A 57,671-nucleotide genomic window follows, 5' to 3' on the forward strand; every position below is an offset into this window, starting at 1 on the left:
AATCCCTATCTCTCCGCCACATTCGAAGAAACCGCTGAACTTTCAGCGGTTTTTTTTCATCTGAATCTTCGCCAGAGCCGTGATATCAACGCAATTGGGTGATGCTTATACCATATCGTTAGTGACTGCCTGATGAATCAGCCGTCATTTTCATGAGGCGAATCGGTTAGTCTGGCATTCAGTTCTGCTCCATTGCAGCTCTGGAAAGAAAGTTCAGATTCATGGCGCTGTGAGGCTTTAATGCCAAACGTTCATTCGCGAGAGCTTGCGCAAAGTTTCTCATACCGCCTCGTAAAGCTGCCTCTGTCAACGTCAGATCGATGATATCGCGCTGAGCATGACTGCCACCGAAGCGATTCGAGATGTAACGCGTACTGTAGAGCTGCTCTACAGCGGCTTGATAGTCTCCATTCCAAAACGCCTTAAATCCTTTAATCAGAGGCAATCCAATTTGATGAGCCCATATTGCGACCTCCTTCGACGAGCGGCTCTGTGACTGGATGATGGTCAGGAGCCGTTCTATGTCTTCATTTCGTCCTGCCCCCAAATAGGCCATCACGGCATGCCAGTCATTGAATGGGTACAGTTTCCCATCCGCATGTTGATCCCACTGATTCGCCAGCTCCTGCCAGCGGTTACCCACATTACAATCGAATAATTCCAGTCGCCACAGTAGTGCTGAGGCGTCTACCATGTCTAGGGCAACACGGCTGCGATCTTCACGAACTGGCCCGTCATAGAGTGCAAGCGCTGTGTCGAATTGACCCAGATCCAGATAATAAAGTGCGAGGTGCCACCAATTATGGACTTTGAAAAAGTTATCCTCACCAGACCAGTAGGACTCTCTGGTCGTCATCCAACCGATGCCGTCCTGGACACGCCCCTGCATCTCCATGACATGGGCCACGGCATGGTGCGCCCAGCAATCAAGGGGTTCCATCTCAATCGCCTGACGTCCGGATTCTTCTGCTTGCGCATAATGACCACATTCTTCTAAACCAAAGGCGTGCATGCCAAGCAGGATGGCGTAACCCGGTATCTCAGGAGACCACTGACGCAATACACGAGCGATTCTGTCACGCAGGTTTCTTGAATTTGCCCGATAGAAATCGATCAAATGGCCAATCTGCAAGCCAATCAGGTCGTGTGGGTAGGTGATATTATGGTGATCTAATAGGGCGGCTGCCTTGCTCCAGTTGCCTTTAAGCAAATGATTCAATGCGTTGATATGGGATTTTTCTCTTTCATTGACGGGTAGTGCCTGTGCTTTTTCAAGCATTCCCTGAGCGGCACTAATCGAACTGGGTTCTGTCGCCATCGCGCACAGATACGCTTTGAGTATATAAGCCATCCCAAAACATGGCGCTTGCTCAATGGCACGGTCTAATAAATGAAAAGGATCACCACGATAGAGGTTGAAAGTCGTCACAGCCCTGTCATAGAGCTGTACCGCTTCTGCCGACGCGCCTGACAAGTTGTTACCTTGCTGATCGGATAACATAACTGACTCCCCTGAGTGGACTGCTGCTTATAGTGCGAATCCCACCTAAGTGTAGCCAATTGCAAATCGATTTTTCCGTTGATGCCGGGGAAGATGCCGTCTGAAATCAGTGATCACTGACGTGTGGACTTTGATCAGCTCTTCTCTGAATCACCGCTCGCTTATCTGGCAGCAACAACATTTGGACATAAGCTGCTGAGAGTCGATCGCTTACCTTGACCGGATCGGCTGTTGATTCAACGATCGCGAATGAAAATGTCAGAGACGGGATGCGTATAACAGCGAAAGCTAAAGTATTGATATTTTGTGTGTACTTTTTTGTGTTATCCGTTTCAGAGGCGATCTGTCTATTCAACAAAAAATGTCATTGGCTGATTGAAATCTTATTTTTATTCAATGGATTACTTTCTGTTGTCTTAATTTCTCACAATTGAGATGTCTGGATTTATTTGTCAGGTAGATAATTACATGGATTGAGTGATATAGGAAAGCAGTCATGAGTCGTAATCCTCAGTTTGTGTTGTTTTCAGACAAAAGCATTCATTGCGATGCACTCTGTAATATATTGAGAAAAAATGGTGGCTTTGAGTTATTACACATTGCTGATGTTCAGCAACTAGAACCCATTGTCAATCAAGGTCATGTCACCTTGATTGTTGACACGAAAGCATCAGATATAGACATGATTCATAACTTGATTCAAAGTCACTGGCTACGGCCAGATAAAATTGTGTTGTCTAATGTGAGTGCTCACTATGATTATCGGGATGTTCTAGCATGGCCACAGTGTTGCGGTGTATTGATTCAGGATGCAAGCTATCATTGTTGGCTTGAAGGCTTAAAAAAAGTTGCTACCGGTGAATTTTGGTTCACGCGTAAGGTTATGGCCGATATGATTGCTTCATATCGTAACCAGGGGAATGCTGAGCCGATAAAACAAGACAGGAAATCATTAAATTTAACCAAAAGAGAAGAAGATATTTTGAAATTGATTATTCAAGGGGAAAGTAATGCCAAAATTGCGGAATCCTTATTTGTCAGTGAAAGTACAGTGAAAACACATTTATACAATACCTTTAAAAAGATTGATGTGAAAAATAGAAGGCAAGCCCGGGATTGGGCGAGGGAACAATTATTGTTCGAATATTGATCATCGGTATTTTGAATCAGGGAGCTTGTCTCCCTTTTTTTGTGTCTGAAATTTCTTGGTATGAATGGTATTTTTTTGTAAGTTAATGATTTGTAATTGTTTATATGTGTCATGAAATGATGTGCTTTTGCCTTTCATAAGGAAGTGATGATTTATCAAGAAGTTCCGTGATTTAACCTTGGTTCTACTTTAAATCATACTTTTCTCATACTTTATATTGAGAACCACGATCTAAAATAAAAATAAGCGAACGGGAGATGGTGTTGGAAAGATGGCAAACATCAAGATTCATAAAAATAAGTTGGTTTTGTTGCTCTGCTTCTTCTCTTCAACAGCGATATCCGGTGAAGCGGTGAAATTAAACTTGAAGGGTAAAATCAGTCAGAAATGCAGTATTTATCATATGTCAGACCTGATTGATTTATCCAGACGTGAAACGAAAACTGTCGCATTTAAGTTTTATTGTAACTCACCATTTGATATTTCTGTTACATCGCAGAACGGTGGGTTAAAAAATGGAAATTATCTGGTTCGGTATCATTATGCATTGGATATTCCAAAAGCCGGAATAAGCATTCATGGTGATAGCGAGAAAAGTGTGATGAACGCGAAGATTGTGAATGTTGAGAAAATTCCTTTCGACAGCAGAGGAGAGATAAAAGTTAGCTTGATGGATCAATTAGAAATATCAGGGCATTACCAAGAAATACTGAGAATAAATTTATATCCAAAGCGTTTTTTATGAATATTGAATGTGTTGTATCCATTGAGTATTCATAATTTCAAAGCAGTAAAAAACAATAAAATATCCTTAATGTATGTAAATTAGTAGTTATGGAGTATGTTATGAATAAGTTCATGTTATCTGCAGCAGCTGTTATTGTTCTTTCTTCTCTGTCTATGTCTGTCAGTGCTGGTGAGCGTTCACATGGCCCACGTGATGGAAGAAGCTGTAATGGCGATGTGTGTGACTTGAAAATTATCGCTGAGGTTGAAGAAAAATGTTACTGCTCATTTGAAGGGCGTGACTATGTCAACCTGGGTAAACTGAATGCATGGCGACCAACAACATCACAGCCTAAAAAACTGCGTATTTACTGTAATACACGTAAAGCAGATGTTCAGGTGAGAACAAAGAACGATGGCTTGAAAGGCCTTCATGATCACTATGGTGATGAAGATGTTGATTACATCATCAAAGCGGGTGGTTATCAATTTGACACTAACGCAGATGGCCACAAAGGATATCAGATGTTCGCAAATAACTTTATGGGCGATTATTTGAATATCATGATTCAAAGCAAGCCATATAACTTTAAGAAAGTGAAACCAGGTCATAAATTTGACATCGCTTACTTCAAAGTAACACCAGTGAAATACTATTAATAACGTTATGGCTTGAAAATGAGTGGGAGCAATGCTCCCACTTTTTTCAAAAGGAGGATGTATGCGTTGGCTTGTATTGTTGTTGCTCTCTTTTAAATGCTTTGCTTTCGGAATTATGCCTGTGACGGTCGAAATTGGTGCATCTGGCAGTAAAGCACAGCAGAAATTTACTGTTTCTAATCAGTTTGAAACACCATTGCAGGTCGAAGTCGTTCCGCTGCAATTAGAGTGGAAAGATGGCCGCTATCAGGCCGTGCCGGCGGATGAGGACATCCTGATTCTGCCAGATACTGCTGTGATCGAACCCGGTGCCAGCCAGGCAGTGATGGTACGGTATCTCGGCGAACCAGCTTTATCGCGCTCAAAAGCTTATGTCATTCAGTTTAATCAGGTCATGACGGAAAATAGTCAGAACGAACAGGCCGACGGAAGTTTGGTGTCTATGGCTGTCAGTTATGATGCTGTGGTCACAGTCGCGCCAAATAAGGCGACCTCAGATTTACAGCTTGCCAGTGCCAAATCGCTTGGTGATGGTCAATGGGAAGTCTTGATTGAAAATGCAGGCAATAAACACGGCTGGGCAACGAAAGCGGATTGGATTATCCAGACCGACAAGGGACCAGTAACCATCCCGGGGAAAGAAATTGCCAATCACATGGATGCAACTTTTTTTCCACCTCTGAGTGCAACCAAGACTACATTTAAGTTAAACAAAGACATAGCGATTAGTCGTCAATTGTCACTTGAAGTGAAAAACACAAACTAGGTTGCAGGGGAAATGGAATGAAATGGATTTTCATCGCGCTTTTATTCAGTAGCGTAGCCAGTGTATGTCAGGCACTGGAAGTTGGTCCTCTGGTCCATGAAATCCAGTCTGATTCCGCAATGCGTAGCAGCAAAGTTACGGTCAAAAATAACTCTGCCAACACCCAGTTGGTCGACGCACAAGTGATGGCACTGCATTTTGACAAGAGCGGCTATACTGCCGCTCCAGTCACTGGCGATGAAATGATTGTGACGCCACCAGCATTTAAAATTGAACCCGGTCACAGTCAGTCACTGATGGTGGTTTGGAGTGGCGGAGAACCCTTGAAACAATCGCGGAGTTACAGTGTGCAATTGTCTGCGATAAATCAGAAAACAGGAGAAACACGAAACAATATTGCAATACTGATTAATTATAATGTGATTGTGCATGTGTCCAGCAAAAAGCATACCGCCAATATTCAGAGTCTACCGATTCAAATTCATCAGTCAGAGCATCGTATTCAATTTGTTGTGAATAATCTTGGTACAAAATATACAAAATTAAGTCACTACAATCTTGAATTTAGAAATCAGGAAAAATCAGAACCGTATCGATTGACAGGTGAACAGATTGCCAACAGTGAATATGATGTTTTTATTCCGGCAAAACAAGCGACTGAAATTCACCTGCCGAAGATTCTTTTTTCAGATCTTCAATTTGATCAGGTAACACTTGAACCGAGGTTGCCATGAGGTTGAGACTCAGTGTGTGTTTTATCGCGATCATGATCCTGTTTGTCAGGGTACCCTTTGTTGATGCAAGCACCGATCTGGTCACGCCGAGAGTCATTACCTTCACAAGTCTGCTGAACTTTTATGGTCAGCCCGTTGGGGAGGTGATGGTGAAAGTCACGCCAAAAAAGGAGCTGTTCATTCAATATGACACCATTGAGCCCTTCCTGAAACAGAAGCTGAATGAAGACGCCTTGATCAAGGTTCAAACTTTCGTTCAGGACGGCTATCTGAATAGCGCAGATTTGGCAGCCCACCAGATGAGTGTCGAACTCAGCGCAACAACATTAGAAACGGCGATTACGATTCCGAAAGAATTATTGAAAGATAGCGGACTTTATCTGTTCCAGACCGATGGAATCATTGCGAATACCGTGAAAGCAGATGATCTCAGCGGTTTTATGAACTACTACCTTTCTGGCAGTTATTTGACCGGTGGGGGGAATGGAGAGGACTGGTTCTCCAGTAATGTGCTGGAAACCGGTTTGCGTTATCAGAAATATAATCTGTTTAATGATTTCTCACTGGATGTTGGTGGCGGAGAAACTGATTTTTATCGTTTACTGTCCCAGCTTACTTATGATTTTCCTGATGAAGGGACACGGATTACGTTGGGAGATTTGTCGTTTCAGGCTTTTGGATTTCAAAGTGGTGAGAGTATTCTTGGGCTGAATGTCAGCCGAGATTTTGGTGTCATACCGACGAAAAACGTCCGCCCGATAGCCAATCAGAAATTTGTACTGGAGCGAGCCTCATCCGTCGATGTGTATATTGACGGTGTATTAATGCGAAGTATTCGCCTGGCACCCGGTGCTTACGATATTCGTGACTTACCTTTGACGACAGGGGTCAACAATATTCAATTGGTGATCACTGATCCTTCCGGCCGGCAAGAAGTGATCAACTTTAATATCGCAACTGGGATCAGCTTACTCGCTGCCGGGGAATATGAATACTCGGCCTCTCTGGGGGTGGGCAGTGAGCTTTCAAATAATCAATTAGAATATGATACGGATGACTATATATTCTCTGTCGGTGGAGACTATGGGATTACTGAATCCTGGACAGCCGGATTGAATTTTCAGGTAAGAAAAAACATTTTTCAGTTTGGTGCGACAACAGGCTTTGGAACTGAACTGGGGTTGTTTGGGGTGGAAGGTGCCGTCAGTCAACATCAGGCGCTTGATACAGGCTTTGCTTTACGCTTGAAATATGACGCCTTTTTTGACTCCGATGTTCATTCATTGAATGCACAGTATGAATATTTCACGCCTAAATTTACAACCATCAGTGACACAGGCATTGATAATTTTGTTGAGAATCCAAGTGGTGTCGAGCATCGTTTTGATGTGTTTTATAACCATTTGTTATCAGAGCGTTTATCCGTCGGGATGTCAGCGAATGCAAGATATCTTTACGGAAATAACTTTGACTATGCACTGAGCCCTTCCATGGCTGGGGTTTGGTTTGATACACCTGCGAGCTGGAATGTTCGCGTGACTTATGAAAAAGATGAAGACCCGGAAACCGATGAATGGCGTTTTTTTGTTTCAACAACCATTCCAATTGGTGCGTGGTTGAACCCCAATCATCAGATGAGTGCAAGTTACGACTCTGTCGATCAGCGTTCCCAACTGAGATATAGCTATAATCAAAATACCGGGACTGTGGGTGGTGTTGGTGTGTTTGCATTGGCGGAGAATAATGAAGATGAAGATTTTGTCGGCAGCTTATCCGCGAACTATACCGGGAACCGATATCTGCTGACGTTTGATCATGACAGTCTGGTTGATATTGACGGAGAGTACTTAACGCTGAACCGCCTCGGTGTTCAAGGTGCACTTGCATTCAGTGGAAACCGTGCCGCTGTTGGCCGGCCAATCAGTGATTCGTTCGCAATTATTAGTGTGCATGATTCGTTAAATGAAAGCCCTGTGATGGTGAATAAGGAAGTGGATGGCAGCTATGCGGTGCGTTCCGATTTTCTGGGGCCAATGCTTTTACCGGATATCGTGTCTTATCGCGCCCAGCGGATAGAGTATGACGTTGAAGACTTACCGATTGGGTATGACCTCGGGGAAGGCGGATTTACAATTAATCCAGAGCATGGTAACAGCTATCGTTTAACCATTGGATCGGATGCCAATATCACCGCACTGGGATATTTGTATCACGCAGATGGACAGCCTGTGCCTTTAACAGAAGGGAAGGCGGTACACCAAAGTGACCCTTCGTTTGCAACGATTGACTTTTTCACGAACAGTAAAGGTCGTTTTGCGATTTCTGGTCTGAAACCGGGCCAGTATCAGGTCAGCGTCTTCAGCAATCCCCCGCATGAGTTTAACCTTTCCATTCCAGACGATGCTGAGAACATTATTCGATTGGGTGACATAAGGGTAGAAAAATGATGATGAAATCGTATCTGATGTTTTATGTCCTTGTTGTCGCTGTATTTTCAGGCGGTCATGCATGGGCTGCGTCAAATTGTAATCTTTCTCTGCAGAACATTCGCCTGGAGAATACGGGCAAAAATGTGACTTATGATATCTTTGAAGCCGGCAGTTTTGCGCTGATTCAGAATCATCTGATTGATATTAAAAATAACAGTAGTGATTTAACCTGCGATACCGTGGTGCTGATTCAACCCAAACAAAACTTTTTCGCCGGTTCTCAGCGCGGGCAGCGGCTGGAATATCAGATCCTGTCGGGCAGAAATTCGGCCTCGATTTATGAAAATGGTCTGGCGATGGTGGTCAGAAATCTGAAGCCCAAAGAAAAAAGAACGCTTTCCTATCAATTGAAGTTTGCTGCGGGCCAATATGTTTCTCATGGTCCGTACCGAAACTTGTTTGACTATTCGGCCGTCGAATTCCCGTTGAATCGAACCAATGTTTATGATGAGACGGCGTATGACTTTCAAGTCCGTGTGAATAAATCAGCGAAAATCAGCTTATGGGGAACCAATGAGCGGTATCAGTACACGGTTGATTTTGGCGAGCTGGAAACGGGCAAAACCCTGCAGCTGGCCCCTCAGCTGCTGGTTCAAAGTACGGCAGACTATGCGATAGATTTCCAGTCTGAAAATCATGGCCATCTTCGTCATCGTTCCGGTGATTCGACATGGGATGTCGACTATGACTTTTTTGTGAATCATCGTCCGATATCTCTGACTGCCGGTGGACACAGATCGCGCTTCAGGCAACCGGCCAGTGCCGTCGGAGACCGGTATTCCATGATGTTCCGTGTCGGCAATGTGAATTCGAAACCAGCCGGACAATATGAGGATGTCATCACCATTACTGTCACGCCATCGCTTGTTCATTAGACCATTCATTCGAACACGTTTGGGATCATTATCTGAAAAGGCGCAACAGGGACAAGAGGTGTCGATTCGCAAGCGCTGCATGCAGTTTGTCTCGACACAAGTGTACAGGGTTTGTCTCTGTCAGCGCCGACCTCTCTCAATAACTTGCCTTCTGTCTCAATAAGGGACAGCACCATCAGAGCGTTTGCGTTTTACTCATTAAATGGTTGAGAAGCAGGAGCCTGGTTTGGCTCCTGAAAGTGTGTCTGCGGCACCAGAATCATGTGTTGTGTCATCAACTTGAGCGGTGAGTTTGGCGACATGGCATGAAGACAGCGGAGCTCAGGTTTTTTGAGACTGAATATTTTCCGAATAGACGGCGGTGGATGCAGCGCGAGGTGAAACAGAATTGGAGGCAAGGTATGAGCCAGCTAGAGGCCGTATCCATCGAGAGCTTCAAAAAACACTTTCAAGGGAAAATCGTGCTTCCCTCAGATGATGACTATGATGAAGTCCGTCAGATCTGGAACGCGATGATTGACCGAAAACCCGCCATCATTGCGCGTTGTCTGTCTGCGGAATGCGTAGTGCAGGCCGTGAATTTTTCGCGAGAGCATGATCTTCTGCTGTCTGTGCGTGGTGGCGGACACAATATTGCCGGGAACGCCGTATGTGATGGCGGCTTAATGATTGATATGTCGCTGATGAATGCAGTACATGTGAATCCCAATACCCACAGGGTGCTTGTCGAGCCCGGATGTATCCTGGGGGACGTAGATGCTGAGGTTCAGAAGCATGGTCTCGCGACGCCGTTGGGCATTAATTCAACGACTGGGGTTGCAGGTCTGACACTGGGCGGTGGATTTGGGTGGTTAAGCCGCCTTTATGGCATGACCGTTGATAATCTGCTGTCAGTCCATGTGGTTACAGCCAGTGGGACGCAGCTTAAAGCCAGCGAAACTGAAAATGCTGATCTGTTCTGGGGGATCCGGGGTGGCGGCGGTAATTTTGGTGTCATCACGAGCTTTGAATTCCAGCTCCATCCGGTTGGCCCTGATGTGTTGAGCGGGTTGATTGTCTTCCCCTTTGATCAGGCGAAGTCAGTACTGACTCAGTTTGCAGAGTTTACACAATCGATGCCGGAGGCACTGAACGTCTGGATGGTGACCCGTAAGGCCCCACCACTGCCATTCTTACCGGAAGCGGTTCATGGTCAGGAAATTGTCGCTTTGGCTCTGTGTTATTTCGGCGACCCGGCTGAAGGGGAAAAACTGATTGCGCCGCTGCGCAGTTTCGGGAAAGCACATGGGGAACATGTTGGTGTGCAACCTTATACGGCCTGGCAGCAGGCGTTTGATCCCTTGTTAACCCCAGGTGCCCGGAATTACTGGAAGTCACATAATTTCACAAGTCTCAGTGAAGATGCCCTCGATGTGCTAATTGAATATGCCGGAAAGCTGCCTTCACCTCATTGTGAAATTTTCATTGGGACCATTGGCGGACAGACCACTCGGGTCGCACCGGATGCGATGGCTTATTCAAGTCGTGATGCAAAATATGTCATGAACGTTCATGGCCGTTGGGAGACCCCGGAAGAAGATGAAGCCTGTATTGGCTGGGCGCGGGAATTCTTTGCAAAATCTCAGCCTTACGCCAGTGGTGGCGCTTATATTAACTTCCTGACTCAGGACGAAAGCGATCGGGTTGCATTTGCGTATGGCGAAACCTATACACGGCTGGTGGAACTCAAGAAAAAATACGATCCGAATAATCTGTTCAGAATGAATCAAAATATCAAACCCGATGCGTGAAGTGACCGTGAGCGCCGAAAGTCCTCCTGAAATGGCGGTCTCTCGGCGTTGTTCAGGTTGCGGATCAGGCTGTGGATCTCGTTAAGTCAGCATGAGAACGGCGTGTAGCAGGATAACAGCAACGGTCAGCCTGCTGCGCAGCGGTTGATATTCCTGAGGATTGTTTTCTCTTTCCGTCTGCCGGATCAGTTTTTCTGCAAACCAGATGGCCAGATAGCCCATCGCCAGCAGTCCGGCAGCGGTCAGTTCATGTTTATTGCCCTGCAAAATTGCGCCCCAGGCCAGCAGGACAAACAGATTGCTCAGGATCAGCGCATTCCGACTGAGCTGATGGGCGATATGATCAATTGCGTTGCCCCATAAGATCCCGGATAAAAAACTCAGTATGACGGCACTATAGGCGATGAACATCTGTTGTCCGGACAGGTGAAAGAGCCTGATATCTGTCATGGCCAGCAGCAGGGTCGCCACAAAAGGCAGCAGGCCAAGATACCCGAGCCTTTTCATCAGGGTGTTGGGGGCTTGCATGGTGCCTCCTTCAGATAATCAGCATCGTCAGTGTCAGTTATTTTTCTTCCATAACTATAGTTTCGGTCCCTGCTTCGTGCTGAGCCTTCACCGCCATCAGACGAAGACTCAGCTACAGTTAGAGCTACTGGTGACGTGAATCGTTGCGAGAAGGAGAGGATGTAACAAACGACAGGCTTTGCAGGCAGCGGTCATTGCGCTTGTCTGAAAGCACATTGACTGACTGGAGAAATCGAATGAAGGTTCTGTATTCAACAAAAGCAACATCGACTGGCGGGCGTGACGGTGCTTCCCAGACCGAGGACGGCAAATTGAAAGTGCAACTGAGCACCCCAAAAGAACTGGGTGGTGCAGGTGGCAGCGGAACGAACCCAGAGCAACTTTTTGCGGCGGGCTATTCGGCCTGTTTTATCGGGGCAATGAAATTTGTCGCAGCACGGGATGGGATCAAACTTCCGAATGAGCCCAGCGTGACGGCGCAGGTTGGTATTGGTGAAAATCCTAAAGGTGTGGGTTTCGCGATTGATGTCGAATTACATATTGCATTGCCGGGCCTGGATCGTGATGCCGCAACACAATTGGCAGATAAAGCGCATGAGGTTTGCCCGTACTCAAATGCGACACGGGGGAATGTCCGTGTTGAACTGGTGATTGTTTAAACGAACCATTTTGGGTAATCCTGCCGCGTTTGGCATTGTTGATGTCGTGGGCTCAAATGAGCCCGCTTTTTGTTTTCACGCGGGTGTTTTATACAGGGCCGATTGAGGATGGATATTTGTTTGCTTTTATTTATTTTTGTTTGTTGAGAGAAAGGGCGGAAATTAATCTTCCGGAAGAGAACGACTTATTCTTTTGTTTGTATTTGAGCCATTAAAAATTCATGCGACGAACCTCTGAAAATATTAAATTTATTTTTCATGGTATTGAAATATCAGAGAATTTAAAAACCGATCGGCTCAGTGAAAAATATTTGTGAGGAAGGTCAAATTTAATGTTTTGTTCAGGTTTATCCCATGGCAGGTAAGGGATAAAGGCATGTTTCATTATGAGCTTTTTTATAGTCAAAATGACTTTTTTGACCATCGAAAAGTCGGAATTGAAATAGGCTATTGAAATGCTTTATAAGAGAACTCTAAACTCTGGTCATCGATTCATTTTATGGCTGGTATATCCCTTTGTCTGAGTCTGGCAATCAAAAAGTGTCTGCGATTGATGGTGTGATTCATCGCGCGCTCATTAAAAAAAAGAAACGTCAAAAGGCATTGGAGCTTGCAAGCAAACCTTCTCTTGAAGAAAGCCTGCGGGCAAGGTTCGTGATTCTCGAAACAATGACGAAACCGGGTCGTGGGACTGTTGTGTACAAGCTGGCTGATAAAGATGATCCCAATCAAGTCCTTTGCTGTAAGTCTATTTTAGAGCGGGGGAACGAGGCGGCGGAAAATGCGCTCCTGAGTGAAGCAACCAAGCTTGAAGTCTGTCAGCACCCGAATGTTGTGAAATTTATAAAGGTTGGGCATGAATTTACCACGCCTTATTTTTTCATGGAGTGGGTCAGTGGCGAGAATCTGGCTCAGAAAGTGAATCGTCACAGCAACGGGGGGTTCCGTGCGGATCACATCGCCTGGTTGATTTATCAGTTGGCGGGTGCGTTGGACTATGCGCATACCCAGGGCGTGTGCCACTTGGATATCAAGCCTTCGAATGTGCTGATTGGTGCTGACGATGCGGTTCGCATGGTCGATTTTGGCGCAGCGCAATATGTTGGTGAAAGCAACGAATATGTCGAGGCCAGCCTGAGTTATGCCTCACCTGACTATATCCGGACCGGTATCGGACAACCGGAAGATGATGTGTATTCACTGGCGGTGATGACGTACTGCTTGTTCCTTGGGGTGGCAGCCAGTGCTGATATTGGCATGGTGATTCAGGGGCAGAAGCGGCCTGTGGTGATCCCGCCGCATGCATGGAAAGCCATTAAAGCCGTGATCACGAAACCTCGTTATCACGGTTACTCGCCGATTCAGTTCGCGCAGGTGCTGGGCCAGATTGATACCGACACACCACTGTCAAATGCGCCTATTTTCAACAATATGCGAAATGCCGATCTGGTTTTGAGCAAGAAAAAGGCCGATGTATTCAGTGCCATTGATGGCTGGAAGTCACTGGAAATCACCCTGATTGGTGCCACTTTGGTGCTGGTTGCCTTTCTGGTGATTCGCAATGTTTTTTCTTTTGCATTTGAGCTGAATTCATCAGCGCCGGTCAAGCCTGCCAGTTTTACGTATGACGGTCAGGTGTTTCAGCCGGATGATACATCCTGGTTTACTTATCAGTTTCTGAATGAGTTTACCTCCGAGACCCCCGAGCTATCCAAGACGGCTATCTCTGTGGTTGAAGCATACGATCGCAAAAAATCGGAACGTGAAAAACAGCTATATCAGCAGTTGAATCCTGTGTTTGAAGACGAGCGTCAGGCCGACATGACACGTCGTGAAGAACTGAATGCGGTGAAAAATGAATTGATCACCATTCGCCGCCTGATGCAGGGCGGGCAGGCTGGGGACAGTGTTCACATTGAAAAGCAGCTTTCCAGTGCGCAGGCCAGGGTGAATGCGCTCCTGCAAAACGAAAGTTTATACAGTGAAAATGCAGTAACCCCTGAAGAAGCCTTGAATTTACTGGAAGTCGGGGATGTGGTGTTTGCCCGGAAAGCGTTTGAATCTGCCTGGCAGAAAGCGACGGCACACGCTTATTACTATGCACACGAAGTGCGTTATCAGACGGTGGTGAAGGTACTGGCACGTGTTGCCTCGCTGATGGATGAAACCAAGTTTAAAGATGCATCCAGCCTGATCGAAAACGCGCAGGAAGTTTTTCCCGAGAGCGAAGAGATTCGCCAGATGGGAGCCTTACTCTATGCGCGCCGAGGGGAGTACATTCTCCAGCAATCACTGCACTCAGATTTAGTCGTCGATAAAAGCATTATTCAACAGGCTTATCAGGACGTGAAAACCTTTGCACCTGAGCGGCTGGAACAAGTGAAAGCGCAGTTGAAAGAAGAAATTGCGCAGGGGAGTGAGTCCAGATTTAAAGCCGGCGCACTGAGCATTAATGCCAAGAATGTCACGTCCATTGTTTTGCCGGATTGGGAGTGGGAAGCATGAGTGATTTGAATACTCGGCTGGATGCACTGTTGTCTCCAATCAGTGCAGATCAGCCTGTGGGTGAAGATGCCCGCTATGAGCTTTGTTATGAGCTGATGGAAGCTGAAGTCAAGAAGTTTGGTTCATTGTTTGGTGAAACAGTTGACTGGCTGGAAGTGGAGAAGCAGGCCGAGATTGTCCTGCTGCAACACAGTAAAGACTTGAAAGCCATGGCTTATATCGCCCGTGCCTGGGCGGAACATTATGGCAGTGCGGGCCTGAAAGCTGGTTTGGTTTTGCTGAAATCCGCACTGGAACAGTTTGGCTCTGCACTGTATCCGTCACGTGCCCGAGCACGGGATGGTGCGATTGAATGGCTGGACAAGCAAATTGAGCTGGTTGCGCCAAAACTGGAGAACCCGGTTTATGAGGACCTGGATGCCAGTTCGGCGCTGTGTCAGGACATCGGCTTCGCCATGGGTGAAGTGTTTGAAGGTTCGGATGTTTCCTTGTTTAGTGCTCGGGATGCCTTGGCTGTACAAAGCCGCAGTCTGGGTGCTCCGGTAAAACCTGAAACGCAACCCGTTGTGCAACCGGCTGTACAGTCTGCGCCTGTTGCTGAAGAAAAAACTGCTGAGCCTGTCAAGCCAGCGGCTCCGGCACCGACAGCGGTTTCGCCGCCACCAAAACCGGCAACACCGTTAGCCAGTCCGTCCACGATGCCGAGTGTATCGCTCAGTGGTGACACCGATAAAAAATCGCTGGAGCAAATGGCAGAACACCTGTTGCATCAGGACCCGTCGATGCCACTGGGCTATCAGATCGGTCGATTTCTGACCTGGATGGCGGTCGATGAATTGCCGCCACACGACAGCAACGGAAAAACACCGCTTCGTTTGCCTGTAAATCAGGACACGCTCAGTGATTACGAAGCGGCGCTGTCAAACAAGGCGGTTGCAGATCATTACCGCCGTCTTGAGAAAAGTCTTCGCAATACGCCGTTCTGGCTGACCGGACATCGTCTGATCTCGGACATGCTGAAGTTGATGGGTTTTGAACAGGCGGCGGAGGCTGTGCGCGAAGAGACACGACGATTTATCACACGCCTGGAAGGCGTCGAAGGTCTGTCTTTTGATGATTTAACCCCGTTTGCTGATGAAGCGACGAAGCAATGGCTGGCTGCTGCACCTGCGGGTGCAGGCAGTGCTGTCAGTGAAGGGTTGTCTGAATTGCTGGGTGATTTAGACGGTGAAAATCTGGAAGGTGCAGTGCTGGGCCAGTTACTGGTTTCTGCTTCTTCCAAACTGGATGACGCCCAGTCCGGGCGCACCAGATTTCTCTTGCACCTGCAACTGGCCAAATTACTGCACAACAATGGCCTTCATAGTTTGGCGCTGCCACATCTGGAAGTTATTTGGCCAGAAAGAGAACGGGTTCATTTGAGTTACTGGGAACCGCATCTGGATACAGAACTGGAGCAGTTACTGTCTTCAACGCTGACTCAGATTTATTCACGGGAAGAGGCTTTTCCCGCCAAGTACAGAGAATGGCTGACAGCCGTTCATTAACATATAGCTGCTAAGTAAGGACAAATGATGTCTAAAGATGGTTCAGTCGCTCCGAAAGAGCGAATTAATATCCGATATGTACCTGCCACCGGTGATGCCCAGGAAGAGGTAGAGCTGCCCCTGAGTATGATGGTCGTCGGTGATTTCACCGGCCGTGATAATGAAACACCGATTGAAGACCGCGATCCGATCAACATCGATAAAGACAACTTTAACGATGTGCTGAGTGCTCAGGCACCGAACGTGAAAGTGAATGTCGCGAATCGTCTGAGCGATGAAGAAGGCGCGCAGCTGGGTGTCGATCTGACCTTCAAAAATATGAAAGATTTCTCGCCGGAAGCGATTGCCCGCCAGGTCCCGGAACTAGGCAGCCTGCTGGAACTTCGTGAAGCACTGGTGGCTCTGAAAGGCCCGCTGGGGAACGTTCCTGCCTTCCGGAAGCGTATTGCGCAGGTTCTGCAGGATGAAGACTCACGCAATAAACTGCTCAGCGAACTGAGCATCAATACAGACAACGAAGAATAAGCAGGTGCCGCATGACAACTGAAGCAATGACACCGGAACAGGATGCACAACTGGTTGAGTCCGGTTCTCTGTTAGACAGTATTTTAAATGAAACCCGCCTGAATCCATCGGAAGAAGGTTTTGATGTCGCCAAACGTGGTGTGGAAGCGTTCATTTCTGAACTGCTGAGCAAGAACATTTCCGATAAAGTCGATCAGTCGCTGGTTGATCTGATGATTTCAGAAATCGATCAGAAACTCTCGGCACAGGTTGATGAAATTCTGCATGCTGAAGAAGTTCAGGCGATTGAATCGTCATGGCGTGGCCTGAAGTATCTGGTTGATCAGACAGACTTCCGTGAAAACATTCAGATCGAAGTGATTTCCGCGAAGAAAAATGAAGTGCTGGATGATTTCGATGATGCACCGGAAGTGGTGAAATCGGGTCTGTATAAGCAAATCTATACCCGTGAATACGGTCAGTTCGGTGGTAAGCCGGTCGGTGCTGTGATCTGTGACTTTAAGATGACTGCTGCATCGCCAGATATCAAGCTGATGGAATACATGGCGAACGTGGGTGCGATGTCTCATGCACCGTTTATCACCTCTGCCGGCCCTCAGTTCTTTGGTGTTGACAGCTATGAAGCGCTGCCAAACCTGAAAGATCTGAAGTCTGTTTTCGAAGGTCCGCAATACACCAAGTGGCGCGGTCTGCGAGAGCACGAAGATTCCCGTTATCTGGGTTTGTGCACCACGGGCTTCATGCTGCGTTCTCCGTATTCAGTCGCGGATAACCCAATCAAGGCATTTGACTATAACGAGAATGTCTCAGCGAGCCACGATCACTATCTGTGGGGCAACTCGGCGTATGCACTGGCATCCCGTATTTCCGATTCATTCGCGAAATTCCGCTGGTGTCCGAACATCATTGGTCCTCAGAGCGGTGGTACGGTGAACGATCTGCCGGTTCACAACTTTGAGTCCATGGGCCGTATTGAGACCAAGATCCCAACGGAAGTGCTGGTGTCTGACCGTCGTGAATTCGAACTGGCGGAAGAAGGCTTTATTGCGCTGACCATGCGTAAAGGGTCTGACAACGCGGCATTCTTCTCGGCCAACTCGGTTCAGAAGCCAAAATTCTTCGGCAATACGCCAGAAGGCAAAGATGCAGAAACCAACTATAAGTTGGGGACGCAGCTGCCATATATGTTCATCATCAACCGCCTGGCACACTATCTGAAAGTGCTGCAGCGTGAGCAGATTGGTTCGTGGAAAGAGCGGACTGACCTGGAAATTGAGCTGAACAAATGGATTCGTCAGTACGTATCTGATCAGGAGAATCCACCAGCAGAAGTTCGTGGCCGTCGTCCACTGCGTGCTGCACGCGTTGAAGTCTCTGATGTTGAAGGCGATCCGGGCTGGTATCGTGTCTCACTGGCGGTTCGTCCGCACTTCAAATACATGGGCGCAAGCTTTGAGCTGTCTCTGGTCGGCAAACTGGATCAGAACTAATTGAAGGCGAGCGGTCGCTGTCAGGTAAGCCCGATGCTTCCTCGCAGGCCGGCCGCTCGAAATAAACGATGGATAAAGGTTACCGATTACTGGAACGCATTGAGCTGGGTGAGCCCAAAAACAGTTACGATACTGTGGGTTCGACACAGCACCTGATTGAATCCATTCACAATCATCTTGCAGATTTACTCAATACCCACACGGGGAATGCCATGATTGCGAATGATTACGGGCTGCCTGATTTTAATGATGTCCTGGCGGATAAATCGAATATTGTCAGAGAAATCAGAAACAGTGTGAAAAGTACCATTGAAAAGTATGAGCCCCGATTATCTGGCGTTATTGTCCGCTATATCCCCCATGTGGATAACCCGCTACAACTGAATTTTGCCGTGAGTGGCGAAGTGTTACATAACGACAAGAAAACCATGATGAATATCGACTTATCCGTGGGTGTCGACGGTAAGTTTTCTGTTTAGAGACGACGAACATGACCTATAGCAAGTATTTCCAGGACGAGCTCTCGTTTTTAAAAGAAGCGGGCTCAGAGTTTTCCAAAAGTCACCCGCAATTAACCAAGTTTCTCTCAGAAAACAGTAATGACCCGGATGTCGAACGGCTGCTGGAAGGCTTTGCTTTTCTGAATGGTAAACTTCGTCAGAAGCTGGATGATGAGCTTCCTGAACTGACTCAATCCCTGATCGCTTTGCTTTGGCCGCACTATTTGCGTTCAGTGCCTTCAATGTGTATTGCGCAATTCAGCCCCCATACTGGCAGTGTGTCGGAAAAGACGACCATCACGCGCGGGCATGAAATGGCCAGCCAGCCAGTGGATAATACGCAATGTGTTTTCCGGACTTGTTACGATGTTGATTTGCTTCCGCTGGAAATTAATTCGGTCACGCAGCATAACACACGTTCAAACAGTCACCTGAATGTGACGCTGTCGACAGACAGTGGCTCAGAGTTATCACGGATTGGGTTAGATTCCCTGCGCTTCCATATTCATGGCGAGTTGCATGTATCCCGCATTTTATACTTGTGGCTGTTTCGGTATCTGGACAGTGTGGATGTGCAGTTAGCTGGTGGCGGAAGTAAGCGATTACCCGCATCTTGCATTAAGAAAGTGGGTTTTGCCGATGATGAAGCACTGCTCCCTTACGGGCCGAATTCTTTTTCTGGATACCGTCTGGTTCAGGAATATTTCGCAATGCCCGATAAATTCATGTTCTTTGATGTGGACGGGCTGGAATGGCTTCAAGGGGTACCCAATCAGAGCACGATGAGCCTGGTGTTTAATTTCTCCAGATCTCTGCCATCAGAAGTGACGATTCGCCAGAAAAACCTGCGCCTGTTTTGTACACCTGTGGCGAACCTTTTCGAGCTGGATGCCGATCCGATTCGTCTGGATCATAAACGAACGGAATACCGTGTTCGGCCTCAGTCAAACACACAACACAACCATGAGGTGTATTCTGTCAATCAGGTGCGGGGCTGGAGCCCTGAAAATCGCCGACAGGTTGATTATCTGCCGTTTGAATCTTTTGAACACCAGCTAGGAATTGAGAGTCAGCAGCATTATTACAATGTGAAAGTGGCGGAGCATGTTTCCGGCAAAGGGCTGTCTCACTATATTTCTTTCTTTGATCACAACGCTGGTGTCGCGAATCTTGAGACGGAAAGCGTGCTCATCAAGCTGACCTGCACCAATGGTAAATTGCCGCAGCGGCTGGCACCGGGTGATCTCACCTTGACCACCCATAAGTCAACGAATAATGCAGATTTTACGAACCTGACGAAGCCGACGGTGTCCGTCAGCCCGCAAATCGACAGCAGTTTACACTGGCAACTGATTGCCAATATGTCGCTCAATTACCTGTCATTGATTGATGCGGATGTGCTGAAAATGATGCTGAGTATTTACGACTTTCACTCGCGTAGTGATCGTCAGTCCCAGCGCGCCTCGGCCAACCGGTTAAATGGGATCAAAGGTATCAGCATGAAGCCGGTAGAGCGGATCTTCCGTGGTCTTCCCATTCGGGGCAATGTGATTGAACTGCAAATGGACTCTTCCATGTTTGCCAATGAAGGGGATATGTATTTGCTGGTGTCGATTCTGAATGAGTTTTTCTCGTTGTATTCCAGCATTAACTCATTTTCCGAGCTGGAAGTGGTGGATGTCAAAACCGGTGAAATCTACCGCTGGCAAAGCAATCAGGGTAAGCAGGCAGTGATATGATCGACAAGATTGAACAATCCAGCCATGAGTATGCGTTCTTCCAGGCGGTTTATCTGCTTGAAGCGCATGCAAGAAAGAAGAATCCGGCACAGTTCAAATCTGCGGGTCTGGCAAAGACACAGTCTGAAGAATTTATCCGCTTTCGCGTTTCACCAGAGTTGGGTTTTCCACGGTCGGATATTGCACGGTTTGAAACTGTCTCTTGGTGTGACCAAGAGGTGCCTAGCCTGACAGTCAACTTTGGGGGGCTGCACGGGACAGGCTCGCCATTGCCGACAGCTTATACGGAAAAGCTGGCCGGAAGAGAAGGAGAAGATAACCCGGTGAAAGATTTCTTTGACTTCTTTCATCATCGTTATTTATCGAATCTCTACCGGATATGGAAAAAGTACCGATACCATGTGCGTTACGAATCCGGGGCTGTCGATCCGCTCTCCCGGAATCTGTTTAATCTGGTCGGTATCTCTTCTGATCTCAGTGAAGAAAGTGACTTTCATTTTGACAGGGCAAAACTGCTTTCTTACATCGGTCAGTTATCTTCCAGAACCCGTTCTCCGAATCTTGTCTCTGGGGTGGTAGCACACTGTTTTAATCTGAACAAAGTCAGTATTGAGCAGTGGGTGCCGCGAAGAGTTAAAATAGCACCTTCCCAATTAAACCGGCTGGGTCATGTGAACTGTGTTCTTGGGCGGGATTATCACTTGGGTGATCACCTGACGGATATCACCGGGAAGTTTAATCTGGTTTTTCATGATTTGAACTTCGAACAGTACTGTCATTTTTTACCCGGTGAACAGGGTTATCTCTTGCTGAAGGAATTGATGCGTTTCGTCTTGCGAGATCCAATGGCCTGGGATTTGAAAATGGAAGTGCGCAACAATGACTTGCCAGCCAGTATTTTGGGCGAGCAGGGAGCGAACCGGCTCGGGCAGGTCAGTTGGCTGGGGAATGTACAGGGTGAAAAACAGACGGTTGTTGTGATTGGTGCGATCTGATGATTGCAGCAGTGCCCCCAACTGCTGGCCATCATGATGGTGCAGTCGGGGGTGGGGTTCAATGTCGAAATAATGCGAACTTTTGGGTGAACGCTTATCGACAGGTCGGGCTATGGAACACGACGGTTGAATGCAGTTCTTTAATGCCGGGAATATTCTCGGCTTCGTCACACAGCTCATTCATGACATGCAGTGACGATGCTTCCAGCAGGGTAATGATGTCAAATCCTCCGCCCACCACACTGATGGTTTTGATCTCAGGGATTTCTCTCAAACTGTCACACACTTTTTTCTTCCAGCCATTTTTACATTTAATCAGCAGGTAACAATTGGTTAAATCTGCGTTTTTCTTTGTCCCGATTCTTGCGGTATATCCTTCAATCACACCAGACTTCTCCATTCGGGAGATACGCTCGGCCACTGCGGTTCGTGAAAGGCCCACACTGCGGGCCATATTCGCGATAGATTCTCGTCCGTTAATCAGCAGACTCGACAATATCTTCCTATCAATTCGGTCTACGGTGTTGCTATGTAAAGTACTCATTATCTTTATTCTCGACTTTTGACTAACCTAGGCTACCAACTTACTGAATCTGTTCTGGAACAGAGAAGTTGTATAATTCTTGCAGTAGGAACGGATTATTAGAGTTCGACGGTTTAACTTTGACCGTCATATGTCGACCTGAAACAAGAATGTCTGCATTGAATCCACCATCGGATGTTGGTTCGAGTTGTGCCTCGTTCAACAGCCGGAAGATGGACCAAAATCCCTCTTTTGCAATTCTGTGTTGCTCTCCGCTGGATGTGATGTCCTGAATATTCACATTCACGAAAAACTCATTGCTCGCCGGCGGCCATGTAAATTGCTTGCTCTTGGCCGGGCCGTGGTAGTAATCCAGTGACTCACCACCAAAATCCAGACTTGCGCGAATGGCACTGGAGTCCAGATCGATAAAGCGTGAACTGAAATCGATGTTGAACTTGTTTGATGTCGGGTCAAACAAGACGTTTTTGATCATCGTGTAGTTCTTCATCTGGGTGATCATCTCCTGCGACAGTCGCAGGGTTTCGCCGTCGACACGCTTGGCCTGCCATAGGTTGGTGTCATAAAACGGCGACAGATTATCTTTAATAAAACCGTCCATGGTGCCCTGTGCAGCAAAGAACTCTTCGAAATCCGTGAGTGAGATTTCAGTTTCTGCCTGTTTGCTGAACGGGTACTTATTTTGTCCAATCAGGGCAAACTTGCTGTATACGTTACTGGTCCATAGCTCCTGAATCCCCAGTTCTGACTCGGTCAGCAGAGTGGCCCAGGCCTGATGGGCAATTTCGTTCAGCCAGCTTTTGACCGGTTCCGGTGTTTTCTGGGCGACTTGTTTCAGACGAACGATCGGATCGGCATCGGTTTCCCGCATGCGTGCCTTGGCTGCCGCCAGGGCTGCCTGCTGAACATTCGGTGCATCTGTAATTTGCTTCAGGTAAGCCCGGAGGTTACTGAGCGAACTGATGACCTGATCCCAGGGCGCCTGAGAGTTCTCCGTTTCACTGGTTTGCAGGTTATTGATTACAGCAAAGGTTTTTTCCACCCGGCTCATCAATTCGTAATCCGGCTCAATGGCTTTCTCTGCCGTGGCTTTTAACGCATCGACAGCCTGATTGAGGCGCTGATCTTGAGGGACAAGCTGTGCCAGCGCAGAGGTATCCGGTGAATACTTTGTATTGGTATACAGCAGATTCAGGATCGTACTCAACGGTGACGCGGGTCCGGACATAATGTCGATCGCATTGGTCATATCGACAATATTGTCGAACTGCTTGAAGCGCAGATCACTGATGGCTGTTCGCCAGATGTTAATGTAGTCATCGGTATATTTCCGGCGAACTTTCGCCTGAAACGCTTTCAGTTCTTCTTCCGATGGCTGTGTGTTATTCGACAGACCCAGCACCCAGTTATCTGCAATGAGATCCTGCGACAGCGACTCTGACAGCGGGCGGTAGAAGGTGGTAAAACCGGTGGCTGTATAAATCTTGTTGATATTCAGTTCATCCTGGTGATTTTTCTCCATATCGAAAATTTCACCGAAGTTGAAACCAATCGCCCTTGGAATACTGAGCTGGCCAAGATCAGCATCTCTGCCGCTGTTCAGAATCTGGCTGTAAGCGATATCGATCTTCGACTGAGATAGCAGTTCACGTCGTGTGGTCCGCACCAGATCCCAGTTAATGTTGTGCGACGGGAAATTCGTTTTGAAATAAACCGCCAGATAATCTTTGATGTTGGCGTAATTGCCATCTGTCCCAAAATCATCGGCAATCATCCTGGTAATGGATTTCAGCAAAAAGCTGTAATCCCGTTTATCACTCTCGCTCAGCATCAAATAGGTTTTCAACAGGTGCAGTTTCTCCTGATGAGACAGGCGGCTCTGAGCCAGTTCCTGACGGATATGCTTTTCAATCAGGGGCATCAGTTGCAGATGGATGCTGTCCAGCAGATGGCGATAAGCAATCTGAGTGGTTTTGTCGAGTTTATCGACATTAATATCAATGATCTTCTCATCCAGTAAACGGCTGGCATCGACCCAGGCCTGATACAAAGGCTGAATTCCGCTTGAGGTAAGCGATAGCTGCCTTCTCAGCTGAGCTTGGGCCTCATCCTCTGTCGGATTTTCAGCAACATTGAGCAACTGATTGATAATCGAAATGTTCTGTTGGGTTGTGGTCAGAAAATAGTAACCGCTTACCCCCAAAAGAGTGACACAGGCAGCCATCGTCATCCGGCTTTTACGGATCAGTTGTTTGAGGTGACGTTTGTTTTCACCGGCAAAGTTGGCCTCTGGCAAGACTTGCTCATCAATAATGAAGCGGGTGAACAGAGGCGATTCGGAAAGCTGATCGTGCTCGGAAGCAATCATCGGTACGTTGAAATGATTGCTGCAACCTTTCGCCAGCAGGTTATATTTCCGGCCACCCTGATGACTGGAGGTAAAGTAGAGGCCACGCAGATCCACCATATGGAAGCCATCTTTTTCCAGTCGCACTTTATTCAGCGTGTCTCGAATCAGACGATGACAGAGCTCAAACTGTTTTGGGAAGGTGACCAAGGCACTATTGTTGATCAGTGAACGTTCCATGGCAGCACAGTCCAGCGTGCTTTGTTCCATCTTGCTCAGAATGGCGCCAAAACCATGGTCGAAAATGTCATTGATGGTTCCTTTGGCATCCTTCAGAGAGATCGACAGGTGCTCCAGTTGGGCCTTCAGCGGGCTGAGTGAGACAAATTCTTTAAAGCCTTTCAGCTTATCGATTTTCGACAGGAAGACATACGCGGGCAGGGCGCTGTATGTTTTTTCTGTAATATCACTCAGGCGTGTATTGATGATATCCAGAATATATTCACGCTGTGTTTCTTCCTGGGTAATCAAAAATTCCAGATCAACCACATACAGGCAGCCTGCGAAAGGTTTCCTTGGCTTGATATGGATGATTTGATCCAGAAACGCCTTCCAGAGTGTCTGGTCGGTATTGGAGGTGTCCTGATAAATCAAACGGGGTGCCGGCTTGATAAAGATCGCCTTATCCGACTCATACCAGATGAAATAATCGGTTTGCAGCGTGTTTTTATGATCAATCGGTTTGATCGCATGCGAGCTGGTCAGCAGCGATGATTTACCTGATTTTTTATTGCCAAGCATCAGGTAAATTGGCTTTTGGCTGGACCCTTTCAACAAAGAGGTCAGCAAACCTTTCAGTGTTTCTTCTTCTGTTTCAATATCACTGTTTGACCGTGACTTGCGCTTTTTGACTTCATATCCAATCAAAATGAGGATGGCCGCAGTGCAGACGAGGGCAATTGGGCCCCAGGTCAGATAATGATGCAACGGTAGGTCCATCACAAAATAAGAGAATAAGCCGTACAGTACAGAGAGCAGTACAGCGGAGAGTATGATGAATACCCTCGGTGTTTTGAGTGTTCTAATCAAGATATAACCTGCCAGTTTTTGTTATTGGTTTTGTTGTTCGAATTGGTTTGATATTTCCATCAGGCGGTATTGGTAAGCACTAAGGGTTTTCTGCGCTTTGATAATATCCTCACGCTCAATGTGACCTTTCTCCAAATAATCAAGGCGACCAAGAAATGGAAAAAGAGTATTACTAAACTTATAAGCAGCAGTGATATTGTCGCTGTCATCGACCAGTGCGGCGTTGGCAATCATCGTCCGGGCACGTTTGAACTGGTCGTTGATGGCCAGATAATCCTTGGCGAGCGCTGTTTTGCCGGCCTGGTACTGAGACACTGACGTTTTGGCTGCAATGGAATCCGGATAAAGTGTATTCACATTCTTTGCCAGAGTTTCCAGCACCTGATGGTTGTAAACACGCTCAGGATAGGCTGTCCAGTCTTGCATCAGTTCACGGGTCCGTGTGAGCACTTCTTCCTTCAGGCGATTTTTGAAGTAAGGCTCTGCATGGATTAATCGTGTGGTGATCTTTTCCAACTGCACGGCAGATGCTGCCGGAATATCACGCTGATACAGATACTGACGAACAGCGGCAATTGAAAAAACAAGACAGCACAAGGTGAATACGGTCGCGAGCCAGTAACACCAGGCGGGAAGCCTGGGCTTGTTCTCCGTCTCTTTTGTTTCGTTCTGAACGCTTTCGGCTGTGTCTGTTGGTTGCCGTGGTTGAGCAACCACGGGTTGATGCTGCTGGCGGGCAGCCTGTTTCTCTGCCAGTTCTTCCAGGTGATCTTTCCACTCTGTAAATTGTTTGCGCACCGGCCCCAGCGATGGTGCCTGCTGGCCCAGCTGGCGTTGCAGTTCCTGCTCAAGATTGAGAGCGAAACGATGACCGGCTTCAACCAGTGCCAGATCGTTCAGAGTGACTTTAATTTTTTTCAGCGCGGTGGGGAGCTGCTCAGCAACCCAATCGAAAGACTGTGCTCTGGCGTTCGGTTTATTGACGCTTGGATAAGCTGAATGCCAGTACACAATGCACAGGTCATTCAGGACATTTAATCCGACAACAGCGCCTTTCAGACCGTCAACCCGGCATGCAGCGACGCAATAATAGCTGGCACATCGAAAGTCCTTACTATATGAGGTCAGCAGTGTTTCAGCAGAGGAATAGATTTCTTTCCACGGTGCAGGAGAAACAAAACTGCTTAACCGGTTTACATTCCTTTTGAGATCAGAAAACAGATCCAGCGTACGCGGATCCTGGCCAACGGGCGATTGCGCCGATATTGGCCTGAGTGCAATATCAGTGAATTTCATGGTTTCAAAGCCAACTTCAAAAATTATAGAAACAAAAATCGTGACGTTTGGAGAATCCGTTTCCAATCGCTTTCTTAATGTCTGGTTTATTAGTAAACACTAAATTATAAGGCGGAATGATTTGTCTTTTTATTAATACCCTTTTGGAATTAAATCTGCTTCCAGAATTGAGCCACTTGCGATTTGTCGCTTTGGGCAGTCCATTTACAAATATCAAGGTGCATTTTCACGGAAACCCCTGACATTGAGAATATTCTAAGCATATCGGGCATACGAAACTAAGTGGATGATTTGTTTGCTGGATAAAGATCACAAAAGATGTGTGAGTGTTTTATCAGGTGCTTGTTTTTCTTGGGCTCAATTAAAGTTTGGTGTTTTTTTACATGTGGTTGGCCATGTTGTTTGTGTTTTGTGTCAACGGTAACTGACTGTTTTTAAATGAATTAAATATTATTGTGATTCCTGTTCCATATATTATTTTCTGTATTTAATGTTTTTGGTTTGCGTGTTTTGGGAATAAGTTCACAGGGCAGCGGATGCGGTAATTTCTTTAAGTGAAACGATTGAGTTCAGTTTGTGGCATGTCTCAGGTGTTAAATCGACATCAATCTTAGTGAAAGTGAAACTATCACTAGTTAAATTAACTGAATTTCATGAGAGGCCATTTGAACGCTTGAATTCATTATTTCATGCGTTTATCTTTCAGATGTTTTTAATTTAGTGAACGCGAACATTATGAATCGTCTTCAACATTCAGTTTTTTTATTAATCGGTTTGATACTTTCTGCGCCTGCTTTTTCAAAAGGGGAGCGTTTTGGTGTCACGGCGGCTTATTATGATTTCACTTCGAGTGCAGAAGAAGGGGAATCGGGCGAAAACCAGAGTCTGCGGTGGGGGCTTGTTCATACCCGACCCATTGATGATAACAGTGCACGCTGGCGTTGGTGGTTTGGGTTGAATTACCTGGATGACAACATCCCTGCTCCTCAGAACGGTATTTATCAGGAAGTGACAAATTATGAGTTCAGGGTGCTGCCTCAATACGCTTTCCCGGTGGCCAGTTGGTTAACGCCTTACGTCGGCGCAGGTCTGTCACTGGCATACAGTGAGTATTCAGAGCGGTGGTATGTCGACTCAGATGAATTCAAATATGGCGGCCAGTTGCCGGATAACAATGCGTTTGAGGCGGGGTTGTTACTCAATGCCGGAACCGTCCTGAAAATTGGCAGCAACCCGGATGCACATTTGCAGGTTGTGCCGCAGGCAACGCTGATCATCCCTGTCAATCAGGGCTTGGGTGGCGTTGAATTTTCCTTATCGTTTCTTTTCTAAAATTGCTTATGACGCATAAAACGCTCATTCTCACTGTGAACAGCGCCCCTGATGAGTATGCAGGGGTCAAAAAAATGGAATTTGACAGTCTGGGAGGCAGTATTGGTCGCAGCCCTCAGAGTTTCTTCCATCTGGAAGATCATAACAAGTATCTGTCTGGCACCCATGCCCTCATTACCAGCTATAACGGTGAGTTTTATCTGAATGACATCAGTACCAATGGGACTTTCATTAATGACAAGCGAGCCCTGAAAAATCAGCCTTCTGCCTTGCAGGAAGGCGATACGGTATCTTTGGGGCGTTATGAGCTGACGGTTGGCTTCGAGAATGCAGTGCAGCACATCAATCTGGCTGAAGATATTATGCCGGAGATGAAAAGCAGTGATCCCGTTGAATCACTGAATGTGGTGTTACCGCCAAAAGCAGAAGAATTGGCCGAAGGAGGAACAGTTGAAGAGCTTTTCTTCCCACCAGATGAAAAGGCTGACACGACAGAGCCTCTGTACCACTTGCAGGAAGAAGAGGACGAAGCGGAAGCACTGATCGAGGATGAAACCCCTAAACCGGAAGTGGATTACACGCCACCTCACCGTCAGATGCTGGATGACAGCGAAAGTATTCATTCCGAAATGGATGTTCCCAACCTGATTCCGGAAGACTGGAATTTCGGTGATGAGCATACCGCACCAGTGCCGAAACCTGCGCCGAGTCCGAGCCATCAGCAAGCGGCTTTACACTCAGGTGTTCGTTCTGATAACCAATCCGACACTCCCCCCGTCAATGTTCCGAAACCGGAAAGCGTTGCCCCTGTTGCAGAGTCATCGGCCGTCAGTTTACTGGGTCACGCTGAGGTGTCGCCTTTTTCAGGCAGCCAGGCAGAATCTGCCTTTTTGGAAGGTTTGGGGGTGTCGGCTGAGCAACGACAGTTATGTGACGAAAACTGGCATCGGCAGATGGGACTCTGCCTGCGCTGGTGCCTGGATGCGATGACCTCTGAGCTGCGCGAGTCGCTGGCATTGGCGGGTGAAGCCGATGAATCTCAGGCGCATTTGCTCGATAGCATGCTGACGCTTTATCAGCAGTCCATTCTCGAACCGGTTGAGCTTGTTGAGCATATTCATGAAGAACTGGACACGCATCGTGCACGTTTGAATGAGGCCAGAAAAGCGTTGTTCATGCAGCAACTGGCATCGTTCTCTCCGGCAGCCTTTGAAGCCGGAGCGCAGAAAAATGGGGTCGGTTGGCTGAAAAAACAGCGACTCTGGACATCGTATCAGGATCACTTTGCACAGCAGCAGTCAAATATTCAGTCTGAAGCGCAAGAGAGCATTGATGCCAATCTGGCAACCAAATACAGGGAAATATTACAGGGGCAAAATGCGTAATTTATTGTTGGTTATTATGGTTGCACTGTCTTTGTCTGGTTGTGCCGTGTGGGAACAGTTTAAAGATACGGCAGGGTTGATTCCGGATACCGCTGAGATTGAAGTGCATATTACGACAGATAAAAGTCTGAATGTCCGGCCCAATGGGTCTTCATCGCCGGCTATTTTGCGGATTTATGAATTGTCTTCTCCGGTACTGTTCCGGAGTCTGGATTTCTTCTCTCTGTTTGAGAACGACAAATCCGCATTGGGTGACGAGTACATCAAACGTTATGAGTACCAGTTAGAGCCGGGGCAGGAACTGACCGAATTTTTAAAACTTCAGCCGGAAACGCGCGCGGTCGGATTTGCAGTTGCCTTCCGGGATATTAACGGCACCAGCTGGCGCACAATTCACACCATTGAAGAGCGTAAAAGCTACTTTTTGGATGTGAATTTAGTGAATAACGTGTTGTCGGTAGAGCGCACGAAAGGTGTAGAGCAGATTTATTTCTAAGGAAGTTATTATGTCATTGTATAACCCTGTTGTCTGGCAAGACGGCATGTTTATGAAACCGCAACACTTCCAGCAACTGGATCGGTTTCATTCCCAGCAGGTGAGTTTGTGTACTGCGTTGAGTTCACCGTTGAGCTGGGGCATCAGCCGCCTGGAGATGAACCGCGAGCTGTTGAAAATGGGCAAAATTGGTGTGACGGTTGCAGAGGGTATTCTGCAAGACCGCACGCCGTTTGCGTTACCTGCGGAAGCGCCGGCACCGGCAGTGCTTGAGGTAGACTCTTCAACGGTCGATAAAGTGGTGTACCTGTGCTGTCCGCTGCCTTCTGAACAGGGGGAGCTGTACACCAATGCGGGTGAGGGCGCGCGTTATTGTCTTCAGGAACAGCAGGTGGTGGATTGTCTGTATGACAGTGAAGACACAACCACGATTCATGTCGGCAGCCTGAATTTCCGTCTGATGCTTGAGAGCGACGACCGTTCGGCTTACACCTCGATAGCCATCCTGAAAATTTCCGAAGTGAAAAGTGACGGTACAGTTGTATTGGATGATAAGTTCATTCCGACCTGTCTGGATATCCGAGCTTCTGCGGTTCTGACAAAATTCGTGACTGAATTTGCATCATTGCTGAAGCACCGGGCTGAATCCATTGTCTCTCGCCTGGGTGTGGTGGATCAGCAGGGCGTTTCCTCGGTTGCCGATTTCATGCTGTTGCAGGCAGTGAATAAACTAGAACCGGTTTTCTGGCATATCGGTAGTCTGGAAGGCGTTCACCCTGAAGCGCTGTACCGCGTTTTACTTCAGGCGGAAGGTGAACTGGCAACACTGTGTTCATCCTCGCGTCGCCCGGAAGCTTATCTGCCTTATAATCATGCTGAACTGACTGAATGTATGTGGTCGTTGATCAACCGCAACCGCAGCAGCCTGACGGTGATGTCTGAGCAGCGAGCGATTCCGTTGGTGCTGAAAGAGCAGGGATACGGCGTTCGGGTTGCGAATATCGCCGATCGCGACATTATTGAAACCACGACCTTTATTCTGGCGGTGAAGGCTGATGTTACGCTGGACGTGCTGCATACACGCTTTGTGTCTCAGGTGAAAGTCGGCAGCCTGGAAAATATCCGTGATCTGGTGAACTATCAGTTGCCGGGCATTGCCATTAAGCCAATGCCGGTTGTCCCAAGACAGTTACCTTACCATGCTGGTTTCACATATTTTGAGCTGGACAAGGCCTCTGAGGAGTGGAAATCACTGTCTTCTTCTTCGGGGATTGCGATGCATGTCTCGGGCGATTTCCCGAATCTGGAACTGCAATTATGGGCGGTTAGACTATGAGTCCGGCAGACGATGATGTAACGGTCGTATTATTTCAGTCGGAGCCGGGAAAACCGATGGAGGTCATGCCGCCTCCGGAAGTTCCACGAAATATTGCCGTCAAGCAGCTGGAAATCAAAAAACTGGGGATTAATCAGCTGGTGGATGAATTTACCTGGGTACTGGCTTGCCTGACGTGTATACCATCGATCCCCTGGCTGGATGATCCAACGCCTTTGCGAGAGCAGATCAGCCGCGAAATTCAGGAGGCGGAAAAACGCCTTCTGCTGGCGAATACAGACCGGGCTTCATTGCTGGTGATGCGTTACTGTGTATGCTCGGCGGTTGATGAGGCTGTATACAGTCAGGAATGGGGAGAGAAAAGTAACTGGAGTACGCACAGCCTGCTGGCCGAGTTTCATAATGAAACTTCAGGCGGTGACAAGTTTTATACCATTCTCGACAGGCTTCGTCAGGATCCGAAACGTTACCGGCACTTGATTGAATTTTTGTACTTTCTGCTTCAGGTGGGTTTTAAAGGAAAGTATGGTCGTGTCGAGCGGGGCAATGAAAAAATTGCCGATATTGCAGATACAATTTACCGGCTGATTCAAGAAGACCGACTGGTTGATCAGGAAAAGCTGCAACTGGTGAATATGAAAGCTGCCGCTATCAGCAGACCGCTGAAGCGGGTGATTCCCCCGAAACTCATTGTCGGGCTGACTGTTACCTTGCTTGCGGCTATGTATGCCGCAACTTATTGGGTGATTGACTTTAAGTTTAATCAACTGATGAATTGAAAAGGTGCACGATTTTCAAACTCTTTTGTGGAAGCGCGGCGCGATCGCGCTTTTTCATTTCAAGTGATTGTTTTTAATTATTTTATTGTTCATTTTTTACCGTGGCCGGTCGCATGTGGCCAAGGTCTGAATTTCTTGAGAAAGTTGAAACATGGAAAGCAAAACTATCGAACATGTACAAACGAAAAAGCCCATCGCGAAACTGATTGGCGGGGTGCTGACTCTGGCAGTGATCGCAGGTTTAGCGAATAGCTCTATTTTAATGACGGATGCAGGCTACACCTATGTTCATCAGAATAACCTGACCGGGGATCTGGATGTATTTACCACCCCTGGTATTCATTTCAGAACGCCGTTTTTGTCTAAAATCACTATGTATGATCAGGTGATTACGGTGTCTTATGGCAGTACTGTAGGAGAAAACTCTCAACAGAGCCTACCTTTGATTCGTGCAAGTTTTGCGGACACCTACGTCGGTAATATCCCTGTGACATTCAGGTTTAAATTGTCTCAGGATCCGGAAGCGATCAAGAAAATGCACCGCGAATTCAGAAACAACACCAATCTGATTGATGCGCTGCTGGTGAAAAATGCCCGAAATGTCACCGTGATTACGGCGACGCAGTACACCGGTGAAGAATTCTTTCAGGGCGGTCTGAACCAGTTTAAAACGCAGTTGGATGATCAGCTCAGAAACGGCATTTATATGACGGAACGTCGTAAGGTAGAAGTTGAACAGACTGATCTGGCACCTGTTAGTTTTAATCAAAGTGACGCAAATCAGCTCCAGCGCAAAAAACAGTTGGTCTGGAAAACCATTCCGGTTCTGGATGAGAAAGGCATCCCACGTCGTCAGGAAAATCCGCTGCAGCGATATGGGATTGCGGTCACGCAAATCACCATTGGTGATCCGAAGCCGGAGGAGCAGTTAGAGAAACTGCTGGCAGATAAAAAACGCCTGGTGGCGGAGCGTATTCGTGCTATTCAGGAGCAGGAAACCTCCAAAGCGCTGTCTGAAACGGAGCAACTGAAAAAAGAGATCCAGAGAACGCGTGCCGTCCAGGATGCCCAGCGTAATAAAGAACTGGTGATGATTGCTCAGCAGAAAGAACTGGAAATTGCGAAGGGCGCCGCGGACCGAAAAATTCTGGACGTTCAGAAGAAAAAGCAATTAGCCGAGGTCGAAAAACAGAAAGAACTGGCGATTGCGCAAGCGAATCTGGAAATTCAGAAAGCCAATGCACTGGCTGCAGAATATGAAGCGAAAGCCATCCTCGCGAAAGGCCGGGCGGAAGCTGAAGTCTTGCAGGCGAAATATGATGCGCTGGGCGCCAACAAAGACGTCTATCTTGCTGAAATGAACCGAGATGTATCGACGGCCCTGTATCAGAACCTGCGAAACTACAAGATTGAAATGCCGAAAAACTATTTTGGCGGCAGTGACAGCGGCAAGATGACGACAAATCTGGATATTATCACCGGACTGGGTGCGCTGGGTATTTTAGATAAGTCTGAACAATATACAGAGCGTGAAAAAGCAAAAAAGTAAATAACATCAGTGAATAGAATCACGATTTAAAATTCTATCCTGAAATCATGTTTTGGGCACAACGAATCGAGTTCAGCTCTGTTTCGTTGTGCCCTTTTTAATGCGATTACGTTGAATACCTTTGTGTCGAATATCATTTCGTTGAATTACATCGCGATAGACCTAGACTCTTATTTTTGGAACAGTGTCACATCAAATAACATCTTTCCAACCAAACGCAGTGAATACCAACGTTATTTTTCTCTCCCCCCCGAAATGACAGACTTCCCTAAATTAGAGCATGGTTCAGCACCTTGGTGGCATGTCACAAAAATTAGATTTAGACGTTATTTTTTCGTGAAACTTTTCCGTGAAAAAGTGTCATTTTGGGCATTCAGGGTTTATATCTGACTGTTCATCTGACTGTTCAGCCTGTCATTTCGACGGTTAGTGTAGTGAAAGTGAAAGTATAACTTGTTGTTTTTACTGGATTGTCTTGGTTTTTGGAGTGAATATAATGTCAGGTTATTGACCTATAATTCAGTGTGGCTATTGTGTTTAGACGAATCACTTTGTTTCTGCTTATTGTATTGCTTTCCGCATGTGGTGAAGAAAAGACCTATCCGGAATATCCGAAAGATCGCCAACAGGGCATGATTAGCGGTGTGGTATTTGATGCAGCGGTATCGAATGCCAAAGTGAGCGTCTATGAATATCACAATGGTAAACTGGGCCGTTTATTAGCGGCAACGAATACAAATCCGGATGGTCGGTTTTCGATTGCACTGACTTCCGGTACTGAACCGCTTTATATTGAGGCTTCCGGCGGCGGATATTTAGATCCCCATTCCAAAAATGTGGTCGTCGTTAATGACCGGGGGCCATTAAAATTCCGCGCATATATCAATTTTGTCGAAGGACAAAATCGGAATGTCATGCTGACACCCTTAACGAACATTGCCGCAGGTCTGGCTGAATATAATATTCAGCGCTTAGGTCAGCAGTCTGCAGCAGCAATTGATTCGGCCAATGCTGCGGTCAATAGTCAGTATGGTTTTGACGTGTTTGCTGTTCAGCCCCTGGATATCTCAATGGGGAACTGGAGTGCAACGGCCACACAGGGACATCAGTATGGTGCATTCCTCCTGGCATACTCTTCTCTGGCTTACGAGCTGCTGCAAAAATCGGGTGGCAGCGACAGCGAAAAGGTCATTTATACCTCTTATAACCTGTCAGATTTACAGTACCGCGACATTCGGGCTACGGGTCAGTTGGATGGCTGGTCTTTAGATGAGATCTCTGCACTGCCGACGGCGCTGTCTTTTGGTCTGCAGCGACTGAATGTGGATTACTATACCAATACCATGGCGCAGCACTTACTCCGGGTGGTGAATAATACCGACCTGAATGTGTCTGGCACACCATCCAGTGATTATTCTCTGCTGGTTAACCGCCTGAATAATGCTTCGGGTGGTATTTACGCGCCGCGTGCACCAGTTTCGATTGATGATGATGCCCCGGAAGTGACCCGTTTTGGCAATGAAGTGTTATCAGGTACGGGTCTGGTTTCTGCAAAAGTGACTGATTTTATTGGCATTGAGTATGCTGAAGTGTTCTTGCAAACCAAAACAGCAGAGAACGGCTGGGGAGAATTAGAAAACTGTAAGTCTGGCATTTCTGCACTGTGCAGTGTGGAATCTGAAGCGTTTGACAGTGGTGTGCGTGAAACTTTGGTGGTCACGAAAGTAAATACCCGGGAAATCGATAAACTTTCTGCGGAACCGGTCGAAGCCCGTTTGGTGCTGAAAGTGGCTGATGTGCTCGGGAATGCCGATGACCAACAATATGTCTCTTTTCAATGGGATAACATTGCACCGGTCATCAATATTACGTCACCGGAAACGTTTAACCCGGCCAACAACGCATTTTATACCCTGCTCGGTACGATCAAAGACGCAGGGTCAGAGATTTCTGCTGCAACTATTGCTGTGAATGCCGGTGCGCCAGAAGTGCTGAATTGCACCATGCAGAAAGATCCGCAGACTCAGGAAGAGGTTTGTGCATTTACGCAAAATTTCGACCGGGGTTTGTTCATTGGCGGACAGACCACTTTTTTCCTCACCGCAACAGATGGTAATGGGAATAAAAGTCAGGAACAGCACCTGATTCTGTCGGATACGACAGCACCCACGCAAAGTGTTGCATTTCCTGCAGTCGCGATGAAGTTCTTCCACTCAGACACCGGTGAGTATCAGGACAATCTGACACAAGAATATTTTCAGGATCTGTACGGAAAAGAGTTTCTGAACCTGAATTTTGCTTATGCCCAGCAAGGGCTGAAAGGCGTTCATTCGGAAGTCGATTTTGCTGATTTTACGACCTTGGTCCTGGATCAGAATCAGATTCCGTATCTGACGCTGAGTGTCTCTGACGCCACAGGCAATTCAGAAGTGACCAGTTCTTCAGCCGAAGCGCTGAATGTCATTGTGACTTATGAGGCGGGTAAGATTGGTGAGTCGGCAAAAATCACCAGAACGGTGAAAAGCAGCCTGAACCAGATTCCGCATGAGGCTTTCCCGGCACCAGATTCAGAAGGGCGTATCAGTGAAGTTCGCTATTTCATTCCGTTCGTCAGAGAAATTTTTGGCGCAGATTTTACCCGGGTTGATGAAGGGTATGCGCAAACCATCACCATTGTGACAGAAGATGGTTCTGGCAATACTTCAGTGCCTTATAAATTCCAGTTTAAATCAACTTTTAATCTGCCTGCGATTAAGGTGACATCCCCTTATATCAACGCGAAAGCGGTCGTCGAACGGTTAAATGGTTCCGGTCAGTGGGCGTCCGTTGCGTCGTGCACCATGCTGGCTGAACCCTCGAAATCAGGCGGTGGTACGCTGAAAGATACGGCCAGTTGCCAGGTTTACTCGCAGTTTTCGGGTGAAATTCACCGGGTGACAGTGACACAGAAAGCTGATTTCTACAAATGGAGCAAAAAGTCGCTGACGCAATTGGAGCTGACAGAAGATCATGGCTTACGTAGCTATGGTATTGTCGGCGGCGAGCATGGCGATCGTGAGTTTATTGTGACTGAGCTGTCGGTTTTTCAGTCCGGCTTTTTTGATTACCTGTTTGATAAGTCGAATAAAACGCAAGGCACTGCACAGGGAATTCTCTCTGATGTGAATGCCCTGTTTGGTGAGCAGAATAGCCAGTTCTTTGGCTTCAACCCAACGACAACCTATTATGCGAATAATGATGAGTTGCTGACAATTCCAAACCCGCCATCCAATAAGTATCTGTATCGTTTCCTGCTGGAAGCGATGGGGGATATTGCCAATGCGAGTGCGGTTCAGAACAGCACGGATCTGGCAAAACTCTATTATTTAGATATTTCCAGTGATGGTAAGCCGGATGGGAAGAATGCTTCAGGGGCACCGTTGTACTTTGAGAGTGACCCGCTTAACGAGCGTTATTACCGCGAGAAACTGGGCGAACATTTTTATGATTTTCTGAAATCAAACTTCACCGGTATCGTTGATGATAAAGTGGCGATGTACTACGCCAACCGCTTCGCGAAAGCAGATCCGACGTTGCAGGGTCAGAAAGTGTTTAACTCGCCTGTACAAGCAGTCGATCAGGAGCCGCCAGAGGAAACTTTGGATCCGCTGGCCAGCAATGCTATCAAACTCTTTAATAAGTGGTATGTCAGTGGTGACCTGAGTGCGATCGTCACCGTGACGGATCCATCCGGTCTGGATAAAAGTGCGCAGCCAACGAAGTTGGAATTGCTTTGGGGTATGGATACGGAAAGCAATGCGACGACACCAACCGGGATTACAGCAAATAAGATTGATAACGATGCCTATGCTGAAAAGCATCAGTTTGGTTTAGACACGGTCAGCGATTTTCCCGGGATTGCCCGTTTGGATTTGTTACTAAGCGCGACGGACCGTGAAGGCAACAGCCATGGTTACAATGGTAAGGCGAAGAAAGCCACGATCTTTATTATTGATAACGATCCGCCCAAATATACCTTCATTCCGCCGTTTAAAGCCGACAATCTGCCGGACAACACTTATATCAACACCAACTTTAAACAGACACTCAAGTTTGAAGTGGATGAAAGAGTGGGTGAGGATCCGGCCAGGCGTCGTTTCATTTTCCGTAATGGAACGAAAGAGCGTGTGGTGACGCAGGAAGAATCAAAATCTGAGAGCAACACAGTCATTATGTACCTGTGTCTGGATACGCAGTGTGCTGACGATCTGGAAATTCCGAAGCCGGTTCATCTGGATGCGGGTTCGTGGACGCTGATCACCGAAGGTGCGGATAAGCTGGGCAACTTCATTCCTGCCACTGATCCGAATGTTGGACGTTTCCGGGTGAATATTGATTATCAGGCTCCGGAAGTGCTGGCTTCTAACGTGGAACTGCTGGGCGGGAACAGCCAGTGGTCGCCACTTGCAGTGCTGAATAATGGTATCGGTAATGTCAGTGCGCTGGGTGATATTGAACTCAAACTGCATACCGGTGCGGGACTGATTGATCTGGCACCTTGTGGGACGGATTGCTCAACCGTTCCGGCGTATTTACTGGGCGAGAAAGCGAACACTAAAATGCAGTTGGTCGCAAAAAATCTTGAGCACGGTAAAACCTATACCCTCTATATCACAGCGCGAGATACTGCTTATCCGCCGAATCAGGGTGAAGGTAAGTTTGAATTTAAGATCGACAAAATGGGGCCAAGTATTTCAACCCCAACCCTGAAAGATGGTACTGCCCCTGAGCTGTCCGGCAACATTATGGGCACGAAATTTATCGCCAATGTTGCCAGCATTACAGATGATTCCAGTGTCGAAGATATCAGCTTCTGGCAGGAACTGAGTGCCGGTGAAGTCATACTGGTGGAGCCGTTTAAGCCGGAAGGGCTGACCAATATTAATATTGATCTGCAAAAAGCGAATACGGCTTTGATCAATACAACGGAAGGCCATCAGATCAGAGTTTTTGTCAAAGCGACTGATAAATATGGCTTCGAGAGCCGCTCGAATGCGGTCTCAACGTACTTCGATAATGAAGGTCCGACGATCACGCTGAACAACTTTGATGAAGTGAATGATTATGTGGAGCCCGGCTATGTGTTCAGCATTTCTGTTCAGGACGAGGGCACAGATCCGATCAAACCGGGTTCAGTCGTTTACTGGACTTACACCGGCACAACCCCACCGCCGGGCGTGGCTGGCACGCAGCCAACCAATCCGAATGAAATTGCAACCAATATGCAGCAGGATTTCACGCTGAAAATTAATGCTGAGGATATTCGCGGCAATCTTCAGGATAAAGCGACCTTTGCCATTCAGGTGGATACCACGTTGCCTGATGCTTCGCTGACGGCACGCTATCAGAGCAGTAACTTTGAAATCAGTCCGGCAGAAACCATTACTGAAGCCGGGACGATTGATCTTTACCTGAATGCGACTGATCCGGAAAGTGGCATTGATAAAGTAGAAGCAACGCTATTCCGCGTGGGGACTGAACAGGGCGAAACCATTGTTTTCAGCCCGGTCGCAGGCAACGAAACACAGCGTAAAGCCAGTCTGAACACCCAGATTGCCAACGATGGTAAATATAATCTGGTGGTGGATGTGTACAACAAAACGAAGGTGAACAAAGGTAAATCACGCCAGAAAAGAACCATAGTACGATCACTGACCGTTCAGCGTGAAGGTTACAGCCTGACCGTTCTGAAACCAGCGAACTTCGGTACGTCTACGTTTGGTCAGAGCCTGAAAGCTGAATTTGGCATTCAGAATGCAGAAGGTGCTGTTCTGAATAAGCTGGAATGTTGGCTGCGTGAAGACTACACCAGCGACAAAGCCCCGGAGAACGATACATCGGGTTACTACAAGGTGTACACCAATACCGCCACACCTGTGTGTCAGTTCGATAATATCGACCGCAATATGGCGAATAATCCGGTATTGATTACGCTGACTACAGCGAGCAATGATGCCAAAGTTGATCAAATCTTCTCGTTCAACATGGTGGATATTGATGCGCCTGTAATCGCGAATAAAGACAGTTTCATGCTGAAACAAGAGCAGGTAGATACAGTCGATGGCGTGAAAATGCTCTCTTTGAGTATTACGGTCACTGATGCCTTGTCTGGGATGGATGACACAGCGCCAGTCAAACTCTTGAAAGGTCTGAAAGAGTACGAGCCGACGGCTATTCAGCGGAGTAACGGTAATAAGACGATTACATACACATTTACTGGCAAATATGATGATTTAGTCCGTGTTGGTGATATTGAGCATTTTGTGAAGATCAATGGCCTGAAAGATATAGCAGGGAATGCAGTTCTGGATGTGGATTCAACCATTAAATTGTATGTACCAGATACAAAGCCAACAGTCGTGATCACGGATAGGAAAAATGATGATTATATTGACACTAAAACAGTGAAATTCAGCTTGAAAATAGGTTTAGGGCCTGAGGCAGGAATTGGAAATGTCGAAGTTAAATTAGGCGGAACTAACACGGGTAATACTGAAACTGACTTCAATACTGAGCCAGGTAAATTTGGCGGCAATATAAATGAATGTATAGATGATCCTAGTTATCGATGCACAACTTTTACGGAACAACTTCCAGCAGATTATGTAGCGACTGAAGTACCAGTCTTGGTTACGGTGATTGACTCTTGGAAAAATCGCGCTGTGGCTACGCTGACACTAGGCATCGATCAGGCTCCTCCAGTCATTGAAGATGCATATAGTATTGGCTCTGACAGCAATGGTAATGTGTTAATGAGATTCGATGTTTCCGATGAAGCAAGTGGCCTCAGTCAGGTGAAATATGCAATAAAAGGTCTTGGTGATACTATCGTTGTAGATAAATACTCTGGAGATGACACGATTGAGCAACTGACATTTGACCCTGCACTGCTGGGTAATAATGACAGTTTCCGAGTGACTCTCACTGCATACGATAAAGTGGGTCAGAAGGCACTAAAAGATTTCACCGTCAATATTATCAAGCCGCAAGCAACACTTGAGCTGCTGGGCGCGCAGAAGAAAGGCTCGAATATCGTCCTGTCTAGTAACACGCAGACGTTCAATATTAGTACTGTTACGGATCCGAATTCTCGTGCAAAAGTGAAAGGGTATGTGGTGACACTGGATCCACAGGCTGCGGGTTTGAGTCCGATTACCCTGACCGGTGATTTCAATGGTCTGACAACTGCAACTAATATTGCGACGCTGGCAGAGAGTATGCAGGGGCCATATCACCTGAAACTGACGATTCTGGATACTCTGGGCCGTTCACTGCCAAGCTATACCCTGAAAGGGGAAAGTACGCCAGTGACCATGTCACCACTGATTATTGATATGGCGAGTCCAATCATTCTTGATGTGCAGACTGAACAGCTACCTGTACAGCCTGGCGCGGATGGTAAATATACTTTCCGTTTATCTGCTAACATTCAGGACGCAAACCTGAACAGTACCATGGTGGTGGCAACATTGGACGGTGGTACGAACCCGTCCGATTACACCAAGCCGGCGGAAGCGAGTGGCGTGTACACTTTCGACTTTAAAGCGGCCGTGGGCACTCATACTCTGACGATTAAAGCCACAGACTATGCAGACAATGAAGTCACCTATCCGGTCTCTAATGTTGTTGTTGAGCCGTGGAGTGTGCCTGTTGTTAACAATATGTATGTTGATAATACTGTTGTCGGAGGGAATCAAACAGTTGAGGTGACGATGGAATTCTCAGAGCCCGTGACGGATATTACTGTTGATGATTTTGAGGCAATTGCTGATTTAGGAAGTGAGCATGGCTATTTCAAAAATGTAAGCAGTGGTAGAAATAATATGACTTGGTATGTCGAATATGTGACACCAAGCGGAGAAGATACCAATGTCACCATCTATTTAAAGAATGGAAGCTATGTTGCTGAAGATGATGGTATGCCAGGTAAATTAAAGAACACTAATCTCAATGTGATTGCTTCTCCGCTGGTGAGCTCAATAAGTGTTAATAAAAATTCAATGAGGGTCGGAGAAAGGATCCAAGGGACAATCATTTTTAATAGACCAATTAAAGATTATGAAACCTATATAGAGGAAGGTGGAGATGCTTGGAAAGACCGTTGGTCAGGTGATGCTAAGAAATTAGTATTTTCATATGAAGCACAATACCCGGGTAGGCATAAAGTCGGAATTACCTCAGATCTTCATGACCATTATGGAAACGCTATTGAAGAAACAACAGTGATAGTGAATGTAACAAATTGATTTATCTCTTTAAAAAATCACCGCCATCCGGCGGTGATTTTTTATCCCCTCTATCACAAAAAATACCAGAAATCCTATCCCCAAATGATTGTCTAGGTTTTTCTGTTTCAGATGATTATTGTGAGCTGTTACCAACGAAGAACTGCGATAAAACAAGATGCATTAAAATTATATGTGTATGCGGATATAATACAGTTTCATCCATTTATTTCAGGTGTTTCAAAAAGATGTAAAAATGAATCAAAAAGCGCTGTTTGCCACACTCATTATTGCATTTTGTGGTCATGCTTATGCTGATAATCATGATGATGAAGTGTCGATTGCATCCGTAGAATTCAGGACTGCGTTAAGTTAAAGATATAACTGCTTTGGACGGGTCAGATGGCGAAGAATAATGACTGGGTAAGATCGGTCGCTTCCTGACATCGAAAATGGTCACTATCGGAGACTCTGGCGCTGTTGCCATGCGAGTCACTTCACCCTTCCTCAATAAAAGTATGCATTCACATGCTTATTTTGTTCTGACGTTCTATACCTGTAAGAAATCCACAAACAACGTCAGGTGATTTATGAATCAGCCCGTTTTGAATATCAATCAATTCAAGCCGAAACATGGCTATATCATCAGCCCGCCATCTCGTGGCGCTTATGCGGCTGATCAAGGCTGGTGGAATTTAGAAGAGTGGCAAGTGGTTGAACTGGAAGGCGGTAAAAACTTTCCAGCGCACGAGGGCGGCAGCGCCTTTTACGAACCGACCGACGTAGAGAGCAGGGAACCGCCTGTTGATGGCCTGATCCTGAGCGGCGGCCATGAAGATGCACGCCAGAAACTGAATTACACGGATCAGCAATTAATCGCAGAAGGTAAAACGCCCTGGCCGCGCTTAGCCGTGCCGGCTTCGAAAGTGATTGATATTGAATGGAAATATACCGCAGCCCATAAAACCCGTGGCTATGTTGCTTTTATGACCAAAGACGGCTGGAATCCGGAGCAGGTGATCACCCGCAGTCAACTGGAATCGGTGCCATTCTTTGAAGACGTTTATCCTGAGGCACCCTACTGGGATCATGATTTACCTGCAAAAACGCATCATCAACTGGTGCTGCCCGATCATAAGCAAGGCTACCATGTGGTGGTTCTGCTTTGGCTGGTTGCCGATACCAAAAATGCGTTTTACCAGACATTTGATTTTGATTTTGGCTGAGCTGCATACAAGTCAAGAGCAACAATGATCCGGGAAATCGAGGAGATGAATCTTCATCTCCTGGTTTGTCAGTCTGTGTTGAAGCAGAACCCCGGGCTTTGCGGGGTCACGCCCTTGCGGGAGCAGGCTAAGGCATGATTTCATACTTTTTAATCTTGTGGCTCAGGGTGCTGAGCGGCACCGCCAGTGATTCTGCAGCTTTACGGGTTTGCCAGTTGAAGCGTTCCAGCGTTTTCATGATCACCGTGCGCTCATACTGAGTCACGGAATCTTTCAGGGAAGCCATATCCACGTCAGGAAGCGTACTGTCGAATACACTGTCTTCCGGAATGTCTGCCTGAACGTCCGGAATAAAAGTGTCTCCTTCACCGAGTTCAATGCTCTCGACGGTCTCGAAATCAGATAACAGCACAGCCCGTTCAATGATGTTTCGCAGTTCACGAACATTGCCCGGGAAAGGGTAATCCATCAGGCTCTGGCGGGCCTTTTTGCTGATGACCGGCTCGCTGTCCAGACCCAGTTTCTGGCTGGTGAGAGTAATAAAGTGTTCAGCCAGCGGCAGAATGTCAGCCGGACGTTCCCGCAGTGGTGGCAGCGTGATCGGAAAAACATTCAGACGATAAAACAGGTCGGCGCGGAACTCGTTCTTCTGAATTTTCTCTTTCAGATTACAGTGCGTTGCTGCCACAACACGAACATCAATGCTACGTTCTTCACTGCTGCCAATGGCGCGGATTTTACGCTCCTGCAATACACGCAGCAGCTTTGCCTGCAATAACAGTGGCATATCGCCAATTTCATCCAGAAACAGCGTGCCGCCGTCGGCAGCTTCAAACAGACCTTTTTTGTCTTTATCAGCGCCGGTGAAGGCCCCTTTTTTGTGACCGAACAGTTCTGATTCCAGTAGCTGTTCCGGGATCGCTGCGCAGTTCTGCGCGATGAAAGGTTTCTTGGCACGGTCTGAATTGTCGTGGATATAACGGGCAATGACTTCTTTCCCTGCGCCGGTCTCACCCCGCAGCAGCACGTCAACGGGCAGAGCCAGAATGCGCTGTAAGCGCTCCAGCACCTGACGCATGGGATCGCTTTCAGCAATCGGTCCGTTGTAGTCGGCTTTCTTCCGGGCTTTCAGTTGCTTATTTTCCCGGTTGAGTGCTGCGTTATCAGCTTCCAGGCCACGGAGACTGGTGTGATAGGTATCCAGCAGGATGGCCTGACGAATACTGGTGCCAGCGAGTTTAGTGAAAACAGATAACGATTGCTCATCTTCAATCAGGCACAGATCGAACAGCACCAGCAAGCCGACGGTCAGGTTCTGGTGATCTTTCAGCGGCCAGGCCAGCAGGTTGGTACTGCGTAAAGCCATGGCTGTTTCGTTCTGATAGATCGCATCACAGTTGTAGCCGGAGTAGGCATACAGATCGTTGATCAGGACAATTTCGCCGGTGGTGATGGCGTAGCCAAACGGATCATTTTCTTTCAGCAATTCCAGCTGCAACGGTACCCAGGGGTGCTCGTGCAGTGGCTGTTCGTGTTTGTGTACGCTGAGGGGAACCAATGCCTGTCCGGTCTGGTCCAGCACATACATAATGCCATGCCGGGCCTGTGTCAGCTGACGCGCCGCCCCCAGGATGGCGTCCATGGTGGACGCCAGCTGGGTACGATCGGCCAGAGTCTGACTGATGGCCAGTAACAGGTTATTGAGTTCTCCAGAATTAACTGAAGGCATACTCGATCATTCCTTGTTCATCGACGGAAATCGTCAGTGTGGTATGGGTGCTTTCCTCACCCTGATGCGACAGTAGCTCGGTTGACAGCTGAGGCAGCAACTGACGATTAATTACTGCATCAATGTTGCGGGCGCCGGTTTCGCTCAGGCGGCAGTGGCCCAGGACGAAATCGACCAGATCCTGCTCAAAGGCCAATGTCAGGTCATGGTGTGTCTTCAGTCGCTCGCCCAGTTTGCCCAGTTTATGCCTGATGATGTCGGTCATCGCATCATCAGCCAGCGGCAGGTAAGGGATCACATTCATCCGCGCCAGCAGGGCTGGTTTGAAATAACGATTCAGTGTCGGACGAATGGCTTCACCAATTTGCGATGCCGTGATGTCGTCACTCTGTTGCGCCAGCGCTTCAATCTCCTGTGTGGCCAGATTACTGGTCATCAGAATCAGTGTGTTCTTGAAGTCAATCGCCCGGCCTTCGCCGTCGTTCAGCACACCTTTGTCAAAGACCTGATAGAACAGGTTCATGACTTCAGGATCGGCTTTTTCCACTTCATCCAGCAGGACGACGGAGTAAGGACGCTGGCGAACGGCTTCCGTCAGCATGCCGCCTTCACCGTAACCCACATAGCCCGGAGGCGAGCCGATCAGCCGGGAAACTGTATGTTTCTCCTGGAATTCCGACATATTGATGGTGGTCATAAAGCGTTCACCACCAAAGAGTTGATCGGCAATCACACGTGCGGTTTCGGTTTTACCCACACCGCTTGGGCCGACCAGCAGGAACACACCCATTGGTGCGTCCGGGTTCATCAAGCCGGCTTTCGCAGCACGAATTCCTTCGCTCAGAGAGTCGATGGCGAAAGGCTGGCCTTTGATGGTGCCAGACAGAGAATCGCTCAGGTTAAGCACAGAAGCGGATTCATCTTTCAGCACTTTTCCGACCGGGACGCCTGTCCAGTCAGCAATCACCTGGCTGATTTCCGCCGGGCCGACCTCAAAGTGAACCAGGGCTTCGTCACCGCGGCATTCGTCCAGTGCTTGCTGGCAACGCAGGATAGCTTCGCGGATCGATGTTTCATCCATATCCACTGTTTCATCAGCTTCTTCTGATGCAGCATCGGCTTCTGTTTCGCCGGTTGCAATATGCAGCTTCTGACGCAGGCTGATCATTTCGTCGATTAGCGCTTTTTCTTCGGCCCACTGCGCGGTCAGTTCGGCCAGCTCTTCCGTCAGTGCGACGATCTGGCTTTCGATGTGCGGAATCAGCGTGGCGTTTTTCTTATCACCGGTTTGCTGAATTTCGTCACGTTTCAGACCATCCAGTTCACGTTGCAGTGAGGCAATCTGCTGTTGCAGGCTTTCTACCGGGGCAGGGGTTGAACGCAGGCTGATGTTCACCCGTGCACAGGCTGTATCCAGTACATCAATGGCTTTGTCCGGGAGCTGACGGCCTGAAATGTATCGGGAAGACATTTCTGCAGCGCAGGCAATGGCATCATCACGCACATAAATATTGTGGGCTTTTTCGTAAGCCGGGCGCAGACCCCGGATGATGAGTGCGGCTTCTTTCGGAGAAGGCTCATCCAGTTTGACCAGCTGGAATCGGCGGGCCAGCGCCGGGTCTTTCTCGAAATATTTCTTGTATTCAGACCAAGTTGTGGCGGCAATGGTTTTTACTTCACCGCGGGCCAGCGCTGGCTTCAGCAGGTTAGCTGCGTCACTACCGCCGGCCTGATTTCCGCCACCGACCAGGGTGTGTGCTTCATCGATAAACAGAATGATTGGCGTCGGTGAATTTTTCACCTCTTCTAACACACCGTTCAGGCGTTTTTCAAATTCACCTTTGACGCTGGCACCGGCTTGCAGTAAGCCCATGTCCAGACCGAACAGCTCGACGCCTTTCAGAATGTCTGGCACATCGCCTTCAACAATCTTCAGGGCCAGCCCTTCAACAACGGCAGTTTTACCCACGCCCGGCTCACCGACAGCAATGGGATTGTTTTTACGGCGACGGGCAAGAATATCAATGATCTGGCGGATCTCACGGTCTCGGCAGAACACCGGGTCAATTTTGCCTTCGCGGGCTTTGCCGGTGAAATCAATGGTGAATTTGCTCAGTGCCGAGCCTTCCTGACGCGGTTCACTGCTTTCAGTGCTGGCAACCTGTGCTTCAATCGACTCCGCCGTAAACTGGTCGAAGTTGCGTTTCAGAGTTTCACTGTTAATCGGTTCAAACAGATCCTGAATGTCGTGCTGTCCGTAGCGGATTGGGTTTTTCACCAGTGTCAGCAGCAGGGCGCCGGTACGGATTTGCTGCTGGCCCAGGTCAATCGACGACATCAGCCAGGTTTCCTGCAACCATTCAATCAGCAGGGCAGAAAAAACCGGTTTACCCCCTGCGGCTTTTGCACTGCGTTGTAAAGAAGCATTCAGTGATTGACGAATTAAATTTTCCGAGCAATCAAAGCTCGACAGAATACAGTCAAAATCACTGTTCGGGCGTTCAAGCAGACTCAGCAGATAATGCTCAATCGACACTTCTGTTGAACGTTCAGACACTGCAAGTGCGGCTGCATCTTCCAGGGCAACTTTTGCAATGGGATGCAGACGTTGAATCAGAGAAGCTAAATTTACGTTAATCATAGGTCCATCAAATTCGAGTCGAGGAAAGCCTTGATTATAAGCAGATTCAAAAATTGCTGACGGCGCAGAGACTGACTCTAAGTCGCTGTATTAGTGACTATTTCATGATGGAATGACATTCCGCATAGGGACATGGCTACCGAGACTTTCGATGTGAGCTTTTTGATAGGAGAAATGACAGTTTACCCTGTGAAATTCACGGATATTCAAAAGTGTGGCAGGGGTTTCAGAATTGACTCATTGAGGCAGATCAACAGCACACTTTTAAAAGGGGATATTCATAAAACGAGGTAAAGAGTAAAGCTGAATGTGTTGCTCATTTTTAAAAATGAATTTCTAAAAAATGAGAAAATATCCCAAGAAATGAGAAAGTTGTCGTGACTCCAAAACCAAATAAATAGACTAAGCCATTGTTTTTAAATGATTAAAATTGTTGGCATTGTTTTTGCTTTTAATCAATCGTAACGATGAGCGATATGCTCAAACGAATAAAATCAATTGAAAGGAAAGCAATATGCCAACGCCAGCTTATATGTCGATTCACGGTGAAACTCAGGGCCACATTACGAAAGATGCTTACACAGCAGATTCTGTTGGGAACACCTGGCAGGAAGCACATGTGAACGAATTCCTGGTTCAGGAATTGGATCACGTTCTGACTGTACCACGTGACCCACAAAGTGGTCAGCCGACAGGCCAGCGTGTTCACCGTCCGATTATCGTGACCAAACAGCAAGACCGTACTTCACCACTGTTGTTCAACGCACTGGTCAGCGGTGAGAAGCTGCCAGAAGCTTACATCAACTTCTACCGCACTTCGACTCAGGGTAAACAAGAGCATTACTACACCATCAAACTGATCGATGCGCTGCTGGTTGACATGCAGACTCGCATGGCGCACTGCCAGGATGCCGCAACCTCTGACCGTGTGGTTGAAGAAGTGCTGAAATTGACTTACCGCGCAATCGAAGTCACCCACGAAGTGTGTGGTACGGCGGGTAACGACGATTGGCGTACACCACGCGAAGCGTAATCATGCGGATTGGGCGTGATCGTGCGGATTGGAATAGGGGGGCCATTTGGGCCCCTTTTTATTTTTTGGCATCAGTTCAATATATGCGTGGTGTGATGGGGCAAATCGCATACAGAATGTATATCATGTGATGACTTCATGGATGAAATCAAACATCGTTCAACTTTTAGCCACGATTTTATTGTTGATGTGAAGATTAGTCTCAATCCAAAGAACCAAGTTGATCCTCCTCGCATGAGTGAGGAGAAATACCAAAACCATCCATACAATACGATGTTTGCAGATGATGCCATCGACTTTTATGGTGCAATTGTTGATCATTCAGTAAAGAAAGAGAACGTGATTCAATATAGTAAAGGTTGCGATGGACCGGCACTTCAATTCAGTCAATGCCAGTTCCTCTGCGACTCATCAAGCAATGATATCGTTTGAGGATTTCTGGGGAAGAAAACTCGAAGTTCCGGTGATGTTAGAAATTTATCCACCTTCGAAGTTAAAAGATGAAAATGAAGTGAAGTACTTTGGTCAGGTGGTTACTCGTTAATGTATATGTTATGGATTGAACAGGTAAATCAGTCATGTCAATGACACTATATTATTTTATTTTTCATATGGTTTTCATCAAGGTGTTTATTCTTTTATTGACATTTGTTTCTGAAATCCCTTATTTTCAACCAGAGATAACAAATACAAGTGAAAAGCCGGTCCGCCTGGTGATCACCCCGGAAGAAATAACCTTTGATGGTCAAAGGTTAAGCTTTGAAAAACCACTGAAAGACTGGGTTGATGTATTCGGAGAATATTATATTCAGGGTCACCTTGGTTCAGTCGTCGGATTAGGTTCAGAATTGTTTATTTTTCCGGAATTAGGGATCGAGCTTGAAGTCAGGCAGAATTATCAATCGCCTCAATCCGACTGGGTGAAGGGAGAAGAGGGCACTATCAGTGAACCCATGAAGCGGCTTATCGCAAATGTGAAAGTCTACCTTGCTCCGAATACGCAAACCAAGATGCTGAACATTGAGAAGAAATATCAAAACCATCCCTATAGCACAATGTCTGCAAAATATGCCATCAACTTTTATGGTGCAATTGTAGATAGTGATGTTCCAACAGAAAAAGTGATTCACTTTGCCGATGGTGTCACGATGGATCAATATTACAGACTCGTCGCTCCCGGTGTTTCTTCGGTACATGATGCTTCTCTCTTGCTTTTTCATTTTTGGGGCGAAAAGCCACAAGCACCGGTGATGTTAGAAATACATCGAGCACTGAAAAAAGCAGAGTGAATCCAGTGAAGCGATGAGGAAGGGGCTGATGCGTGAGAGAACGTGCGTCATGCCGCTGCCTGGAAAAATATGTCTTCTGTCTTGCTTTTCCACTGTTTTCATTCGCCATTCTGTGAATATGTTGAGCCTTCCAAATATTCTCCTGGGAGGCTCTTCATCATTTCTCTTCATCGCGCCTTCCTGTCATCCGCGCTTTTCCTTTCACGATATCATTGTCTGTGAACTGAATTTCTTTGAACGAAAACCCCATCACGACGTACTGAATCTCACAGACAGAAGTGACTCGGGTATAAATACGGGTTTCTAAAAAATGAGAAAATTTTCTAAGAAATTGGAAGCTTGGCTGGTTTCATGAAAATGCCAATATCGTAAGTCATTGATTTTAATGGGTTTGAAAGTTGGCATGGCAGTTGCAATAAAGTCATCATCGCAACGATTAGCGATATGCTCAAACTCATCAAAATCATTGAACTTGAAAGGAAAGCGATATGCCTACTCCAGCTTATATGTCGATTCACGGTGAAACTCAGGGCCATATTACCAAGGATGCTTACACAGCAGATTCTGTTGGGAACACCTGGCAGGAAGCGCACGTAGATGAATTCCTGGTACAGGAGCTGGACCATGTTCTGACTGTGCCACGTGACCCACAAAGCGGTCAGCCGACAGGTCAGCGTGTTCACCGTCCGGTTATCGTGACCAAACAGCAAGATCGTACTTCTCCGCTGCTGTTCAACGCCCTGGTGAGTGGTGAGAAGCTGCCAGAAGCTTACATCAACTTCTACCGTACTTCGACTCAGGGTAAACAAGAGCATTACTACACGGTGAAGCTGATTGATGCACTGTTGGTCGATATGCAAACTCGCATGGCGCACTGCCAGGATGCCGCAACTTCTGACCGTGTCGTAGAAGAAGTGCTGAAGTTTACTTACCGCGCAATCGAAGTCACCCACGAAGTGTGTGGTACGGCGGGTAACGATGATTGGCGTACGCCTCGCGAAGCGTAATTTCGCTGAAATACCGGGGCCATTCTTGGCCCCTTTTGTCTTAGTTGCATCAGGTAAAAGTAATGAGTAATTCGGTCCAATTTTCGTTTTCAATCGAAGAATCAGAACACGAATTTCGTGTTGAAAGTTTTGAAATCAAAGAGCGTCTGTTTCGGCCCTTCGAAATGAAGGTGTCATTGCTTTCACGTGATGCTGATATTTCGCTCGATGATTTGGTTCGTCAAGCAGGTGTCCTGAAGCTCTTTGGTCAGGGGCGCGATGTTTCCCGACTCTTTCACGGGGTGGTCCGTGAAGTGCGTTTTCTCGGCACCGGGCGTCAGTTCAGTCGGTACGAGTTGATTCTGGTGCCGGATTTGTGGTTCTTGGAACAGCGTTCCGATTGCCGGATCTTTCAGGATCTGACCATCAACGAGATCATTGAATCTGTGCTGGAAGAAGCCGGTGTGACGTCATACCGGATGTTGGCTGAAGTGGGTGAAAAGCAGGAATACATTCTGCAATATCGCGAGACAGACCTGGATTTTATCCATCGCCTGATGTCTCAACACGGCTTGTGGTACTTCTTTGACCATACGGAAACCGGTCATGAACTGGTGATTCTTGATAAAAATGAACTGGTCAGCGAGTTGCCCAGTACGCCTGAGAACGCCACCCTGGTTCCGAATGCTGAACTGCATACCATTTTGTTTCATAGCGCAGGCGGGGGGGTGCCGGATCGTGAACATATCTTTGAAGCCGATTTTGGCAAACGAGTCCACACAGGCGCGGTGTCTCAGACGGATTATAACTACCTGACACCGAAAACCAGCCTGATGGCCAATGTGCCAGAGTCAAATGAATCAGAAGCGTACACCGATCTGGCGATTTACAACTATCCGGGCCGTTACGGTCAGCAACCGCACGGTAAATTGCAGTCGGATTATCGTTTATCTGCGCTCAAAATTACCGGGACTGAACTGAAAGCGACGAGCTGTGTGATGCGTTTCATTCCCGGCTACAGCTTTGTGATGGAAAGTCATCCGCGTCAGTCTCTGAACCGGGACTTCATTCTGTTGGAAGTGGAGCATGTTGGCAGTGACCCCCAGGTCCATGCAGAAGAAAAAAGCGGCAAACCGACCACTTATCACAACAAAATCAAGGCATTTCCGGCTGAAATGACCTATCGCGCAGCGGCGCTGCCTGCCCCCAGAGTTGAAGGGCCGCAAACGGCCGTGGTGGTTGGGCCGGCGAACGAAGAGATTTATACCGATAATCTGGGCCGAGTGAAGGTGCAGTTCCATTGGGATCGTCTGGGCGGTATGGATGAACATTCGACCTGTTGGGTGCGTGTCAGTCAGACGCTGGCAGGGCCGAACTGGGGTGCTGTGTTCCTGCCGCGTATCGGCCATGAGGTCGTGGTGACCTTCCTGGAAGGCGACCCGGATCAGCCGCTGGTGACCGGCTCTGTTTATAACGGTTTGCATCGGCCGCCATATGATCTGCCGTTAAAGAAAACCCGAACCACGCTGCGTTCCAAAACCCATAAGGGTGAAGGCTACAACGAAATCAGCCTGGATGATGAAACCAATCAGGAAGAATTGTACCTGCGGGCGCAAAAAGACATGTCCGTCAAGGTGCTGAACGATCGTTTCGAGCAGATTGGCAATGATGACATGCTGACCGTGGCGCGTCATCAAACCAATGAGATTGGTCAGAACCAGAAAGAAACCATTAAAGGGACGAAAACGACTGAAGTGAAGGGCACCTTCACGGAAACCGTCGATGGCGATGTCACGGTGACTTACAACAGTCATGAGTCCGTGACTGTCGTGAAGAATGCAGACCTGAAGGTGAATCAGAACCGGACTACGGAGATCGGCAAGAATGATGAGCTGACGGTGATGGAGAATCAGACCATTACCGTGCATGGTTCGCGTCAAACTCAGGTCGATAAAGACAATAACCTGAGTGTTGATGGAAACTCGACGCTCACAGTGACTGGGAATATTACTTCAGAGTCAAAGAGTACGACCCAGATTATCAGTAAAGACAAGATCGTCCTGAAAGCCGGCCAGTCTCAAATTGTGCTGAACAGTGATGGCTCGATTCAGATTACGGGCTCGTCCATTTCGATTAATGGTTCAGATAAAGTTGTCGCTCAGGGCGGAAAAGTATCGGTGAACTAATGCAGAAACAGCAGACGCAACCCAGTCAATTGATAGAAGCAGGTGCCGGGGAATCCCCGGCGTCTTTGTATCCCCGCTTTGGTCGGATTCTGGCTATTGAAGGCGACAGTGTTCGGGTGACATACGATGGTTGCGATATGCCATCGGGTATGGCAGCGCGGCTTGGTCGCCAATTCTCTATTTCAGAACTGGAGCTGGCAAAGCAGAACGCTTTGACCTGCCGGATTGAGTTTGTCGGGCAGGATCCGAATTTGCCGTTAATCACAGACATTTTCTTCTCGTTGATTGAACAACGGGATGAGTTGGTGCTGAAGGCGAAAAATATTCGGATTGAGGCAGACAATGAGCTGGTGGTAGCCAGTGGTGGTGCTCAGACCCGTTATGAAGCCGGACAGAAGCGAGTGACGACTGAAGGCAAGTACATTCATAGCCAGGCGGAAAAATCCCAGAAAATTCAGGGTGCAATCATAGCGATTAACTGATGGATGCAGACCATAATGAACAGTCTGATTAAGCCGGAAACTCCGGATTTTACCCAGTTGAAGGATGAAGATATTCAGCAACTGGCAGCGCGCATGAAACAGGCGATAACACAGGCGAGTGCGACGTCGCCGGGTATTCTGAATTTTGCCAGAGAGAAAGCGGAAACGGCTGCGACTGAGATTCGCTTCCTACTGATGCAGCATGAGCGTAATTTAAACGCGGGTCTGCCGGATACAGGCAGTCAATATTACCATCTGGTGAACCGTAAGCTGAATCGGTATCTGGCTGTTTTGATTGCTTTGTATCGGTGTGAACCCGGTTATATTCTTTGGATGGCCGACAGTCATCCGCAGGTGTTGCTCTGGGTGCTGACCTCTGCTGATCTCGAATCTTTGGATGAGGAAGCCTGTGCGTTTGCCTTGTTGCTGGTGGATAAACTGCCAGCGAAACAGTGGTTGCAGATCGTAACACTGGCCTCATCGACCCGCGTGCCATTGGTTTTGCAGTCGGCTGCTATCAGTGAACTCAGTCAGGCTGAACTGGCGATGCAGGCGCTGATCCGTCGAGGGGAACTAACCGAAGCATTTGCCTCGTTGTGTATCCGCGAAGGAACAGAGAATGTCAGTGTGCTTGCGCGCTATCAGCTGGCCCGGATGGGGCAAGAGGCGGGTATCAACTGGATCAATGAACACGGCGATCCATCTAAATCTCTCTTCACTCATTTACTGGTCCGCAAAGATAAAGTCGCCTGGCTGCGGCGTGAGTTGTTACCGCAGGCCGATGCTCTGACCGACGTTTCAGTCTATGCCATTCTTAACCGCCTGCCGGAATCATTCGAACTGCCAGCGTTTCAGCAAGACCAGCAGGCTTACCTGAAAGCTGCACTGGCAGGGGATCCTGAGGCTGTTCAGCCCATCATTGATGCGATTCAGATAGAAACGAATGACACACGTCTTGAAAACTGGGTTCATGCACTGACGCTAATGCTGGGAGAGCTGCTTCCGGTGCGGGTGGCAGATTTAGATGTGAAGTATGACGGCCAGCAAGCCGCAGAGATACTGAAGATATGGTGGCAAAACAACCATGGCGGGCTGACCTTATCGCCGATGATGCGGATGGGCAGCGCGCTGAGTTATACCAGCAGCATTGATGCATTACGTAGTCAGTCGTTACCGGCTGAGTTTCGGACCTGGGTCTGGAAAGAGCTGTGCCTGAACGGCGGTATTTATGTTGCTTATGACCCCATGAGCTGGCCAGAGCGTCAGCGCCGGGCGATTTACACACTTTCAAATAACACGACTGCCGCCGAGCGGTATAACCAGAGGATACGCGATGCAGCTGTGGGACGTTGAATCTTCCTTGCCCTATACCATGAAAGGCCAGTTTGTCCGGGATCATGACGGACAGTCTGTCTGGGTAGTTTGTCTGAAAACCGGCTGGCAGCTGGTGGGCGGGCAATGGCAACCGTTGAACACGCAACCAGAGATCTACTCGACGCCGGCCTTTGCCGGTGAACCCGGATTTTCTGCGCTGCTGGCCGATCAGGACTTTGTGGTCACCAAAACCAACACCGATGTGCTGGTCAACGGCCATGCCAGAAGTTATGGCAAAAAGCCTGTCACGAAAATGAATTGCCGCCTGCTGATCGAGGGGCACATTGATAAAACCGTGCAGGTGTTGGGGGCACGCCAGTGGATCACTCAGGCGGGTCAGGTGGGGGTGACTGTTCCGTCCCCATTCATTGAACAGCCTGTGTCTTATGCGCAAGCGATGGGGGGTGAAGATGAACGCAACCGAGCGGGTTGTGGTATCGCTCTGAAAACAGAAGATCTGCTGACTCAGAACGTCCCTTCCGTTTTTTATCCTGATCAAGACTGGAAGCTGGAAGCGTCGAAAGTCAGGCCAGCAAGTTTTGGCCCGGTTGCCGTATTCGATCAGCCACGGGCTGGATTGGCGGGGACGTTTGATGAAGTATGGGAAGAAGAGCGTCGTCCGCTTTATCCGGTGGATTTCAATCCGGCGTTTTATCAGTCAGCCCCTGCAGATCAACAAACCAAAGGTTTGTTAGCAGGGGGCGAACGGCTGATTGTCTCCGGTTTCAGCCATGAAGAAACCCTGTATTTTACCGTCCCTCGCCGTCGCTTCGTGGCGCAGGCCATCTTTGCTGATAACAAAGAAAAGCAGCCGATGTCGTTACACACCCTCTCGGTCGATGCCGATACCTTGGTTGTCACGGCGGTCTGGTCTGCCGCTTTTCCATGTCAGGGGAGAGTGGCACAGCTCAACAATACCGTCATTTCTGAAGAGAAGGCCACTGTATGAGTTCTTCGTCAGCAAGATATGTATTATGTGCCGACGCAGTAACAGCAGCCGGATTCAACCTGGATGTGTCTGTTGCTGTGGCTCGAGCCAGTCTGGATATGTATGAAACCCGCTGTTTGGGTGAGGGAGATGAAAAAGCAACGGTTGCTCCTGTGACCTATCTGGACACGGAGGAATCCGAGACAGACAGAATGCTGGGCATGCTGACCTTGCTGGTGAATCAACTGACGGTTCAGCTTCCGGGCAGTCTCTCGGCAGTCCCGCTGTATGTCCGGATGCCGGAGAGCGTGACGCAGCGTCTGATCGATGAATGGCTGACGCAGTTACAGCAGGATGAAGATTCCCAGAAAACGATATCCCGCGTTGTCCTCAGCCATGCCTCAGGCCATCAGCATTTTTCAGAGGTACAGAAAGCACTGAACGATGAGGAGGTGTTGATTGCGGTGTCGGTGGATTCACCGATGGCAAGATTGAACGATCTGGCAGAGCAGCAGTGGCTGCAAACGAACCAGCATCCGTGGGGTGTGATTGCCAGTGAAGGTGCTGGTGGTGCCATTCTGGCAAGCCGAAGCTTCGTCGAAGCCATGAAAATCAAGCCGCTGGCAGCACTGGACAATTGGTGTTACGAAACGGGTGAATCCACTCACCTGATGTCTCGGGTATTGCGCAGACAATCGAAAGCCGTGGATGATTTTGGTTTGCTGTTCAGTGACATGACAAACCTGAGACATCATCAGGAAGATTATGGGTTTGCGGTTGGCGCCCGGGGCGAACGGCTCGTCAATCCGGAGCAGATCATCGTTAGTCATACGCTGTGGGGCTATCTGGGGGATGCATCACTGTTCGCGACGCTCGCGCTGGCGGTACATCATCAAGATCAGCACTTTGTACGAAGCCTGTTTCTGTTTGGTGCAGACAGCGGTCGGGCCATGCTCACGCTGTCGCTTTCTGAATCATTGAACCCTGCCGGATGAGCAGTGAACACATTGAATGAGAAGAGAAAAAGCGTAATTTTTGGCTCAAGGCCACAAAGTGATGCTTTGCGCACGGACGGCGTATTAAATCGGTTGATTAGGTCATTCAATCTGTTAGGGTTTTTCGCTGTACGTCTGGATGACTGTACCCATTGTTCATTCTCTGAACGGATCTTCTAAAAGTGAATACTGGCTGGTGCATGTCTGAATTTGGCATCAGCAAGCCGCAGCCAGTATGAATTCACGGAAAAACGCTGTGGAGATTGTCATTATGATAAGCCGTCTACAGAGACTGAATCGCCAGTCTGACTGTCCATCTCTCTTCTCACATCATACAACATGGTGCCTGCTGTTCTCTGAACCGGACAACGGGCTTGTTTCTGTCATGTGGTTTGTCAGGACGTACTTTGCCCTGAGCAAAGAACATGTCGATAAACAATATGATCCCGCTTTGCCAGTACGATAAAAATGAGACGACTGATATGGAAAAAGTAAGATATGTAAAGGCGAGTTACACGCCACTGGAAGACATCACTCCATTACACCGCAATGTCGTGACACAGCCAGTTGAGCCTGTTCCTGATCACAAGCTGGTGGTTGAACTGGCCGGTCAGTGGCCCGGGAACCGGGCTTATTTAATTCTGGCTAAGACTGAAACTCAAAGTGAGAAAATTGAAAAGCCTCGGGCAGATTCAAAAAAGGATCATCGCAGTTTGGTTGAGTTTGACGAGCTTGAGAATGAAGCGAAGAATTTATACCTCGCCATTCCCTCACTTGTAACCCCAATGCCGATTAAGATTTTATTGGCAAAAGGTATGATGCCTGTAGTGAAACAAACCGAGATGGATGAGTGGGAAACCGTCCTTGTTCCTGTAGTTCCCATGTATTTTACGACAGAAGATAAAGATCCTGCGAAAGCGTCATTATATGAACCGGGATATGTGTACATTCTTCGTGATGGTAAAGTATGGCGTGAAATCTACATCACGGAGCACGGTTACTTTAGTGAAGTAAACCTGACGTTGGAGGTATGCAACGATAAACAACGGCAAATGGTTGTTGAAAGACATGTTGATATTACTTTAGTCAGTGAAGAAACTGGAGCGCGTTATTCATATGAACCTTACGAAGTGAAGCAAGACGGTAAAACTGTATTGACCTCCAGGCTCGATGCATCCGGTATGGCACGTGTATTTGGCCTGACGG

The 57,671-nt window shown here is 47.7% G+C and carries 41 protein-coding genes (1 of these 41 running past the window's edge); 34 read left to right on the forward strand and 7 right to left on the reverse strand.

What is annotated here, in order from left to right; all coding sequences use genetic code 11:
* Positions 1-178 precede the first annotated feature (178 nt).
* Positions 179-1,501, reverse strand: a complete 1,323-nt coding sequence (locus EA58_RS12365) for a tetratricopeptide repeat protein (RefSeq protein ID WP_036753184.1) — start codon at positions 1,499-1,501, stop codon at positions 179-181.
* A 496-nt stretch (positions 1,502-1,997) separates the two neighbouring features.
* Between EA58_RS12365 and EA58_RS20975 the strand changes: the two genes are divergently transcribed.
* The 8 genes from EA58_RS20975 to EA58_RS12405 all read left to right on the forward strand — a co-directional run bounded on the left by EA58_RS20975 (position 1,998) and on the right by EA58_RS12405 (position 10,691).
* The gene (locus EA58_RS20975; RefSeq protein ID WP_051642057.1) at positions 1,998-2,651 is read left to right on the forward strand and encodes a LuxR C-terminal-related transcriptional regulator; all 654 of its coding nucleotides are present in this window, start codon (positions 1,998-2,000) and stop codon (positions 2,649-2,651) included.
* 271 nt (positions 2,652-2,922) lie between these two features.
* Positions 2,923-3,396, forward strand: coding sequence for a hypothetical protein (locus tag EA58_RS12375; protein WP_036753189.1), 474 nt, complete (start codon positions 2,923-2,925; stop codon positions 3,394-3,396).
* A gap of 101 nt (positions 3,397-3,497) precedes the next feature.
* A complete protein-coding gene (locus EA58_RS12380) occupies positions 3,498-4,037 on the forward strand; it encodes a hypothetical protein (RefSeq protein ID WP_036753192.1) in 540 nt (179 codons plus the stop codon).
* A 61-nt stretch (positions 4,038-4,098) separates the two neighbouring features.
* Positions 4,099-4,803 carry a fimbrial biogenesis chaperone gene (locus EA58_RS12385; RefSeq protein ID WP_036753195.1) on the forward strand — a complete coding sequence of 235 codons (705 nt, stop codon included), beginning with the start codon at positions 4,099-4,101 and terminating at the stop codon, positions 4,801-4,803.
* 17 nt (positions 4,804-4,820) lie between these two features.
* On the forward strand, positions 4,821-5,537 hold the full coding sequence (locus tag EA58_RS12390) for a fimbria/pilus periplasmic chaperone (protein ID WP_036753198.1): 717 nt from the start codon (positions 4,821-4,823) through the stop codon (positions 5,535-5,537).
* The gene (locus EA58_RS12395) at positions 5,534-7,984 is read left to right on the forward strand and encodes a fimbria/pilus outer membrane usher protein (RefSeq protein ID WP_081819643.1); all 2,451 of its coding nucleotides are present in this window, start codon (positions 5,534-5,536) and stop codon (positions 7,982-7,984) included. Before EA58_RS12390 ends, EA58_RS12395 begins: the two co-directional genes overlap by 4 nt.
* The gene (locus EA58_RS12400; protein WP_152548011.1) at positions 7,981-8,901 is read left to right on the forward strand and encodes a hypothetical protein; all 921 of its coding nucleotides are present in this window, start codon (positions 7,981-7,983) and stop codon (positions 8,899-8,901) included. Before EA58_RS12395 ends, EA58_RS12400 begins: the two co-directional genes overlap by 4 nt.
* 401 nt (positions 8,902-9,302) lie before the next feature.
* Positions 9,303-10,691: an FAD-binding oxidoreductase gene (locus EA58_RS12405; protein ID WP_036753207.1), complete on the forward strand. Its 1,389-nt coding sequence runs from the start codon at positions 9,303-9,305 to the stop codon at positions 10,689-10,691.
* An 81-nt stretch (positions 10,692-10,772) separates the two neighbouring features.
* On the opposite strand, the gene EA58_RS12410 is transcribed toward EA58_RS12405, so the two are convergent.
* Positions 10,773-11,219 (reverse strand): DUF3429 domain-containing protein, encoded by a 447-nt coding sequence (locus EA58_RS12410; protein WP_036753210.1) that lies wholly within the window; start codon positions 11,217-11,219, stop codon positions 10,773-10,775.
* Positions 11,220-11,455: 236 nt separating this feature from the next.
* On the opposite strand from EA58_RS12410, the gene EA58_RS12415 reads away from it, so the two are divergent.
* The 8 genes from EA58_RS12415 to tssG all read left to right on the forward strand — a co-directional run bounded on the left by EA58_RS12415 (position 11,456) and on the right by tssG (position 21,179).
* Positions 11,456-11,878, forward strand: a complete 423-nt coding sequence (locus tag EA58_RS12415; protein ID WP_036753212.1) for an organic hydroperoxide resistance protein — start codon at positions 11,456-11,458, stop codon at positions 11,876-11,878.
* Between the two features lie 516 nt (positions 11,879-12,394).
* Positions 12,395-14,383 (forward strand): serine/threonine protein kinase, encoded by a 1,989-nt coding sequence (locus EA58_RS12420; protein ID WP_152548012.1) that lies wholly within the window; start codon positions 12,395-12,397, stop codon positions 14,381-14,383.
* The gene (tssA, locus tag EA58_RS12425) at positions 14,380-15,930 is read left to right on the forward strand and encodes a type VI secretion system protein TssA (protein ID WP_036753218.1); all 1,551 of its coding nucleotides are present in this window, start codon (positions 14,380-14,382) and stop codon (positions 15,928-15,930) included. Before EA58_RS12420 ends, tssA begins: the two co-directional genes overlap by 4 nt.
* A 27-nt stretch (positions 15,931-15,957) precedes the next feature.
* Complete coding sequence (gene tssB, locus EA58_RS12430; protein ID WP_036753221.1) at positions 15,958-16,455, forward strand: type VI secretion system contractile sheath small subunit; 498 nt, start codon at positions 15,958-15,960, stop codon at positions 16,453-16,455.
* An 11-nt stretch (positions 16,456-16,466) separates the two neighbouring features.
* Entirely contained in the window at positions 16,467-17,945 is a 1,479-nt protein-coding gene (gene tssC / locus EA58_RS12435; protein WP_036753223.1) for a type VI secretion system contractile sheath large subunit, read from the forward strand.
* A 68-nt stretch (positions 17,946-18,013) separates the two neighbouring features.
* Positions 18,014-18,424, forward strand: a complete 411-nt coding sequence (gene tssE, locus EA58_RS12440) for a type VI secretion system baseplate subunit TssE (protein WP_036753225.1) — start codon at positions 18,014-18,016, stop codon at positions 18,422-18,424.
* Positions 18,425-18,435: 11 nt separating this feature from the next.
* A complete protein-coding gene (gene tssF / locus EA58_RS12445; protein ID WP_036753228.1) occupies positions 18,436-20,184 on the forward strand; it encodes a type VI secretion system baseplate subunit TssF in 1,749 nt (582 codons plus the stop codon).
* Positions 20,181-21,179 (forward strand): type VI secretion system baseplate subunit TssG, encoded by a 999-nt coding sequence (gene tssG, locus EA58_RS12450; RefSeq protein ID WP_036753231.1) that lies wholly within the window; start codon positions 20,181-20,183, stop codon positions 21,177-21,179. The genes tssF and tssG overlap by 4 nt, the downstream gene beginning before the upstream one ends.
* 94 nt (positions 21,180-21,273) lie before the next feature.
* On the opposite strand, the gene EA58_RS12455 is transcribed toward tssG, so the two are convergent.
* Genes EA58_RS12455 through EA58_RS20980 form a run of 3 tightly spaced genes read right to left on the reverse strand, consistent with a single transcriptional unit; the run spans position 21,274 to position 26,455 of the window.
* Entirely contained in the window at positions 21,274-21,726 is a 453-nt protein-coding gene (locus tag EA58_RS12455) for an Lrp/AsnC family transcriptional regulator (protein WP_036753234.1), read from the reverse strand.
* A 37-nt stretch (positions 21,727-21,763) separates the two neighbouring features.
* Positions 21,764-25,159: a type VI secretion system membrane subunit TssM gene (gene tssM / locus EA58_RS12460; protein WP_152548014.1), complete on the reverse strand. Its 3,396-nt coding sequence runs from the start codon at positions 25,157-25,159 to the stop codon at positions 21,764-21,766.
* Between the two features lie 21 nt (positions 25,160-25,180).
* Positions 25,181-26,455 (reverse strand): type VI secretion system ImpA family N-terminal domain-containing protein, encoded by a 1,275-nt coding sequence (locus EA58_RS20980; protein ID WP_152548015.1) that lies wholly within the window; start codon positions 26,453-26,455, stop codon positions 25,181-25,183.
* A 735-nt stretch (positions 26,456-27,190) separates the two neighbouring features.
* On the opposite strand from EA58_RS20980, the gene EA58_RS12470 reads away from it, so the two are divergent.
* From EA58_RS12470 to EA58_RS12505, 8 genes are all read left to right on the forward strand, one after another.
* Positions 27,191-27,787, forward strand: coding sequence for a porin family protein (locus tag EA58_RS12470; RefSeq protein ID WP_036753239.1), 597 nt, complete (start codon positions 27,191-27,193; stop codon positions 27,785-27,787).
* A gap of 8 nt (positions 27,788-27,795) precedes the next feature.
* Positions 27,796-29,172, forward strand: coding sequence for a type VI secretion system-associated FHA domain protein TagH (gene tagH / locus EA58_RS12475; protein WP_036753241.1), 1,377 nt, complete (start codon positions 27,796-27,798; stop codon positions 29,170-29,172).
* A complete protein-coding gene (gene tssJ, locus EA58_RS12480; protein WP_051642060.1) occupies positions 29,165-29,668 on the forward strand; it encodes a type VI secretion system lipoprotein TssJ in 504 nt (167 codons plus the stop codon). Before tagH ends, tssJ begins: the two co-directional genes overlap by 8 nt.
* A 10-nt stretch (positions 29,669-29,678) precedes the next feature.
* A complete protein-coding gene (gene tssK / locus EA58_RS12485) occupies positions 29,679-31,004 on the forward strand; it encodes a type VI secretion system baseplate subunit TssK (protein WP_036753244.1) in 1,326 nt (441 codons plus the stop codon).
* Entirely contained in the window at positions 31,001-31,783 is a 783-nt protein-coding gene (gene icmH, locus EA58_RS12490; RefSeq protein WP_036753247.1) for a type IVB secretion system protein IcmH/DotU, read from the forward strand. Before tssK ends, icmH begins: the two co-directional genes overlap by 4 nt.
* A gap of 151 nt (positions 31,784-31,934) precedes the next feature.
* Entirely contained in the window at positions 31,935-33,332 is a 1,398-nt protein-coding gene (locus tag EA58_RS12495) for an SPFH domain-containing protein (protein ID WP_036753250.1), read from the forward strand.
* A gap of 551 nt (positions 33,333-33,883) precedes the next feature.
* Positions 33,884-41,617 carry a carboxypeptidase regulatory-like domain-containing protein gene (locus EA58_RS12500; RefSeq protein WP_036753253.1) on the forward strand — a complete coding sequence of 2,578 codons (7,734 nt, stop codon included), beginning with the start codon at positions 33,884-33,886 and terminating at the stop codon, positions 41,615-41,617.
* Positions 41,618-42,186: 569 nt separating this feature from the next.
* Positions 42,187-42,822, forward strand: a complete 636-nt coding sequence (locus tag EA58_RS12505; RefSeq protein WP_036753256.1) for a lytic polysaccharide monooxygenase auxiliary activity family 9 protein — start codon at positions 42,187-42,189, stop codon at positions 42,820-42,822.
* A 127-nt stretch (positions 42,823-42,949) separates the two neighbouring features.
* Here the strand turns inward: EA58_RS12505 and EA58_RS12510 are convergent, their stop codons facing one another.
* Both EA58_RS12510 and tssH read right to left on the reverse strand, forming a co-directional pair.
* Positions 42,950-44,551: a sigma 54-interacting transcriptional regulator gene (locus EA58_RS12510; RefSeq protein WP_036753259.1), complete on the reverse strand. Its 1,602-nt coding sequence runs from the start codon at positions 44,549-44,551 to the stop codon at positions 42,950-42,952.
* Positions 44,538-47,192: a type VI secretion system ATPase TssH gene (tssH, locus tag EA58_RS12515; protein WP_036753261.1), complete on the reverse strand. Its 2,655-nt coding sequence runs from the start codon at positions 47,190-47,192 to the stop codon at positions 44,538-44,540. The genes EA58_RS12510 and tssH overlap by 14 nt, the downstream gene beginning before the upstream one ends.
* A 514-nt stretch (positions 47,193-47,706) precedes the next feature.
* Between tssH and EA58_RS12520 the strand changes: the two genes are divergently transcribed.
* The 10 genes from EA58_RS12520 to EA58_RS12565 form a co-directional block, all read left to right on the forward strand.
* Positions 47,707-48,225 carry an Hcp family type VI secretion system effector gene (locus EA58_RS12520; RefSeq protein ID WP_036753264.1) on the forward strand — a complete coding sequence of 173 codons (519 nt, stop codon included), beginning with the start codon at positions 47,707-47,709 and terminating at the stop codon, positions 48,223-48,225.
* 138 nt (positions 48,226-48,363) lie between these two features.
* Entirely contained in the window at positions 48,364-48,657 is a 294-nt protein-coding gene (locus EA58_RS12525; RefSeq protein ID WP_036753267.1) for a hypothetical protein, read from the forward strand.
* A 146-nt stretch (positions 48,658-48,803) separates the two neighbouring features.
* Positions 48,804-49,514 carry a DUF7738 domain-containing protein gene (locus tag EA58_RS12530; protein ID WP_152548016.1) on the forward strand — a complete coding sequence of 237 codons (711 nt, stop codon included), beginning with the start codon at positions 48,804-48,806 and terminating at the stop codon, positions 49,512-49,514.
* A 488-nt stretch (positions 49,515-50,002) separates the two neighbouring features.
* Positions 50,003-50,521 (forward strand): Hcp family type VI secretion system effector, encoded by a 519-nt coding sequence (locus tag EA58_RS12535; protein WP_036753271.1) that lies wholly within the window; start codon positions 50,003-50,005, stop codon positions 50,519-50,521.
* Between the two features lie 62 nt (positions 50,522-50,583).
* Positions 50,584-52,686, forward strand: a complete 2,103-nt coding sequence (locus tag EA58_RS12540; RefSeq protein ID WP_036753273.1) for a type VI secretion system Vgr family protein — start codon at positions 50,584-50,586, stop codon at positions 52,684-52,686.
* The gene (locus tag EA58_RS12545) at positions 52,686-53,168 is read left to right on the forward strand and encodes a hypothetical protein (protein WP_036753275.1); all 483 of its coding nucleotides are present in this window, start codon (positions 52,686-52,688) and stop codon (positions 53,166-53,168) included. The genes EA58_RS12540 and EA58_RS12545 overlap by 1 nt, the downstream gene beginning before the upstream one ends.
* Positions 53,169-53,183: 15 nt before the next feature.
* Positions 53,184-54,521: a hypothetical protein gene (locus tag EA58_RS12550; protein WP_036753278.1), complete on the forward strand. Its 1,338-nt coding sequence runs from the start codon at positions 53,184-53,186 to the stop codon at positions 54,519-54,521.
* A complete protein-coding gene (locus EA58_RS12555; RefSeq protein ID WP_036753281.1) occupies positions 54,502-55,491 on the forward strand; it encodes a DUF2169 family type VI secretion system accessory protein in 990 nt (329 codons plus the stop codon). The genes EA58_RS12550 and EA58_RS12555 overlap by 20 nt, the downstream gene beginning before the upstream one ends.
* Positions 55,488-56,465, forward strand: a complete 978-nt coding sequence (locus EA58_RS12560) for a hypothetical protein (protein WP_036753284.1) — start codon at positions 55,488-55,490, stop codon at positions 56,463-56,465. The genes EA58_RS12555 and EA58_RS12560 overlap by 4 nt, the downstream gene beginning before the upstream one ends.
* A gap of 482 nt (positions 56,466-56,947) precedes the next feature.
* Positions 56,948-57,671, forward strand: partial view of a hypothetical protein gene (locus EA58_RS12565; RefSeq protein ID WP_051642061.1) — the 5' portion only. 695 nt of this gene lie beyond the right edge of the window; 724 of the gene's 1,419 nt are visible here — the first part of the coding sequence; it begins with the start codon at positions 56,948-56,950; its stop codon lies beyond the right edge, outside the window.

The sequence above is a fragment of the Photobacterium galatheae genome, from assembly GCF_000695255.1.
GTDB lineage: Bacteria > Pseudomonadota > Gammaproteobacteria > Enterobacterales > Vibrionaceae > Photobacterium > Photobacterium galatheae.

What these genes read in the sequence shown, in the direction of transcription:
- EA58_RS12365 (WP_036753184.1), bottom strand. Translation starts at nt 1,501, where the DNA reads ATGTTATCCGATCAGCAAGGTAACAACTTGTCAGGCGCGTCGGCAGAA.
- EA58_RS20975 (WP_051642057.1), top strand. Translation starts at nt 1,998, where the DNA reads ATGAGTCGTAATCCTCAGTTTGTGTTGTTTTCAGACAAAAGCATTCAT.
- EA58_RS12375 (WP_036753189.1), top strand. Translation starts at nt 2,923, where the DNA reads ATGGCAAACATCAAGATTCATAAAAATAAGTTGGTTTTGTTGCTCTGC.
- EA58_RS12380 (WP_036753192.1), top strand. Translation starts at nt 3,498, where the DNA reads ATGAATAAGTTCATGTTATCTGCAGCAGCTGTTATTGTTCTTTCTTCT.
- EA58_RS12385 (WP_036753195.1), top strand. Translation starts at nt 4,099, where the DNA reads ATGCGTTGGCTTGTATTGTTGTTGCTCTCTTTTAAATGCTTTGCTTTC.
- EA58_RS12390 (WP_036753198.1), top strand. Translation starts at nt 4,821, where the DNA reads ATGAAATGGATTTTCATCGCGCTTTTATTCAGTAGCGTAGCCAGTGTA.
- EA58_RS12395 (WP_081819643.1), top strand. Translation starts at nt 5,534, where the DNA reads ATGAGGTTGAGACTCAGTGTGTGTTTTATCGCGATCATGATCCTGTTT.
- EA58_RS12400 (WP_152548011.1), top strand. Translation starts at nt 7,981, where the DNA reads ATGATGATGAAATCGTATCTGATGTTTTATGTCCTTGTTGTCGCTGTA.
- EA58_RS12405 (WP_036753207.1), top strand. Translation starts at nt 9,303, where the DNA reads ATGAGCCAGCTAGAGGCCGTATCCATCGAGAGCTTCAAAAAACACTTT.
- EA58_RS12410 (WP_036753210.1), bottom strand. Translation starts at nt 11,219, where the DNA reads ATGCAAGCCCCCAACACCCTGATGAAAAGGCTCGGGTATCTTGGCCTG.
- EA58_RS12415 (WP_036753212.1), top strand. Translation starts at nt 11,456, where the DNA reads ATGAAGGTTCTGTATTCAACAAAAGCAACATCGACTGGCGGGCGTGAC.
- tssA (WP_036753218.1), top strand. Translation starts at nt 14,380, where the DNA reads ATGAGTGATTTGAATACTCGGCTGGATGCACTGTTGTCTCCAATCAGT.
- tssB (WP_036753221.1), top strand. Translation starts at nt 15,958, where the DNA reads ATGTCTAAAGATGGTTCAGTCGCTCCGAAAGAGCGAATTAATATCCGA.
- tssC (WP_036753223.1), top strand. Translation starts at nt 16,467, where the DNA reads ATGACAACTGAAGCAATGACACCGGAACAGGATGCACAACTGGTTGAG.
- tssE (WP_036753225.1), top strand. Translation starts at nt 18,014, where the DNA reads ATGGATAAAGGTTACCGATTACTGGAACGCATTGAGCTGGGTGAGCCC.
- tssF (WP_036753228.1), top strand. Translation starts at nt 18,436, where the DNA reads ATGACCTATAGCAAGTATTTCCAGGACGAGCTCTCGTTTTTAAAAGAA.
- tssG (WP_036753231.1), top strand. Translation starts at nt 20,181, where the DNA reads ATGATCGACAAGATTGAACAATCCAGCCATGAGTATGCGTTCTTCCAG.
- EA58_RS20980 (WP_152548015.1), bottom strand. Translation starts at nt 26,455, where the DNA reads ATGAAATTCACTGATATTGCACTCAGGCCAATATCGGCGCAATCGCCC.
- EA58_RS12470 (WP_036753239.1), top strand. Translation starts at nt 27,191, where the DNA reads ATGAATCGTCTTCAACATTCAGTTTTTTTATTAATCGGTTTGATACTT.
- tagH (WP_036753241.1), top strand. Translation starts at nt 27,796, where the DNA reads ATGACGCATAAAACGCTCATTCTCACTGTGAACAGCGCCCCTGATGAG.
- tssJ (WP_051642060.1), top strand. Translation starts at nt 29,165, where the DNA reads ATGCGTAATTTATTGTTGGTTATTATGGTTGCACTGTCTTTGTCTGGT.
- tssK (WP_036753244.1), top strand. Translation starts at nt 29,679, where the DNA reads ATGTCATTGTATAACCCTGTTGTCTGGCAAGACGGCATGTTTATGAAA.
- icmH (WP_036753247.1), top strand. Translation starts at nt 31,001, where the DNA reads ATGAGTCCGGCAGACGATGATGTAACGGTCGTATTATTTCAGTCGGAG.
- EA58_RS12495 (WP_036753250.1), top strand. Translation starts at nt 31,935, where the DNA reads ATGGAAAGCAAAACTATCGAACATGTACAAACGAAAAAGCCCATCGCG.
- EA58_RS12505 (WP_036753256.1), top strand. Translation starts at nt 42,187, where the DNA reads ATGAATCAGCCCGTTTTGAATATCAATCAATTCAAGCCGAAACATGGC.
- EA58_RS12510 (WP_036753259.1), bottom strand. Translation starts at nt 44,551, where the DNA reads ATGCCTTCAGTTAATTCTGGAGAACTCAATAACCTGTTACTGGCCATC.
- tssH (WP_036753261.1), bottom strand. Translation starts at nt 47,192, where the DNA reads ATGATTAACGTAAATTTAGCTTCTCTGATTCAACGTCTGCATCCCATT.
- EA58_RS12520 (WP_036753264.1), top strand. Translation starts at nt 47,707, where the DNA reads ATGCCAACGCCAGCTTATATGTCGATTCACGGTGAAACTCAGGGCCAC.
- EA58_RS12525 (WP_036753267.1), top strand. Translation starts at nt 48,364, where the DNA reads ATGGATGAAATCAAACATCGTTCAACTTTTAGCCACGATTTTATTGTT.
- EA58_RS12530 (WP_152548016.1), top strand. Translation starts at nt 48,804, where the DNA reads ATGTCAATGACACTATATTATTTTATTTTTCATATGGTTTTCATCAAG.
- EA58_RS12535 (WP_036753271.1), top strand. Translation starts at nt 50,003, where the DNA reads ATGCCTACTCCAGCTTATATGTCGATTCACGGTGAAACTCAGGGCCAT.
- EA58_RS12540 (WP_036753273.1), top strand. Translation starts at nt 50,584, where the DNA reads ATGAGTAATTCGGTCCAATTTTCGTTTTCAATCGAAGAATCAGAACAC.
- EA58_RS12545 (WP_036753275.1), top strand. Translation starts at nt 52,686, where the DNA reads ATGCAGAAACAGCAGACGCAACCCAGTCAATTGATAGAAGCAGGTGCC.
- EA58_RS12550 (WP_036753278.1), top strand. Translation starts at nt 53,184, where the DNA reads ATGAACAGTCTGATTAAGCCGGAAACTCCGGATTTTACCCAGTTGAAG.
- EA58_RS12555 (WP_036753281.1), top strand. Translation starts at nt 54,502, where the DNA reads ATGCAGCTGTGGGACGTTGAATCTTCCTTGCCCTATACCATGAAAGGC.
- EA58_RS12560 (WP_036753284.1), top strand. Translation starts at nt 55,488, where the DNA reads ATGAGTTCTTCGTCAGCAAGATATGTATTATGTGCCGACGCAGTAACA.